The sequence below is a fragment of the Pseudomonas guariconensis genome (assembly GCF_024127895.1).
Lineage (GTDB): Bacteria > Pseudomonadota > Gammaproteobacteria > Pseudomonadales > Pseudomonadaceae > Aquipseudomonas > Aquipseudomonas guariconensis_B.
Window position 1 is genome coordinate 1 of record NZ_JAMYBK010000016.1, and the last position, 57,671, is coordinate 57,671.

Sequence of the window (57,671 nt, forward strand, 5' to 3'; positions counted from 1 at the left end):
GACACAAAGCCGCTCCTCCCGGTACCGCGCGGTACCTGGAGGAGCGGCTTTGTGTCGCGAAAGGACCGCGCCCCGAACCAACCCGCACCACCTGTCATCCGGTCCGCCCTTTGCGAGGGCGACCACCTGGAGAATCGTTTCATGACCCAAGCTATCGTCGTGGCGGCGCTGTACAAGTTCGTCACCCTGGAAGACTACGTCGAACTGCGCGAGCCACTGCTCAAGACCATGCTCGACAACGGCGTCAAAGGCACCCTGCTGCTGGCCGTCGAAGGTATCAACGGTACGGTCTCGGGCACCCGCGAAGGCATCGACGCGCTGCTCGCCTGGCTGCGTAGCGACCCGCGCCTGGTGGATGTCGACCACAAGGAATCCTATTGCGACGAGCAGCCGTTCTACCGCACCAAGGTCAAGCTCAAGAAAGAGATCGTCACCCTCGGCGTGCCGGGCGTGGACCCCAATCACAAGGTCGGTACCTACGTCGAGCCGAAGGACTGGAACGCCCTGATCAGCGACCCTGAAGTGCTGCTGATCGACACCCGCAACGACTACGAAGTGGCCATCGGCACCTTCAAGGGCGCCATCGACCCGAAGACCGAGACCTTCCGTCAGTTCCCCGAGTACATCAAGGCCAACTTCGACCCCAGCAAGCACAAGAAGGTGGCGATGTTCTGCACCGGCGGCATCCGTTGCGAGAAAGCCTCCAGCTACATGCTCGGCGAAGGCTTCGAGGAGGTCTATCATCTCAAGGGTGGCATCCTGAAATACTTCGAAGAAGTGCCTCAGGAAGAAAGCCTCTGGGACGGCGACTGCTTCGTCTTCGACAACCGCGTCACGGTGCGCCATGACCTGTCCGAAGGCGACTACGACCAGTGCCATGCCTGCCGCCATCCGATCAGCGTGGAGGACCGTGCGTCCGAGCACTATTCGCCAGGCATCAGCTGTCCGCACTGCTGGGACAGCCTGAGCGAGAAGACCCGGCGCAGCGCCATCGACCGGCAGAAGCAGATCGAGCTGGCCAAGGCGCGCAACCAGCCCCACCCGATCGGTTACAACTACAAAGCCGAGGCCTGACGCATGTCCGCACGCCTGCTCTATGTGATGGACCCGATGTGCTCCTGGTGCTGGGGCTTCGCGCCGGTGGCCGAGGCGCTGATCGCCCAGGCGCGCGAGGCCGGCGTGCCGACGCGCCTGGTGCCCGGTGGTTTGCGCTCCGGCGGCAGCGCCCTGGATGCCGCGACCCGTCGCTACATCCTCGAGCATTGGCAGGCAGTGGCCGAGGCCACCGGCCAGGCGTTTCGTTTCGAGGGCGCCATGCCCGATGGCTTCGTCTACGACACCGAGCCCGCCTGCCGCGCCCTGGTCGCGGCCCGTGAACTCGACGCCGAGCGCACTTGGTCGTTGCTGGCACTGATCCAGCAGGCCTTCTACGAGCAGGGCGTGGACATCACCTGTGCCCCGCAACTGGTAGCGCTGGCCGAGCGTTGCGGCTTCGACCGCGGGCGTTTCGCCGAGGCCTTCACCCACGCCGAGACGCGCGCCGCCACCGCGGCCGACTTCAGCTGGGTGCAGGGCCTGGGTATCGCCGGCTTCCCGACCCTGCTGGCCGAGCGCAACGGCCAGCTGGCCCTGCTGACCAATGGCTACCAGCCGCTCGAGCGCTTGCAGCCCTTGCTCGGCCGCTGGCTGCAGCAGGCCGTCTGTGCTTGACCTGCCAGGGTCGTCCGACCCTGTGCCGGGGAGCGCCCCCGCCGTGGCCGATCGATTGAGCTGGGCGGAAATCCGCCGCCTGGCCCTGCATCACCGCAAAGCCCTGTGGAGCGCCAACCTGGTGGCGGTGCTCGCAGCCCTGTGCAGCGTGCCGATCCCCTTGTTGCTGCCCCTGCTGGTGGACGAAGTGCTGCTGGGGCATGGCGATGCGGCGCTGAAATGGATGAATCACCTGTTGCCGACCGGCTGGCAGGTGGCAGCCGGCTATATCGGCCTGATGCTCGTGGCCACGCTCGGGCTGCGCCTGGCCGCGCTGGCCTTCAACGTGGTCCAGGCCAAGCTGTTCGCCGGCCTGGCCAAGGACATCGTCTACCGCCTGCGCATCCGCTTGATCGAGCGGCTCAAACGCATTTCCCTCAAGGAGTACGAGAGCCTGGGCAGCGGCACGGTGACCACGCACCTGGTCACCGACCTGGACACCCTGGACAAGTTCGTCGGCGAGACCTTGAGCCGTTTCCTGGTCGCCGTGCTGACCCTGACCGGCACCGCTGCGATCCTGATCTGGATGCATTGGCAACTGGCCCTGCTGATCCTGCTGTTCAACCCGCTGGTGATCTACTTCACCGTGCAGTTGGGCAAGCGCGTCAAGCACTTGAAGAAGCTGGAGAACGACAGCACTGCGCGTTTCACCCAGGCCCTGGCCGAGACCCTCGATGCCATCCAGGAGATCCGCGCCGGCAACCGCCAGGGCTATTTCCTCGGCCGTCTTGGCCTGCGCGCCCGTGAAGTGCGCGACTATGCCGTGGCCTCGCAATGGAAGAGCGACGCCAGCGGGCGTGCCAGTGGCCTGCTGTTCCAGTTCGGCATCGATATCTTCCGGGCCGCGGCCATGCTCACGGTGCTGTTCTCCGACCTGTCCATCGGCCAGATGCTGGCGGTGTTCAGCTACCTGTGGTTCATGATCGGGCCGGTCGAACAACTGCTCAACCTGCAGTATGCCTACTACGCCGCCGGCGGCGCCCTGAGCCGGCTCAACGAACTGCTGGCGCGGGCCGACGAGCCGCGCTACCCGGCCGCCAGCGACCCGTTCGCCGGGCGCGAGACGGTCGGCATCGAGGTGCGCGACCTGCGTTTCGCCTATGCCGAAGAGCCGGTGCTGGAGCACCTGGACTTGTCCATCGCCCCGGGCGAGAAGGTGGCCATCGTCGGCGCCAGCGGTGGTGGCAAGAGCACCCTGGTGCAATTGCTGCTGGGGTTGTACAGCGCCCAGGGCGGGACCATCCGCTTCGGTGGCGCCAGCCTCCAGGAGATCGGCCTGGAGACCCTGCGCGAGAACGTCGCGGTGGTGCTGCAGCATCCGGCGCTGTTCAACGACAGCGTGCGCGCCAACCTGACCATGGGTCGCGAGTGCAGCGACGACGCCTGCTGGCAGGCGCTGCGCATCGCCCAGCTGGACGCCACCATCGCTGCGTTGCCCCAGGGGCTGGACAGCGTGGTGGGGCGTTCCGGGGTACGGCTGTCGGGCGGCCAGCGCCAGCGCCTGGCGATCGCCCGCATGGTGCTGGCCGAGCCCAAGGTGGTGATCCTCGACGAAGCCACCTCGGCCCTCGACGCCGCCACCGAATACAACCTGCACCAGGCCCTGGCGCGCTTTCTCAGCGGCCGCACCACACTGATCATCGCCCACCGCCTGTCGGCGGTGAAGCAGGCCGACCGGGTGCTGGTGTTCGATGGCGGGCACGTCGCCGAGGAGGGCGATCACCAGCAACTGATCGCCGAGGGCGGGTTGTACGCCAAGCTGTATGGGCATTTGCAGCAGAGCTGAGGTTCCTGGGGCTAGACCCTGCATGCCTGGCAGTGGGGCGCGATGCGGCCCCAAATGGACGTCGAATGTTGTGAACGGCTCGAGCGAGTTTGCCGGATCGCCCCGAATGAGCCAGCGCAGGCCAGCAAAAAGCCCTTCAAAACCGTGGCAAATCGCCTACGCTGTGCTTGTCTGGATCGACCCAGTCTGATCCGCTCTACGACAGGGACTACATGAAGGGAACTCGCACACTCGAAGCCCCCAGGTTGCTGGGCATCATCTGGCCATTCATCGCCATCGTGGTCTTCCAGGTGCTGCTCGGCAGCATCAGCCTCTATGCCTTGTCGGCGGTACGCGCCTACGTGGCCGGCGAAAGCCTGTGGTCCAAGGCGCAGAAGGACGCCATCTACTACCTCGACCGGTACGCCGACAACCGCGACGAGCGCATGTTCCAGCGCTACCGGCAGGCCATCGCCGTGCCCCAGGGCGACCATGAGCTGCGCCTGGCGCTGGATCAGGCCAGCCCCGACCTGGTGGCGGCGCGCAACGGTATCCTGCAGGGCGGCAACCATCCGGACGATGTCGATCGGATCATCTGGTTCTACCGCAACTTCCGCCACATCAGCTACATGGAAACGGCCATCGCCTACTGGGATATCGGCGACGACTACCTGCGCCAGCTGGACACCCTCGCCACGGAGATGCGTGACGGCTTCGCCCAGGGCCAGGTCCCTGCGCACCAGGTGGACGCCTGGAAGGCGCGTATCGTCGCCATCAACGAAGGCGTGACCCCAGCCTCCAAGGCATTCAGCGATGCGCTGGGAGAGGGCTCGCGGATGTTGTTGCGGGTGTTGCTGATCACTAACCTGGCCACCGCGCTGTTCCTCATCGCCCTGGCCTGGCGGCGTTCGGGCAAGTTGCTGGCCCAGCGCCAGGCCTTCGCCACGGCCTTGCAGGCAGAGCGGGAGCGGGCGCAGATCACCCTGCAATCGATCGGTGACGCGGTGATCACCACCGATGTCGAGGGCTGCATCGTCTACATGAACCCGGCCGCCGAGCAGTTGACCCACTGGCAGGCCGGCCATGCCCAGGGCCTGCCGCTGGCGGCCTTGTTCAGCCTGGTCGACGAGCAGGCCGAGCACGACAGCCGTACCCTGGTCGAGCAGGTCCTCAGCGGCAGCCTGAAAGGGGACTCGGAGCATGCCCGGCTGATCCAGCGCCTGGACGGCAGCACGGTGTCGATCAACCTGGTCGGTTCGCCGATCCTCACCGATGGCCAGGTCAGCGGTATCGTGCTGGCCCTGCACGACATGACCCAGGAGCGCCAGTACATCGCCAACCTGTCCTGGCAGGCGACCCACGATGCCCTGACCGGCCTGGCCAACCGTCGCGAGTTCGAATATCGCCTGGAGCAGGCGCTCAATGGCCTGGCGCGCCAGAGCGGGCGGCATTCGCTGATGTTTCTCGACCTGGACCAGTTCAAGCTGGTCAACGACACCTGTGGCCATGCCGCCGGCGACGAGCTGCTGCGGCATATCTGTGCGGTGTTGCAGGCTGGCCTGCGCGAGGGCGATACCCTGGCGCGGCTGGGGGGCGACGAGTTCGGCGTCCTGCTGGTGAACTGTCCGCCGGAGCATGCCGAACGCATTGCCGAACAACTGCGCCAGAGCGTACAGAGCCTGCACTTCGTCTGGAAGGGGCGGCCGTTCGTCACCACCGTGAGTATCGGCCTGGTGCATGTCACCCAGGCACCGGGCACCCTGGAGGCATCCCTGCGCGCTGCCGACATGGCCTGCTACATGGCCAAGGAGAAAGGACGCAACCGGGTCCAGGTGTACCATGCCGACGACAGCGAGCTGTCCCTGCGCTTTGGCGAGATGGCCTGGATCCAGCGCCTGCATCTGGCTCTGGAAGAAAACCGCTTCTGCCTCTACGCCCAGGAGATCGCCCCGCTCAAGGCCCTGGAGGGGCCGGGCCATGTGGAGATCCTGCTGCGCCTGCACGACGAAAGCGGCCGCACCATCCTGCCCGACAGCTTCATCCCCGCTGCCGAGCGCTATGGCTTGATGACTGCCCTGGACCGCTGGGTAGTGCGCAATGTGTTCCAGGTCATCCGCCAGTGCCTGGACGAAGGCCGGGAGGGGCCGCTGGCGATGTGCGCGATCAACCTGTCGGGGTCGAGCATCGGCGACGACAACTTCCTCGAATACCTGCAGCGGTTGTTCGGCGAGTTCGGCATACCGCCACGGCTGATCTGTTTCGAGATCACCGAAACCATCGCCATCGCCAACCTCGGCAGTGCCATTCGCTTCATCAACGAATTGAAGGGGTTGGGTTGCCGGTTCTCCCTCGACGACTTCTGCGCGGGCATGTCGTCATTCGCCTACCTGAAGCACTTGCCCGTAGACTTCCTGAAGATCGACGGCAGTTTCGTCAAGGACATGCTGGATGACCCGGTCAACCGTGCCATGGTCGAGGTCATCAATCATATCGGCCACGTCATGGGCAAGCGCACCATTGCCGAGTTCGTCGAGACGCCATTGATCGAGCAGGCGCTGCAGGAGATCGGCGTGGACTACGCCCAGGGCTACCTGATCGAGCGCCCGCAGGTGTTCACCTGCGACAGCCTGCAGCGCCAACGGATTGCCGCGAAGCCCCTGTTACACCGGGCGCCTGGGACCTTTCGCTGAAACACCTGTCCGGAAAATCACAAGGAACCTAAGGAGCTGAAAGTGATGGACGCATTCGTACGGATCGGGCCGCTGATGGACCCTGCCAGCTATCCCGACTGGGCCCAGCAACTGCTCGAGCGATGCCATGAAAGCAAGCAGCGGGTGGTGGGGCACGAGCTCTACCAGCGCCTGCGCGATGGCCGGCTAAGGCCTGCGACCCTGCGCCAGTACCTGGTCGGGGGCTGGCCGGTGGTCGAGCAGTTCTCCCTGTACATGGCCCACAACCTGACCAAGACCCGCTATGCCCGCCACCCGGGCGAGGACATGGCGCGGCGTTGGCTGATGCGCAACATCCGGGTCGAGCTCAACCATGCCGACTACTGGCTGCACTGGTGCCAAGCCCATGGCATCAGCTTGGCCGAGCTGCAGGCCCAGGAGGTGGCGCCCCAGCTCAATGCCCTCAACGACTGGTGCTGGCGGGTGTGTACCACCGAGCCCCTGGCGATCGCCATGGCTGCCACCAACTACGCCATCGAGGGGGCGACGGGGGAGTGGGCGGCGCTTGTCTGTTCGTCCGACACCTACGCCCTGGGCTTTCCCGAGGACCAGCGCAAGCGCGCCATGAAGTGGCTGAGGATGCATGCCCAGTACGACGATGCCCACCCGTGGGAGGCGCTGGAGATCATCTGCACGCTGGTGGGCGAGCGCCCGGCGCCGGCCTTGCGCGACGAACTGCGCAAGGCGATCTGCAAGAGCTATGACTGCATGTACCTGTTTCTGGAGCATTGCATGCAGTTGGAGAAACAGCGCCAGCCAGGGAGGGCGCGGCCGGCGTTGGCGGCGGGGTGAGGCCAGGGGGCCTGCCTTTGCCAAGGCCCCAATGCCCTATTGCGCGTCGAACGCCTGCCCATTCACCCCGGCGCTGTCCGGCCCCATCAGGTACAGGTAGACCGGCATGATCTCCTCGGGCAGCGGGTTGTTCTGTGGGTTCTCGCTAGGGTAGGCCTGGGCGCGCATGGCGGTGCGGGTGGCGCCTGGGTTGATGCTGTTGGCCCGTACCGGGGCGACACCTTCCAGTTCGTCGGCCAGGGTCTGCATCAGCCCTTCGGTGGCGAACTTCGATACCCCATAGGCCCCCCAGTAGGCGCGGCCCTTGCGCCCGACGCTGCTGGAGGTGAACACCACCGAGGCGTCCTCGGATTGCTTGAGCAGCGGCAGCAGCGTGCTGGTCAGCATGAAGGTGGCGTTGACGTTGATGTGCATCACGCGCATGAAGTTGTCGCCCGACAACTGCTCCAGCGGCGTGCGCGGGCCGATGATCGAAGCGTTATTGAGCAGGCCGTCGAGGCGGCCGAACTGCTCCTCGATCATCACCGCCAGCTCGTCGTACTGGTGGGGCAGGGCGGTTTCCAGGTTGAACGGGATCACCACTGGCTGTGGGTGACCCGCGGCCTCGATCTGGTCGTAGACCTCGTTGAGGTTGGCCTCGGTCTTGCCCAGCAGCAACACGGTCGCGCCCAGGGCGGCATAGGCCCTGGCGGCTGCGGCACCGATACCGCGGCCAGCGCCGGTGACCAGGATGATCCGGCCCTTGAGCAGGTCGGGGCGGGGGGTGTAGTCGAACATGTCGGGGTCCTTGGGGTTGGAGCGGCAAGCTGCAAAAAAGCAGGGTGCTGCACAATGCCGGTCAGTTAAGACTTTCAGTTGTCATTTGGGGCCGCTTAACTGACTGACATTAGGGTGCTGCACGGTTTACTCTTTCTTGTGGCTTGCAGCTTGCGGCTGAAAATCAGCAGCCGCAGAGCGCGCTGTCGATCACCTTGCGCAGTTCCAGCGGGTGGTCCACCACCACGTCAGCGCCCCAGTTGTTGGGGTTGTCCTGAGGATGAATATAGCCGTAGCGGACCGCCGCCGTGCGGGTGCCGGCATCGCGGCCAGACTCGATGTCGCGCAGGTCGTCGCCGACGAACAGCACGCTGGCCGGGTCCAGGTTCAGTGTCTTGCAGGCCAGGATCAGCGGCTCCGGGTCGGGCTTGCTGTTCTTCACGTGGTCCGGGCAGATCAGCAATGCCGAACGCTCGGCCAGGCCCAGGCGCTGCATGATCGGCTCGGCGAAACGCACCGGCTTGTTGGTCACCACGCCCCACAACAGGTTGCCTTTCTCGATGTCGGCCAGCAGCTCGGCCATGCCGTCGAACAGGCGGCTGTGCACTGCGCAGTCGCGCTGGTAGCGTTCGAGGAACTCCAGGCGCAGGGCCTCGAAACCTTCGTCTTCAGGGTCGATGGCGAAGGTCGCCGCGACCATCGCCCGGGCGCCGCCGGAGATCACGTCGCGGATGCGCTTGTCATCGATGGCTGGCAGGCCGCGCTCTGCCAGCATGGCCTGGCAGATGGCGATGAAGTCCGGCGCCGTGTCCAGCAGGGTGCCGTCCATGTCGAAGAGTACTGCTCGCAAACGCATGCTCATTCCTCGCGCAGGGTCTGGATCATGTAGTTGACGTCGACGTCGCCGCTGAGCTTGTAGTGCTTGGTCAGCGGGTTGTAGGTCAGGCCGATGATGTCCTTCACTTCAAGGCCGGCAGTGCGGCTCCAGGCGCCCAGCTCCGAGGGGCGGATGAACTTCTTGAAGTCGTGGGTACCACGTGGCAACAGCTTCATGACGTATTCGGCGCCGATGATGGCGAACAGGTAGGCCTTGGGGTTGCGGTTGATGGTCGAGAAGAACACCTGGCCACCGGGCTTGACCAGGCGTTGGCAGGCCTGGATCACCGAGGACGGATCCGGCACGTGCTCGAGCATCTCGAGGCAGGTGACCACGTCGAACTGGCCGGGCATTTCCTCGGCCAGGGCCTCGGCGGTGATTTGCCGGTATTCGACCTCCACGCCCGACTCCAGTTGGTGCAGCTGGGCTACGGCCAGCGGCGCCTCGCCCATGTCGATGCCGGTGACGGTGGCGCCACGCAGGGCCATGGCCTCGCTGAGGATGCCGCCGCCGCAGCCGACGTCCAGCACCTTCTTGCCGGCGAGGCTGGCGCGCTCGTCGATCCAGTTGACCCGCAGCGGGTTGATGTCGTGCAGCGGCTTGAATTCGCTTTCGCGGTCCCACCAGCGATGGGCCAAGGCTTCGAACTTGGCGATTTCGGCGTGGTCGACGTTGCTCATGGAACAGTCCTCTGAATCTTCGATAAAAGTGTCACAGGGCGGCAGCCGTGGCTGCCGGCCGGTCATTCCTTGCCTGCGATGCGCGCGCCCCAGGCGCGGGCGGTGGCCGTCAGGGCCTGTTCGTCCATCCGGGTCAGGCGGCGGTCGTCGAGCAATTGCTGGCCGGCCACCCAGACGTGCCGCGCGCAGTCGCGGCCTGTTGCGTAGATCAGTTGCGAAACCGGGTCGTGTACCGGCTGCTGGGCCAGGTCCGACAGGTCGAAGGCCACCAGGTCGGCGGCCTTGCCCACCTCCAGCGAGCCGGTGACGGCCTCCAGGCCCAGGGCGCGGGCGCCGTTGAGGGTCGCCATGCGCAGCGCCCGATGGGCGTCCAGGGCCGTGGCCGAGCCCGCCACCGCCTTGGCCAGCAGGGCCGCGGTGCGGGTTTCGCCGAGCAGGTCGAGGTCGTTGTTGCTGGCCGCGCCGTCGGTGCCTACTGCCACGTTGACCCCGGCCAGCCACAGGCGTTCGACCGGGCAGAAGCCGCTGGCCAGCTTGAGGTTGGACTCGGGGCAGTGCACCACGCTGGTGTCGCTTTCTACCAGCAGGGCCAGGTCCTCGTCGCTGACCTGGGTCATGTGCACTGCCTGCAGGCGCGGGCCGAGCAGGCCGAGGCGGGCCAGGCGCGCCAGTGGACGTTCGCCACGTTCGGCCAGGGCCCGCTCGACCTCGCCGGCGGTCTCGTGGATGTGCATGTGCAGGGGCGCGTCCAGTTGGTCGGCGATGACGCGGATCTTCTCCAGGTTCTCGTCGTTGACCGTGTAGGGCGCGTGCGGCCCCAGGGCGATGCTGATGCGCGGATGGTGGCGCAGGTCGCCGAACAGCTCGATGGCCAGGTGCAGGCCCTCCTCGGGCGTGCGTGCGCCGGGGATGGGGAAGTCCAGCAAGGGCACGGCGACCTGGGCACGGATGCCGCTGCGGTGCACCCGGTCGCAGGCCTCCCGGGGGAAGAAGTACATGTCGGCGAAGCAGGTGATGCCGCCCTTGAGTTGCTCGGCGATGGCCAGGTCGGTGCCGTCGCGCACGAACGCTTCGTCGACCCAGCGGCCCTCGGCCGGCCAGATGTGCTGCTCGAGCCAGGTCATCAGCGGCAAGTCGTCGGCCAGCCCGCGCAGCAGGGTCATGGCAGCGTGACCATGGGCGTTGACCAGGCCGGGGCACAGCAGGCAGTCGGGCAGCTCGCGTACCGCGTGGGCCTGGGGTGCCCGCTCGCGGGGGCCGATCCAGGCGACCCGCCCGTCGCGCACGCCCAGCGCATGGCCCTCCAGCACCACACCGGCCGGTTCCACGGGCACCAGCCATTGTGGAACGAGCAGCAGGTCGAGGGGGGAGGGGGCTGTGGGCATGCGTGGTACCTGGGCGATTCGGCGGAACGCGCAGTATACCCGAGCGTCTGCGGCCGAGGCTCGCTATAATCGTCCGCTTTTTATGTCCAGACGTTGGGGAGAGGCGATGCGTGAGCAACTTTTGGCGGCGGAGAAGGTGACCGGCATCCGCTGGCACGACGGCGCCTTGCACCTGCTCGACCAGCGCTTGCTGCCGTCCCGGGAATGCTGGCTGACCTGCACCGATGTCGCGGCGGTCGCCGAGGCGATCCGCGGCATGGCGGTGCGTGGCGCCCCGGCCATCGGCATCAGTGCCGCCTACGGCCTGGTCCTGGCCTTGCGCCAGCGCCTGGCCGAGGGCGACGACTGGGAGCAGGCGCTGGAAGAGGACTTCCTCTGCCTGGCCGAGGCGCGGCCGACCGCTGCCAACCTGTTCTGGGCCCTCAACCGCATGCGCGAACGCCTGCAGCGCCTGCGTGCCGAGGAAGACGCGCTGGCAGCCCTGGAGGCCGAGGCGATGGCCATCCACGAGAGCGACCGCGAAGCCAACCTGACCATGGCCCAGCATGGCATCGAGCTGATCCGCCGGCACCAGGGCAACGAACAGGCCTTGCTGACCCACGGCAATGCCGGCGCGCTGGCCAGCGGTGGCTTCGGCACCGCGCTGGGGGTGATCCGCGCGGCCTATCTGGAGGGCATGGTCGAGCGGGTCTACGCCAGCGAGACCCGTCCCTGGCTGCAGGGCTCGCGCCTGACCGCCTGGGAGCTGGCTCGCGAGGGCATTCCCGCGACGCTGTTCGCCGACGCGGCGATGGCCCACCTGATGAAGACCAAGGGCATCACCTGGGTGGTGGTGGGGGCCGACTGCATCGCCGCCAATGGCGACGTGGCCAGCAAGATCGGCACCTACCAGCTAGCGGTGAGCGCCATGCACCATGGCGTGCGCTTCATGGTGGTGGCGCCGAGCACCAGCATCGACCTGAACCTGGCCACGGGCGACGACATCCCGCTGGAGGAGCGCGATGCCGATGAGTTGCTGGACGTGGCCGGCAATCGGGTGGCGGCCGAGGCCGAGGTGTTCAATCCGGTGTTCGATGTGACTCCGGCGGACCTGGTCGATGTGATCGTGACCGAGAAAGGTGTGGTCGAGCGGCCAGACACCGCGAAGCTGGCGCAACTGATGTGCCGCAAGCGGTTGCACTGAGCGGCGGGTTTCCAGCTTGCCGCTGGAGGCTTCGAGCATGTCGCTCGATCTCTGCCTTTGTGATACCATCCGACAGTTTCCAGGGCCGCCCAATGCAGCGGCTCTCATTGCGCAGATCCATGGCTCAACTCATTGATTTGTCGTAAGTCGTCGCACCACTGTGCGCTGCGGCGGCGAGCTTCGTTCGTCCTCCGAGGGAAACGACGAAGTTTCACCAGAAAAAGGAATCAGGCTTCTCATGGGCGAACTGGCCAAAGAAATCCTCCCGGTCAATATCGAAGACGAACTGAGACAGTCTTACCTCGACTACGCGATGAGCGTGATTGTCGGGCGAGCGCTGCCCGATGCGCGTGATGGCTTGAAGCCCGTGCATCGCCGCGTGCTGTACGCGATGAGCGAACTGGGCAACGACTGGAACAAGCCGTACAAGAAGTCCGCCCGTGTGGTCGGTGACGTCATCGGTAAATACCACCCCCACGGCGACAATGCGGTCTACGACACCATCGTGCGCATGGCCCAGCCGTTCTCGCTGCGCTACCTGCTGGTCGACGGTCAGGGCAACTTCGGTTCGGTGGACGGCGACAACGCCGCGGCCATGCGATACACCGAAGTACGCATGACCAAGCTGGCCCACGAACTGCTGGCCGACCTGCACAAGGAAACCGTCGACTGGGTGCCCAACTACGACGGCACCGAGCAGATCCCGGCGGTCATGCCGACCAAGATCCCCAACCTGCTGGTCAACGGCTCCAGCGGTATCGCCGTGGGCATGGCGACCAACATCCCGCCGCACAACCTCGGCGAGGTCATCGATGGCTGCCTGGCGCTGATCGACAACCCCGAGGTCACCGTCGACGAGCTGATGCAGTTCATCCCCGGCCCTGACTTCCCCACGGCCGGCCTGATCAACGGCCGCGCCGGCATCATCGAGGCCTATCGCACCGGCCGTGGCCGCATCTACATGCGTGCCCGCTCCGAGGTCGAGGACATCGACAAGGCCGGCGGCCGCCAGCAGCTCGTCATCACCGAGCTGCCCTACCAGCTGAACAAGGCACGGCTGATCGAGAAGATCGCCGAGCTGGTGAAAGAGAAGAAGATCGAAGGCATCACCGAGCTGCGCGACGAGTCCGACAAGGAAGGCATGCGCATCGTCATCGAGCTGCGCCGTGGCGAGGTGCCGGAGGTGGTGCTCAACAACCTCTACGCCCAGACCCAACTGCAGAGCGTGTTCGGCATCAACATCGTCGCCCTGATCGACGGTCGCCCGCGCCTGCTCAACCTCAAGGACCTGCTCGAGGCGTTTGTCCGTCACCGCCGCGAAGTGGTGACCCGCCGCACCGTGTTCGAGTTGCGCAAGGCTCGCGAGCGCGGCCACATCCTCGAAGGCCAGGCGGTGGCGCTGTCCAACATCGACCCGGTGATCGCCCTGATCAAGGCCTCGCCGACCCCGTCCGAGGCCAAGGAGGCCCTGGTCAGCACCGCCTGGGAATCCAGCGCCGTGCAGGTGATGGTCGAGCGCGCCGGTGCCGAGGCCTGCCGCCCGGAAGACCTTCCGGAGCAGTACGGCCTGCGCGACGGCAAGTACTACCTGTCGCCGGAGCAGGCCCAGGCGATCCTCGACCTGCGTCTGCATCGCCTGACCGGCCTGGAGCACGAGAAGCTGCTGGCCGAGTACCAGGAGATCCTCGAACAGATCGGCGAACTGATCCGCATCCTCAGCAGCGCCGAGCGCCTGATGGAAGTGATCCGCGAGGAACTGGAAGCGATCCGTGCCGAATACGGCGACGTGCGCCGCACCGAGATCCTCAACGCCAGCCACGACCTCAGCTACGGCGACATGATCCCGGAAGAAGAGCGCGTGGTGACCATCTCCCACGGCGGCTATGCCAAGACCCAGCCGCTGTCCGCTTACCAGGCCCAGCGCCGTGGCGGCAAAGGCAAGTCGGCCACCGGCGTGAAGGACGAGGACTACATCGAGCACCTGCTGGTGGCCAACAGCCACGCGACCCTGCTGCTGTTCTCCAGCAAGGGCAAGGTGTATTGGCTCAAGACCTACGAAATCCCCGAAGCGTCCCGCGCCGCCCGCGGCCGCCCACTGGTCAACCTGCTGCCGCTGGAGGAGGGTGAGCGCATCACCGCCATGCTGCAGGTCGACCTGGAGGCCCTGCAGCAGAGCGCCGATGCCGAGGAAGACCTGGACGACGCCGACGACAGCGTGATCGAAGGCGAACTGGTCGAGGCCGAGGATAACGACGAGGAAGACGGCGATACCCCGGAATGGGCCGCCGAGCCGACCGGCGCCTACATCTTCATGGCCACCGCCTCCGGTACCGTGAAGAAGACCCCGCTGGTGCAGTTCGCCCGTCCGCGCTCCAGCGGCCTGATCGCCCTGAAGCTCAAGGAAGGCGACACCCTGATCGCCGCGGCCATCACCGACGGTGCCAAGGAAGTCATGATGTTCTCCGACGCCGGCAAGGTGATCCGCTTCGCCGAGAGCGCGGTCCGCGAGATGGGCCGTAACGCCCGCGGCGTGCGCGGCATGCGCTTGGGCAAGGGCCAGCAGGTGATCTCCATGCTCATCCCCGAGTCCGGCGCGCAGATCCTCACCGCCTCCGAGCGCGGCTTCGGCAAGCGCACGCCGTTGTCCAAGTTCCCGCGTCGCGGCCGTGGTGGTCAGGGCGTGATCGCCATGGGTACCAAGGGGCGCAACGGCAACCTGATCGGCGCCATCCAGGTGCAGGAAGGCGAGGAGATCATGCTGATCTCCGACCAGGGCACCCTGGTGCGTACCCGTGTCGGCGAGGTCTCCAGCCTGGGCCGCAACACCCAGGGCGTGACCCTGATCAAGCTGGCCACCGACGAGACCCTGGTGGGCGTGGAGCGTATCCAGGAGCCGTCCGAGGACGATTTCGATGACGTCATCGAAGCGGACGAGGAGGGCGTCGAAGTCGACGTGCCTGAGACGGCGGACGACAATGCGGGGGCCGAAGAGGCGCCGCAGGAGTAATGCTACACCCGGACGGGGCGACCAAGGTCGCCCCGTTTGACTGATAACAGCTGGTAAAGCCTGGCCCTGTGGGGGGCGGGCTTGCCCGCGAAGCAGACGCTGCGGTGTAGGGCGCCGGCCTTGCCGGTGTTCGCGGGCAAGCCCGCTCCCACAGGGTCGCTGCTAACCCATGTAATGGTTTTTGTTCTGTTTAGAGCGAGAGTGGATGTGAGCAAACGAGCCTTTAACTTCTGCGCAGGCCCTGCTGCGCTTCCCGACGCTGTCCTGCAGCGTGCCCAGGCCGAGATGCTGGACTGGCGTGGCAAGGGCTTGTCGGTGATGGAAATGAGCCATCGCAGCGACGACTATGTGGCCATCGCCGAGAAGGCCGAGCAGGACCTGCGCGACCTGCTGTCCATCCCCTCCAACTACAAGGTGCTGTTCCTCCAGGGCGGTGCCAGCCAGCAGTTCGCCGAGATCCCGCTGAACCTGCTGCCGGAAAGCGGCACGGCTGACTACATCGAGACGGGCATCTGGTCGAAGAAGGCCATCGACGAGGCGCGCCGTTTCGGCAACATCAACGTCGCCGCCAGCGCCAAGCCCTACGATTTCCTGGCTATCCCAGGCCAGAATGAGTGGAACCTGACCAAGGGCGCTGCCTACGTTCACTATGCGTCCAACGAGACCATCGGCGGCTTGCAGTTCGACTGGGTGCCCGAGACCGGTGATGTGCCCCTGGTGGTCGACATGTCCTCCGACATCCTCTCGCGCCCGATCGACGTCTCTCAGTACGGCCTGATCTACGCGGGTGCACAGAAAAACATCGGCCCCAGCGGCCTGGTGGTGGTGATCGTCCGCGAGGACCTGCTCGGCCATGCCCGCAGCAGCTGCCCGACCATGCTCGACTACAAGGTCGCCGCCGACAACGGCTCGATGTACAACACCCCGGCCACCTATTCCTGGTACCTCTCGGGCCTGGTGTTCGAATGGCTCAAGGAGCAGGGTGGCGTCGAGGCCATGGAGCAGCGCAACCGCGCCAAGAAAGATCGCCTGTACGGTTTCATCGACGACAGCGCGTTCTACAGCAACCCGATCAGCAGCAATGCCCGCTCCTGGATGAACGTGCCGTTCCGCCTGGCCGACGAGCGCCTGGACAAGGCCTTCCTGGCCGGCGCCGATGCCCGCGGCCTGCTCAACCTCAAGGGCCACCGTTCGGTCGGCGGCATGCGCGCCTCGATCTACAACGCCCTGGGCCTGGAGGCGGTGGACGCCCTGGTGGCCTACATGGCTGAATTCGAGAAGGAGCACGGCTGATGTCCGACCAGGAGCTCAAGGCCCTGCGCGTGCGCATCGACAGCCTCGACGAGAAGATCCTCGAGCTGATCAGCGAACGCGCCCGTTGCGCCCAGGAAGTGGCCAAGGTCAAGACCGCCTCCCTGGCCGAAGGCGAGAAACCGGTGTTCTACCGCCCCGAGCGCGAGGCCGCGGTACTCAAGCGCGTGATGGAGCGCAACAAGGGGCCGCTGGACAACGAAGAGATGGCGCGGTTGTTCCGCGAGATCATGTCCTCGTGCCTGGCCCTGGAAGAGCCGCTCAAGGTCGCCTACCTGGGCCCAGAAGGGACCTTCACCCAGGCCGCGGCCATGAAACACTTCGGCCATGCCGTGATCAGCAGGCCGATGGCGGCCATCGACGAAGTGTTCCGCGAAGTGGCGGCCGGTGCCGTGAACTTTGGCGTGGTACCGGTGGAGAACTCCACCGAGGGTGCGGTCAGCCACACCCTGGACAGCTTCCTCGAGCACGACATGGTGATCTGTGGCGAGGTCGAGCTGCGCATCCACCATCACCTGCTGGTGGGCGAGAATACCAAGACCGACAGCATCACCCGCATCTACTCCCACGCCCAGTCCCTGGCCCAGTGCCGCAAGTGGCTGGATGCCCACTACCCGAACGTCGAGCGGGTGGCGGTGTCCAGCAACGCCGAGGCGGCCAAGCGGGTCAAGGGCGAGTGGAACTCTGCGGCGATCGCCGGCGACATGGCAGCCAACCTCTATGGCCTGACCCGTTTGGCCGAGAAAATCGAGGATCGCCCGGATAACTCCACGCGCTTCCTCATGATCGGCAACCAGGAAGTGCCACCGACCGGCGACGACAAGACTTCGATCATCGTCTCCATGAGCAACAAGCCAGGTGCGTTGCACGAGCTGCTGGTGCCGTTCCACGAGAACGGCATCGACCTGACCCGCATCGAGACCCGTCCTTCGCGCAGTGGCAAGTGGACCTACGTGTTCTTCATCGACTTCGTCGGCCACCACCGCGACCCGCTGATCAAGGCGGTGCTGGAGCAGATCAGCCAGGAGGCCGTGGCGCTGAAGGTACTGGGGTCCTATCCGAAGGCGGTACTCTGATCGAGATTTCGGGGTCGCTGCGCAAACGCGGTACTTGTGGGAGCGGCCTTGCGTCGCGATGGGCTGCGCAGCAGCCCCCTGCGGTCTCACTGACTGGCATAGTTTCTGAACAGGGTTCGCACACGTGGTTGATGTGGTAGCAAACAAACCGGGGCCGATCATCGGTCGCCTGGTGGTCGTAGGCCTGGGCCTGATCGGCGGTTCCTTCGCCAAGGGCCTGCGTGAAAGCGGCCTGTGCCGCGAGGTGGTCGGCGTCGACCTGGACGCCCCGTCGCGCAAGCAGGCCGTGGCCCTGGGCGTGGTCGACCGCTGCGAAGAAGACCTCGCCGCAGCCTGCGTCGGCGCCGACGTGATCCAGTTGGCCGTGCCCATCCTGGCCATGGAGAAAGTGCTCGCCCGCCTCGCCGACCTGGACCTGGGCGATGCCGTCATCACCGACGTCGGCAGCGCCAAGGGCAATGTGGTGCGCGCGGCCCGTGCGGCCTTCGCCGAGCGCCTGCCGCGCTTCGTCCCCGGCCACCCGATCGCCGGCTCCGAACAGAGCGGGGTGGAGGCCTCCAATGCCGCGCTGTTCCGTCGCCACAAGGTGATCCTCACGCCACTGGCCGAGACCGACCCCGCCGCGCTGGCGCTGGTCGACCGCCTGTGGCGCGCGCTGGAGGCGGATGTGGAGCACATGCCGGTGGAGCGCCACGACGAGGTCCTGGCCGCCACCAGCCACCTGCCGCACCTGCTGGCCTTCGGCCTGGTCGACTCCCTGGCCAAGCGCAATGAAAACCTGGATATCTTCCGGTACGCTGCGGGGGGCTTCCGCGATTTCACGAGAATCGCCGGCAGCGACCCGATCATGTGGCACGACATCTTTCTCGCCAATCGCGAGGCCGTCCTGCGCACCCTGGATACATTTCGCAGCGACCTCGACGCCTTGCGCGACGCGGTCGATGCAGGGGACGGGCACCAACTGCTGGGTGTGTTCACCCGCGCCCGGGTCGCCCGCGAGCATTTCAGTAAAATCCTGGCCCGCCGGGCCTATGTGGACGCTATGAACGCCAACGATCTGATTTTCCTGGCCCAACCTGGTGGCCGCCTGTCCGGACGGATCCGCGTACCGGGCGACAAATCCATATCCCACCGCTCGATCATGCTTGGCTCGCTGGCCGAAGGCACCACCGAGGTCGAAGGTTTCCTCGAAGGCGAGGATGCCCTGGCGACCCTGCAGGCCTTCCGCGACATGGGGGTGGTCATCGAAGGCCCGCACCATGGCAAGGTGACCATCCATGGTGTCGGCCTGCATGGCCTGAAACCGCCACCCGGGCCGATCTACCTGGGTAATTCCGGCACCTCGATGCGCTTGCTGTCTGGCCTGCTGGCCGCCCAGCCGTTCGACGTGACCATGACGGGCGACGCTTCGCTGTCCAAGCGCCCGATGAACCGTGTGGCCAACCCGCTGCGCGAGATGGGTGCGGTGGTCGAGACCGGCCCCGAGGGCCGTCCGCCGCTGACCATCCGTGGCGGCCACACGCTCAAGGCGCTGAACTACACCCTGCCGATGGCCAGTGCCCAGGTCAAATCCTGCCTGCTGCTGGCCGGCCTGTACGCCGAAGGCACCACCACCGTCACCGAGCCGGCGCCGACCCGCGACCACACCGAGCGCATGTTGCGCGGCTTCGGCTATGCCGTGGAGTCCAACGGCCCGGTCGCCTCGCTGCAATCCGGCGGCAAGCTCACCGCGACCCGTATCGAAGTGCCGGCCGACATCTCCTCGGCAGCCTTCTTCCTGGTGGCGGCGTCCATCGCCGAGGGTTCGGAGCTGGTGCTCGAACACGTCGGCATCAACCCGACCCGTACCGGCGTGATCGACATCCTGCGCCTGATGGGCGGTGACATCACCCTGGAGAACCAGCGTGAAGTCGGCGGCGAGCCGGTGGCCGACCTGCGCGTGCGCGGGGCGAAGCTCAAGGGGATCGAGATCCCGGAAAACCTGGTGCCGCTGGCCATCGACGAGTTCCCGGTGCTGTTCGTCGCCGCGGCCTGTGCCGAAGGCCGTACCGTGCTGCGGGGCGCCGAGGAACTGCGGGTCAAGGAGTCCGACCGTATCCAGGTCATGGCCGACGGCCTGGTCACCCTGGGCGTGAAGTGCCAACCGACCCCGGACGGCATCATCATCGACGGCGGCCCGATCGGGGGGGGCGAAGTGCATGGTCACGGCGACCACCGTATCGCCATGGCCTTCAGCGTGGCATCGCTGCGTGCCACGGCGCCGATCCGCATCCATGACTGCGCCAATGTCGCCACCTCCTTCCCGAACTTCCTGGCGCTGTGCGCTGAAGTCGGCATCCGTGTTGCAGAAGAGGGCAAGTCGTGAGTTCGCAAGCACCGGTCATCACCATCGACGGGCCAAGCGGCTCGGGCAAGGGCACCGTGGCTGGCCTGCTGGCCCGCGAGTTGGGCTGGAAGCTGCTGGACTCCGGCGCCCTCTACCGCCTGCTGGCCTTCAACGCCACCAACCACGGCGTCGACCTGACCAACGAGGAACTGCTCAAGGCCTTGGCCGCCCATCTGGATGTGCAGTTCATCGCCGCGGAACCGGGTAAGCTGCAACAGATCATCCTCGAAGGCGAGGATGTCAGCAATGTCATCCGCACCGAGACGGTCGGCGCCGGCGCCTCGATGGTCGCCTCGCTGCCGGCGGTGCGCGAAGCGTTGCTGCAACGCCAGCGTGCCTTCCGCGAAGCCCCCGGGCTGATCGCCGATGGCCGCGACATGGGCACCGTGGTGTTCCCGGACGCGCCCTTGAAGGTCTTCCTCACCGCCAGTGCGGAGGAACGCGCTCGACGCCGTTATTTGCAGTTGAAGGCGAAGGGCGATGATGTTAGTCTGGCGAGTCTGCTAGATGAGATTCGTGCGCGCGATGAGCGCGACACCCAGCGTGCGGTAGCCCCGCTGAAACCAGCGGCCGATGCCATCCAGCTGGACTCCACCGAGTTGTCCATCGAGCAGGTGTTGCAACGCATCAGGAGCGAGCTCGTCCAGCGCGATCTGCTCTGATAGCCAGGAAGGCAGGCAGGGTCACCAGTCAACGTCCTGCCGGTCTTCCTTTACATGAACGAAACCCACATTGTCTGGAATGTGGCGATGGGCGTCTGTTTCGCCCGAATCTACAGGAATTAAAATGAGCGAAAGCTTTGCAGAACTCTTTGAAGAAAGCCTGAAAACCCTCAATCTGCAGCCGGGCGCGATCATCACCGGTATCGTTGTCGACATCGATGGCGACTGGGTTACCGTTCACGCTGGCCTGAAGTCCGAGGGCGTCATCCCGCTCGAGCAGTTCATCAACGAAGCTGGCGAGCTGACCATCAAGGTCGGTGACGAAGTTCACGTTGCGCTGGACGCGGTCGAAGACGGCTTTGGCGAAACCAAGCTGTCCCGTGAAAAAGCCAAGCGCGCCGAGTGCTGGATTGTTCTGGAAGCAGCTTTCGCCGCCGAAGAAGTGGTCAAGGGCGTTATCAACGGTAAGGTTAAGGGCGGCTTCACTGTCGACGTTAACGGCATCCGTGCGTTCCTGCCAGGCTCCCTGGTCGATGTCCGCCCTGTGCGCGACACCACCCACCTGGAAGGCAAAGAGCTGGAATTCAAGGTCATCAAGCTGGACCAGAAGCGCAACAACGTTGTCGTTTCCCGTCGCAGCGTGCTGGAAGCCGAGAACAGCGCCGAGCGCGAAGCCCTGCTGGAAACCCTGCAGGAAGGCCAACAGGTCAAGGGTATCGTCAAGAACCTCACCGACTACGGCGCCTTCGTGGACCTGGGTGGTATCGACGGCCTGCTGCACATCACCGACATGGCTTGGAAGCGCATCAAGCACCCGTCGGAAATCGTCAATGTTGGCGATGAAGTCGACGTTCGCGTCCTGAAGTTCGACCGTGAGCGCAACCGCGTTTCCCTGGGTCTGAAGCAGATGGGCGAAGATCCATGGGTCGCCATCACCTCGCGCTACCCAGAAGGTACCCGCGTACAGGCTCGCGTCACCAACCTGACCGACTACGGCTGCTTCGCCGAGCTGGAAGAAGGCGTCGAAGGTCTGGTACACGTTTCCGAAATGGACTGGACCAACAAGAACATCCACCCGTCGAAAGTCGTTCAGGTTGGCGACGAAGTGGAAGTCATGGTTCTGGACATCGACGAAGAGCGTCGTCGTATCTCCCTGGGCATCAAGCAGTGCAAGTCCAACCCATGGGAAGACTTCTCCAGCCAGTTCAACAAAGGTGACAAGATCACCGGTACCATCAAGTCGATCACCGACTTCGGTATCTTCATTGGCCTGGAAGGCGGCATCGACGGCCTGGTTCACCTGTCCGACATCTCCTGGAACGAGTCCGGCGAAGAAGCCGTACGTCGCTTCAAGAAGGGCGACGAGCTGGAAACCGTCATCCTGTCGGTCGATCCAGAGCGCGAGCGCATCTCCCTGGGTATCAAGCAACTGGAAGACGATCCGTTCTCCAACTTCGTTGCTCTGAACGACAAGGGCGCTATCGTCAAGGGTACCGTCAAGGAAGTTGACGCCAAGGGCGCCATCGTCACCCTGGCCGACGACATCGAGGCTACTCTGAAGGCTTCCGAAATCAGCCGTGACCGCGTCGAAGACGCCCGTAACGTGCTGAAGGAAGGCGACGAGATCGAAGCCAAGATCATCAGCGTCGACCGCAAGTCCCGCGTCATCAGCCTGTCCATCAAGTCGAAGGACGACGCTGAAGAGCGCGAAGCCATCCAGAGCCTGAAAAACGCTCCGGAAGCGGCTGCCGACACCACCATGGCTGCGCTGCTGCGCGAAGCGATGGCCAAGCAGAACTAAGTTCTGTTTGATCGGTAAAAGAGGGCGACCTTCGGGGTCGCCCTTTTTTTTTTTGAGCTTTGTTGCGGGGTGGATAAGGGCGTCGTGGGTTTTGGTCGGCAAATCGAGCGCCGCCCGTGCGATCTCGCAGGCACCATGCGCCTTAAGGTGTGCCCCCCCCCAACCCAATCCCTGCCAAGCCCATCCAGTTCAAGACATATTTCACTTCGTTCAATCTTGAATTTTTTTATTAAGTCAAGAACCACCCTGTTCAAATCTGCCGTACCGTGCTACAAACTGGTTAAGCAATGATCTAGCTGCTTGATAACGAAGGGAAAAATATGACGAAGTCGGAGCTGATCGAACGTATTGTCACCCATCAGGGGCTGCTCTCGTCCAAGGACGTGGAGTTGGCCATCAAGACCATGCTTGAGCAGATGTCACAATGCCTGGCCACTGGCGATCGCATCGAGATCCGTGGTTTTGGCAGCTTTTCCCTGCACTACCGGGCGCCACGGGTAGGTCGCAACCCCAAGACCGGCCAGTCGGTGAACCTCGAAGGCAAGTACGTGCCACACTTCAAGCCAGGCAAGGAACTGCGCGACCGGGTCAACGAAGAAGACCAGGTCCCGCACTGATCGAAAAAGGAACAGCCTGATGCGTAACCTCAAGCGCGCCATCGCGGCGTTGTTCGTGCTGCTGTTGGCGGCAGTGGTCCTGTTCTTCGTTCTGGAGAACCAGCAAACGGTATCCCTGATGCTGTTCGGCTGGTCGGCGCCGGCCGTGCCGGTGGCGATCCTGGTGCTGGCAGCATTGGTCGTCGGCCTGGCCGTTGGCCCGTTGCTGGGGGCTTATGGCGTATTGCGCAGCAAGCGCAAGATCCGAGCTGCTGCGCGCGAGGCGGCGCTGTCTCGTAGTTAAAGGGCTTTTCCTATGCTGTTTTGAGAATCCTCTGACGTAAGTGCAGGCAGAGGCATGGAGTAATAGGGCGCTTCACTTCTCGCACCCGAAAGGCATCAGCAGCATGGCATATCCCGCCCTTGCGCATCATGGCGGCACCCGGGGTGTCACCGGTTCCTGCCACCAGTTGCACCTCGACAGCACTACCAGTCTCCTGATCGACTGCGGCCTGGAACAAGGTGCCGAAGCCAGCCCCGAGGGTGAGTTTTCATCCCTAGGCTTCGCTATCGAAGGCATTCAGGCCCTGGTCATCACCCATGTCCACCTCGATCATGTGGGCCGGGTCCCCGCGTTGCTCGCCGCCGGTTACCGCGGCCCGATCCTCTGCAGCGAACCCTCGGCGGTGCTTCTGCCGCTGATTCTCGAAGACGCCTACAAGCTCGGCATCAGCAGCGAACCCACCCACGTGGCCCGTTACCTCGAGTTGTTGAATGGCCTCATCGAGCCCGTGCCGTTCGAACAGTGGTACCGCGTCGTCGACCGTGAGGGGCTGCAGTGCCGTATACGCCTGCAGCGTGCCGGCCACCTGCTCGGCTCGGCCTATGTGGAGTGCGATGTGCGTTACACGCAAGGTGAGCCAAGTACCCGTGTGGTCTTCTCCGGCGACCTCGGCGCCCCCTGCAATCCTTTGCTGCGCCCCCTGCAGCCTCCGGAGCGCGCCGACCTGTTGGTGCTGGAAAGCACCTACGGCGATCGTCTGCATCCCGACCGTAGCGAACGCCAGCAGCGCCTGGAGGCCGCCATCGATCGCGCCCTGGCCGACCAGGGTACCATTCTCATCCCTGCGTTCAGCCTTGGCCGTACTCAGGAGCTGCTGTACGAGATCGAAGACATCCTTCATCGCAAGGCCTTGCTGACTAGCCCGACCGAGAAGGCTGACGGCGATCCTCTGGACTGGTCCCAACTCCCCATCATCCTCGACTCGCCCCTGGCTCAACGGGTGACTCGGGCATATAGGGCGCTGCACCAGTACTGGAATGACGAAGCCAGGCAGCGGCTGGGGGAGGGGCGTGATCCTCTCGGGTTCGGTCAGTTGATCTGTGTCGACACGCATGCCAGGCATCAGCAGGTCGTCAATTACCTCAAGAGCACGGGGCGGCCTGCTATCGTTATTGCTGGTAATGGCATGTGTTCTGGTGGGCGAATCGTCAATTATCTCAAGGCCATGCTGGGGGATCCACGGCATGAGGTGATGTTCGTTGGGTATCAGGCCAGAGGGACGCCTGGGGCTTTCATTCAGGCCAGCCAGAAGGCTGGAGGCTTGGTGGGGGTTGACCTGGATGGGCGAATGCTTGAGATTCGTGCGAAGGTCATGACGCTGGAGGGGTATTCGGGGCATGCCGACCAGGAAGGCTTGGTGCGGTTTGCTCTAGGGCAAGGCAATGCGGTGAAAAAGGTTGTACTTGTGCATGGTGAGGGGAAGGCGAAGCAGGCGCTGGCCCAGGCGTTGCGGCGGTGCTTCTCGAGGCTGGGATTGGAGCTGGAGATCAGCATACCGGGATGACCGCTTGGCGGAGGGCTGGGGGTTGGTCGGGAAGCGGGGAACTTATTTAGATGCGTTCCCTCTACTGTCGATTATAAAAATTTTGAAGCGAAGCTTAGAGCCTCACGAACATTGGAAATTGAAAAAATGTCCTGAGTGTCGGCAAAATGATGTTACATCTCATGGAGACGGCTTGGGGCTGAAATAGTGGGTAGCCCCAGTGATGTCGGCTCCAGTTGGGAGCTTACGCAAACAGACGGACCCCAAGGAAAAGTAGAATAAATGCGCAATGAACGTGAGCGCCTGAGAAGTGCTGATGGTGAGATTGATCTTTTCGAACTGATTGAGGAGATATGGAGGCAGAAGGTGTTGATCATCGTGACAACGGCGATTGTGACGGTGATTGCGATAGCTTACGCCCTGCTTGCGAAACCTGTCTATGAAGCCAAGGCTTTTGTTCAGCCTCCTACGCAGAATGACATTGCCCAATTGAATTTTGGGCGTGGTGGCACCTCTGGATTGAATATCCTCACGGTAAAGGATGTCTATGACATCTACTTGCGAAATCTCCAGTCAGAGTCGCTGCGGCGAGAGTTCTTCCGAAGCATCTATCTGCCAAGTCTGACAGAGAAAGAGCGTACCGGCTCGCAAGATGAGCTGTATAGCCGTTTTCAGGAAGTGCTAGCGTTAGGGGTGGCGGCCAAGGAAACGCCGAATCGGTTTTTCGTAAAAGTTAATGTATCGGATCCTCGACAAGCCGCCGAGTGGGTTGTCCGTTATTTAGAAATGGCGGGTGAACGAGGTCGGACAGAGGTTATCAGGGATGTAAAAGCCGATGCCACAGTCAAGGCAGACAACCTGGAGCAGCAGATTACTGCAGCGCTTGAGAGTGCCAGAAAGCAACGTGAAGATCAGATCATTCAATTGACTGAAGCCTTACGTGTAGCTAAAGCTATCGGTTTGGAAAGCCCCCCGATAATCTCTAACACTTTGTCGAGTGAGGTCTCTGCTGGGATGGACGGCTCGCTTATGTACATGCGTGGTAGCAAGGCCTTGGAGGCTGAGATAGACAATCTACGCAAGCGCACGTCCGATGGTCCGTTCATCAAGGACCTCCGCCAGCAGCAAGAGGCTTTGGCGTTTTACCGGTCCTTGCAGATAGAAAAGGGTGTGATCCAGGTCTACAGGCAGGATGGTGCTATTGAGTCGCCAGACAGGCCTGTCAAACCGAAGAGGCTGATTATCATAACTATAGGGATAGTGATGGGCTTCGGGTTGGGCCTGCTATTCGCTATCTTGCAATATCGCAAGAATGAAATGACTCGGCGAAAAATGGCTCAGGGTTAAGCGAAATGATTGCAGCGCGCTGGTGTAGTACCGCATGAGTAAATGTGAATGAATTCTCATTCGTACCTCCGGGTCAAGGATGTTTCTGGAGTGGGAGCTTTCTCTACTCTGGCGCGTAGCATGTTGTGGTTTCTGTCGACATTGAATGTACGGACGGGACAGTGTTCTCGATTTTTATCTGATATATAGATTATCGCGTCGACATAGATAGGATGCTTTTCTTTATGACCAATGTAACGCTACCTTGATTAGCTCCCAGAGTGCCAACTTAAGCGGATATTAAGCCATTGGATATGTTACTGGAAAAATTGCTTTCTAATCGGATTTTGCTAAGGTTTTTAAACATTGGTATCCGCGGTGGCACGGTTTTGGGGCGATTCGTGCTAATAATATTTTTGGCAAAATTTCTACCCGAGGCCGATGTCGGTAAGTTCGGGATATTTGTCGCTACGGTATTATTTTGTGTGCTCTTGGTGAGCTTTGATTTTAATAAGTATATGTACGGAGAGCTGTTTGCGCAAGGAGAAGGTGCCCGAGCTCGAATACTAGGATCGCATTTTAAGACTGTAGTCTGTCTTTACCTTGTCAGTATTCCGTTCTTTTATTTAATATTTTTCGGCGGCTTCATTGAGTTTGACTACATCGTTTATTTCTACTTGACTCTATTTTTTGTAATGGTGTCTCTGGAACTGGAGGCGCTATTGGTTGTGCTTGGTAATCAGCTTTTGTCTAGTTTTGTGTTTTTTACTCAGACATCTGCATGGGTTTTTTTTGTCGTTCCGGTTGTTTATTTCTTTCCCGCTTATAGGTCGTTGGAATTCATATATCTCTCGTGGCTGGGGGGAGCCGGTTTATCTATTCTGATCGCATTGTGTTTTTTAAAGGCTAATAATATAAGGGTGGATTTCAATGGGATGGGAGGGGCTTGGGTTCGCAGTGGTCTGAAAAAAAGTGTAATTTTTCTCTTGTCATCCATCATGTTGAAGTTGTTGTTGACTGTTGATCGGTACGTGATGGAGTATTATTCGACTCCAGAGTTGGTGGGTGTTTATGTGTTTTATATAAGTGTGGTGATGGGGGTGTTTAACTTTCTCGATCCCGCTGTTTTTTCATTTATATACCCGAAGCTTTTGCGCTCCTATAAGGAAGGTAATCATGCTGCTTATGCGGCGGCGCATAAGGAGTTAATATGGTCTACGGCGATTGGAGTGGTAGTGCTTGCTCTGTTTATCGGCTACCTTGTTCCTTATATAATTGAAGTGCTAAGCTTGCATGCATACGAAAAAAATTTAGATAGCCTTTGGCTTGTGATTTTTGCGGCAGCTGTCTTTAAACTTGGGTTCATCCCTCATTATGTTTTGTATAGTCGAGGGATGTTTAACTGGCTTTCGTATTCCAATGCAGCCTCGCTTGTCGCGTTTTTGTTATCGGCATACTGTTTGTCAATGCAGTCAACCATCAGCTTGCTCGCCAGTTGTCTGTTAATCGCCTTTTCTGTTGGTGGTGCTGTGAAACTATATGCGGCATATGGGCTGCGGGATGGGCAAGTTCATAATGTACAATAATAGATGGTTGTCTGGTGAGGCATTACTATTTGGCGGCTTTTTGTTTTTTGTCTACATGCTCGCCAAGGCTCCCTTGCTTTTGGCTGGAGAGATGGATGGTATTCAATTGATCGGCTCTCTATTGTTGATGTTGATGTTAATGTCGATCGCTATTTTGCTGCTGGTGCTCTGTAAGAAAATATATGCCTGTTATTTTTTGACATCGTTTAATTTGTTGTTTTTGTTTAATTTGATGTTTGGGGCTTTTAATGATTTCGGCTTTTTGAAATATGTGTCGCTGTCATTTCTTCTCTCAGTGACAGCCATTGTGTACTGCATACTGCCGAAAAGAAAATCGCTAGGGTCGGTATTGCTGAATTTTGCTGGGTTGTTGGTCTTCTATGGTTGTTTGGCTGTTCTTTGGGGGGTTGCCAAAGGGCAGCAATTTGTATTGCGTGAACCAATTGGGGTAAATGGCCCCATTGTGTTTGGTCAGCTTATGGTTATCGCAAGTGCAATTCTTCTGCTATATGGCAATCGAAAACTAATACTCGCCTCGCTTCCTGCCGCTCTTTCATTGCTATCTTATTCCAAGGGGCCTATTTTGGCGGGAATGTTTATATTGTTTTTGAAGAAAAGAATGTTCTTTATGATGTTGATAGTCCTATCTGTTCCTTTGCTCTTGGTGTTGCCAGGTGAGCTTCTTGATAATAGGGTGTTTCGTTTTTTTGGGTCGCTATATGAGTCTCTCAGTAGTTCGGATTTTGGAATGCTATTCGAAGGCGCGAACTATGGATCGATCGGTGCGCGTCTGGAGCAATATTTGCTTGCTATTAATTTGCTATCTGACTATCCATTGGGTATTGGTATAGGGCAGTGGGCGCTTTTCTCGGAGTATGAATATCCACATAATTATTTAGTTGAGATATTGATAGAGCAAGGGTTGGTTCTAGGTATGGGGTCATTGCTCATAATCGCGTTTTTTTTCACAAAGATACGTGATAGGAATTTAGTTTATCTTTTGTTGATGCTTTTTCTGTTTTCTATGTTTAGTGGTTCGGTGGTGGATAATAGAGGGATTTATCTTATGGTTCTTCTAGGAATGCTCTATCGAGAGGGGAGCAGCCCTGAGCAGAAAGAAATGGAAGTTAGACACCTGGGCTCAGATAGCAAAAGTCTTTTCTAATCATGGGGGAATGCCAGAGAATACCCTCTGGATAGCCGCATGGCTACTGATTCTAATACTGTTCAAGCGATATAGCGACGTACAATTTTACGGAGGGGTGTGTTGTGAAGACATTGTGTGTATTTGGGACGCGCCCTGAGGCTATTAAAATGGCTCCCCTGGCTATTGCACTAGCCGATGATGGTCGCTTTGAGGCCAAAGTGTGCGTAACAGGTCAGCATCGAGAAATGCTTGATCAGGTGTTGAATCTGTTCTCATTAGAGCCAGACTATGATCTGGATATTATGAAAGCAGGACAGGACTTAACTGATATTACTGTCGCTATTCTTGGTGGTCTTAAAAAAGTATTTATGGATTTTAAGCCAGATGTGGTTTTGGTTCATGGAGATACCGCCACGACCTTTGCTGCTTCTCTGGCAGCCTATTACCAGCAGATTCCCGTGGCTCATGTTGAGGCTGGCTTGCGTACAGGAAATTTATTATCCCCATGGCCAGAAGAGGGGAATAGGAAGTTGACTGGAGTCCTTGCGAAAATACACTTTTCGCCGACGGAGACTTCAAAGTCAAATCTTCTTAAAGAAGGGGTTGACTGTAGGGATGTAATAGTGACCGGTAATACCGTCATTGATGCACTGCTTGACGTTATCCATCGATTGGAAACGGATGGCGAGTTAAGGGCTGCAGCCATGAAGCCAGCCGGGTTTCTATCTGATGATAGGAAAGTTGTTTTGGTTACTGGTCACAGGCGCGAAAGCTTTGGCGGTGGGTTCGAAAGAATTTGTCAGGCACTAATTGAATTGGCGAGAAAGTATCCTGAGGTGGATATTGTCTATCCGGTTCATCTGAATCCCAATGTGAGGGAACCCGTCAACCGGCTACTAAATGGTTTGGATAATGTTCATCTTATAGAGCCATTAGACTACCTTCCGTTTGTGTATTTGATGAGCAAGTCTTATGTGATCTTGACCGATTCAGGTGGGATACAGGAGGAGGCTCCTTCCCTTGGGAAACCTGTCTTGGTAATGAGAGATACCACGGAGCGCCCTGAGGCTGTCGTTGCAGGTACAGTTCAGCTTGTTGGGACTGAGACGGATAAAATAGTTTCGCATGTCAGTAGGCTTCTTGATGATGAGGAAGCTTACCAAAAAATGAGTATTGCCCATAATCCATATGGTGATGGGAAGGCTTGTGAAAGGATCATTGAAGCGTTGCTTCAGATTAATTCATGAGCTGACTTGTAAAGTAATCTTTATTTGAGGTTGGTGGATTATGCCTTTTGAAAAAATTTCAGTTGTTGGCCTTGGCTATATCGGTTTGCCAACGGCTGCGGTATTTGCCTCTCGAAAGAAGAGCGTTATAGGCGTGGATGTAAATACACATGCAGTCGATACCATCAATCAAGGTAAGATTCATATCGTTGAACCTGATCTTGACATGCTTGTGAACGCTGCTGTAACTAATGGATATCTCAGGGCGACCACGGTTCCAGAGTCGGCTGATGCATTTCTCATTGCTGTGCCTACACCGTTCAAAGATGATCATCAGCCGGATCTTTCCTTTATTGAGGCTGCCTGTAATGCGATAGCTCCCGTATTGGAAAAAGGGAACTTGATAATTCTGGAATCGACTTCGCCTGTTGGTACTACGGAACAGATGGCTACTTGGTTGGCTAATAAACGACCCGATCTTACGTTTCCACAGAATCATGGCGAAAATTCTGACGTTCGAATAGCGTATTGCCCAGAACGTGTTTTGCCAGGGCACGTTCTTCGTGAGCTCGTGCAAAATGATCGAGTGATTGGTGGGTTGACGACACGTTGTTCCAAAGCGGCTGTTGAACTTTATAAAACCTTCGTTGAAGGAGAGTGCGTCGTTACAAATGCTCGCACAGCGGAGATGTGCAAGTTAACCGAGAATAGCTTCCGGGATGTTAATATTGCGTTTGCTAATGAGTTGTCGATGATCTGCAATAAATTAGATATTAGCGTATGGGAGCTTATTAAGCTTGCTAACAGGCATCCGCGCGTAAATATTCTACAGCCGGGGCCCGGTGTTGGAGGCCATTGCATTGCTGTTGACCCTTGGTTTATTGTCAGCAAAACTCCGGAAGAAGCAAAACTAATCCGGGTGGCTCGGCAGGTTAATGATAGCAAGCCTGACTGGGTGTTGAATAAGTTAAAGTCTGTTATTGGCGAATTTCTACAGAAAAATCCGAACAAAACAGCTTCTGATGTTACGATTGCTTGCTATGGCCTCGCTTTTAAGCCAGATATCGATGACCTGCGAGAAAGCCCAGCGATGCTTATCGCGAAAAAAATTGCCGCTGAGCACCCAGGCGAAGTTCTAGTCGTTGAGCCGAATATTTCACAGCTTCCCCCAGGGTTGGGAAAGGCTGCTCTGGTCTCATTGACGAAAGCCTTGCAAGTATCTGATATTCAATTACTGCTGGTTGATCACTCCGAATTCAAGAGTGTTGAGGTTTCTAGTGGTTCTTTGGTTGATACAAGAGGTATATGGCAGGGCTGAAATTAGGTAGCTGAGGTAGGCGCTATTATTACAGCGCTAGTCCTTGGGTTTTGAACGTGATCGTTGGGTTGCACGATTCGATAACCATGCCGTAATGGTCTGTTGGCCACTCTCAAGCGGTTTAATAGATTTAGGGCGGGTGTCATATGTCGATGAGGCCTACTCGGTTTGAACTGGTGTCAGGTTGAGAGTCGCGTTACTATCTGGCTTAGGACGAGCTTCTGGTATTTATAATGAAATCGATCAACCAGGGTCGCTGATGACGGAGTTTTCTTGAGGTCATGAAGGTTTTATATTTTCATCAACACTTTACAACTCCTCAAGGTGCGTCGGGGATCCGTTCGTACGAGATGGCACGTCGCTTGCTGGCACGAGGGCATCAGGTCACAATGGTATGTGGCAGTTCGGGTGCAGGAAAAACCGGGTTAACCGATCCGTTCAGGCATGGTATGCGCCGAGGATTTGTGGATGGTATTGAGGTTGTTGAGCTCAATCTTCCTTATTCAAATAGTGATGGTTTCGTCAGGCGTGGAGTTACTTTTCTAAAGTTTGCACTACGTAGTGTCAAATTGGCACTGACTGAGAAGTACGACCTAGTATTTGCGACAACGACGCCGCTCACCGCAGGTATTCCTGGGGTATTTGCCCGTTGGTTGCGTGGTAAACCATTTGTATTTGAGGTTCGTGACCTATGGCCGGAACTCCCTAAGGCAATGGGGGTTATTCGCAATCCATTGATTTTGTGGGCCATGTCTGCGTTGGAATGGGTAAGTTACCGATCGGCGCATCGCGTTATCGGACTCTCGCCCGGAATAGTGGAGGGGATTTCTAAATGCGGGGTGCCGTCCCGAAATATAGCGCTTATCCCTAATGGCTGCGATCTTAGTATATTTTCTCAAGATGTAGACCGTTGGCGACCGTCGCAAGTAGTTACGAATGATCTATTGGCCGTTTTTGCTGGTACACATGGAATAGCTAATGGCTTGGATGCTGTCTTGGATGCAGCGATGGAGTTAAAGCGCCGTCATAGAACAGATATAAAAATTGTTCTGATCGGGCAGGGTAAACTAAAGCCGAGTTTGCAGGAGCGTGCTCGGCGCGAAGGCCTGGATAACGTCATATTTCATGAGCCTGTTAATAAGGCCCGTCTGGCTGGACTCATGGCGAGTACGGATGTTGGGTTGCAGGTGCTGGCGAATGTTCCAGCTTTTTACTATGGAACTTCGCCGAACAAATTTTTCGACTATATTGCGTCTGGCCTCCCTGTACTTTGTAATTACCCAGGGTGGATGGCCGACATGATAAAGGATAGTCAGTGTGGATTTGCCGTGCAGCCTGAGCATGCTGGCGATTTTGCAGATGCCCTGGAGAAGGCGGCTGATGATCGTATTGCCTTGAAGACAATGGGGCGCAGGGGACGTACTCTTGCAGAGCGAGAGTTCGATCGTCAGAAGCTCGCAAATCAGTTTGTAGATTGGCTAGAGAGGGCGAGGTCATGAGCAAGCGTATATTCGATATCTTTGCTTCACTCTTCGGTCTTTTTATTTTGGCTCCAGTAATTTTGATAATTTCCTGGCAGGTGAAGAAAAAGCTGGGGGCGCCTGTTTTTTTTCGACAGGTACGTCCGGGGCTGCATGGACGGCCATTTGAAATGATCAAGTTCAGAACAATGCGTGATGCCTATGGAGCTGATGGCAAACCTCTAGCAGATGTAGAGCGAATGACTCCGTTTGGTCAATTCCTGCGCTCCACTAGCCTCGATGAGTTGCCTGAACTTTGGAATGTTCTGAAAGGCGATATGAGCCTCGTCGGGCCTCGGCCCTTATTAATGGAGTATCTACCGCTCTACAACCCATATCAGTATCGCAGGCATGAGGTTCGTCCCGGCGTCACCGGTTGGGCTCAAATTAACGGACGCAATGCATTGAGCTGGCAGGAAAAATTCGAGCTGGATGTTTGGTATGTCGATAACCGCTCTCTATGGCTGGATTTTAAGATCATCCTATTGACGATCAGAAAAGTGGTCCGAAGAGACGGTATTAGTGCGGCTGGAGAAGTTACTGTGTCCAAATTTACAGGCAATCCGTAATGAAGAGGCTTGCTATCCTTGGGGCCAGTGGGCATGGCAAGGTTGTTGCCGATACTGCTGAGTGTTGCGGTTGGGATAAGATAGAGTTCTTTGATGATGCATGGCCTTCATGTAGCGAAAACGGAAACTGGCCGGTCAAAGGCACTACGAAGGAACTGATCGAACAGATCAATAATTTTGACGGTATTGCAGTCGCGATCGGTAATAACGCTGTCAGGCAGGAAAAAATTTCCTTAATTACGCAGATGGGAGGACGTTTACCTTCACTCATTCATCCTATGGCCTATGTGAGTCGCCACGCTTTCATTGGTCATGGGACAGTGGTTTTTGCCGGTGCTGTAGTAAATGCCGGAGCAAAGATTGCTTCAGGTGGCATTCTCAATACAGGCTGTAGTGTTGATCATGACTGTATCTTAGACGAGGCTGTTCATATCAGCCCTGGTGCCCGTCTCGCAGGTGGCGTCGTGGTCGGCGCGCGAACATGGGTGGGCATTGCCGCCTGCATCAAGCAGTTGGTATGCCTCGGTGCAGATGTGACTGTGGGTGCAGGCGCTGCCGTAATCCGTAGTGTTGCTGAAAAAAATACGGTCGTCGGCGTACCAGCTGATCTAATAGAGTCACGGGGTGATAAATAATTAATTTATTACCTTTGTGTGAATGTGGACTGTCTGTCTATATACTTTTTGCACGTCGGAGTTTATATGCTCAACACACCTTTTTCGCCTTGGCCCTCCTTTACAGAAGAAGAGGCAAACTGCGCCCGTGATGTCATTTTGTCTAATAAGGTCAACTATTGGACAGGGCAGGAGTGTCGTAAATTCGAGCAGGAGTTTGCCGAGTGGATAGGCACAAAATATGCTGTTGCGGTTGCCAACGGGACCGTAGCGCTTGATCTGGCGCTAAAGGCGCTTGGTATTGGAAACGGAGATGAAGTTGTCGTTACGTCCCGTACATTTCTGGCCTCGGTCTCCAGCATTGTCAATGCTGGCGCAGTGCCTGTTTTTGCAGATGTCAACCGCGACTCGCAGAATATCGACGCCTCGACCATCCAGCGGGTACTGACTCCCCATACCAAGGCAATTGTTTGTGTGCACCTTGCCGGTTGGCCTTGTGACATGGACCCGATCATGGCATTGGCTGCCGAGAAAGGGCTGTGTGTCATCGAAGATTGTGCTCAGGCTCACGGCGCTACCTATAAGGGCAAGGCGGTTGGCTCGATAGGGGATGTTGGCGCCTGGTCTTTCTGCCAGGACAAGATCATGACCACAGGAGGCGAGGGGGGCATGGTCACCACCAACGATCGTGAACTCTGGTCGAGAATGTGGTCGTTCAAGGATCATGGTAAAAGCTGGGAATCCGTATACGAGCGCCAACACCAGCCTGGTTTTCGCTGGCTGCATGAAAGTTTTGGCACCAATTGGCGCATGCTGGAAGTGCAGGGAGCGATCGGCAGGCTTCAGTTGCAGCGTATGCCTCAATGGCATCAAGCTCGATTGCACAATGCTCAGCGTATCTGGGCCTGTGCCAACACGCTGGCTGGTCTCAGGGCTCCGCAGTTGCCCGATGACATTGAACACGCTGCGTATAAGTGCTATGTGTTCGTTGAACCTGATGCTCTTCGTGATGGATGGGATAGGGATCGAATCCTCAATGAGATCGTAGCGCGGGGGGTGCCGTGCTTCTCCGGTTCCTGCTCGGAGGTCTACCTGGAGAAAGCGTTCGATGGTACTGCCTGGAGGCCTGAGCCACGGCTGCAGGTGGCTCGGGAATTGGGCGAGACCAGTCTTATGTTCCTCGTGCACCCAACCCTGACAGATGCCGAAATCCAGAAAACTTGCGAAGTACTGACGTCTGTCATGGGCGAGGCAGTAACAGCGGCGGAATTGAAGACACGCTGATTTGCATGTTGTAGCGTGCAAGCAATTGATGACCTGTCATTGGCTCGGTCGGCTTTTGATCAGGAAGAATCTAGGAAAATGGATAGAAAGGGGTCCGGCTTGGTTCGGAATCAGGAGAGCAATCGAATGACGGATAAGCTTCGCAGGGGAATGCTCTTGCTACCGAGGCATTATAAGCGTGCCCTTCAGGTGATTACGGACGTAATATTGGTGTGGCTTGCTCTTTGGCTCGCCTTCCTTGTGCGTCTGGGCATCGGTGGCGTGTACGAGCCATTGCGCATCCATTATTGGTTGTTCCTCGCTGCTCCGGTCATTGCTATTCCTATCTTTATCAGATTTGGAATGTATCGGGCCGTCATGCGATATTTTGGTAATGACGCACTGATTACAATCGGAAAGGCTGTCTCTCTGGCCTCCTTGTTACTGGCTCTGGTGGTCTACTGGCATAGTAATCATACTGCTGTGGTGCCGCGCTCGATCGTATTCAACTACTGGTGGTTGAGCCTAGTGCTAATTGGTGGCTTGAGGTTGGTGATGCGCCAGTACTTCCTCGGAGATTGGTTTGCCGCCAGCCAGCATGTGCCCTTCGTCAGTCGCGACAATGGGTTACCGAAGGTAGCCATTTATGGAGCTGGTGCTGCCGGTAACCAACTGGTGGCAGCCCTGCGTATCGGCCGGGCCATGCGTCCCGTTGCCTTTATTGATGACGATGAAAGTGTCGCTGATCGCGTAATTTCGGGTCTTCAGGTGTTCCGGGGAAAGGATATCCAGCGGATGATTGATATCACCGGCGCAGAAGAGGTGCTATTGGCCATTCCTTCGGCATCCCGAGCCCGCCGCCGTGAAATTCTGGGTTTTCTGGAGAATTTCCCGCTACACGTGCGTAGCGTTCCGGGTTTCATGGATCTGGCGAGTGGTCGGGTCAAGGTAGATGATATCCAGGAGGTGGATATCGCTGACTTGCTGGGGCGCGATGCTGTTCCTGCACAAGATGACTTACTCGCCCATTGCATTACTGGCCAAGTTGTCATGGTCACCGGCGCGGGAGGGTCGATTGGTTCCGAGCTATGTCGCCAAATTCTCCTGCTGGAGCCGAAGGCTCTCTTACTGTTCGAGCACAGCGAGTTCAATCTATACAACATTCACAGTGAGTTAGAACAGCGTATCCATCGTGAAGCATTGTCGGTTCGCTTGGTGCCATTCTTAGGGTCGATCCGAAACCCAAAGCACCTTCTTGATACCATGAGCATGTGGCATGTAGATACTGTTTACCATGCGGCGGCATACAAACATGTGCCGATGGTTGAGCACAATATCGCTGAAGGTGTCCTCAATAATGTCATCGGTACGTTGAATGCAGCTCAAGCCGCCCTGCAAGCGAACGTTTCAAACTTTGTGCTGATTTCGACAGACAAGGCTGTACGCCCTACCAACGTTATGGGAAGTACCAAGCGTTTGGCCGAAATGGTGTTGCAGGCTCTTAGTAAGGAAATGGCGCCAGTATTGTTCGGAGACTCTGCAAATGTTGCGCGCGTCAACAAAACCCGCTTCACTATGGTACGCTTTGGCAATGTTTTGGGCTCTTCGGGTTCGGTAATTCCCCTGTTCCACAAGCAAATTAAATCAGGCGGGCCGTTAACTGTCACGCACCCCAAGATTACACGGTATTTCATGACTATCCCTGAAGCAGCGCAATTGGTCATTCAAGCGGGCTCTATGGGCCAGGGTGGAGATGTATTCGTGCTTGATATGGGAGAGCCAGTGAGGATTGCCGCATTGGCGGAAAAAATGATTCATCTGTCCGGCTTGAGCATTAGATCCGAAAAGAACCCTCATGGAGACATTGCCATCGAATTTACAGGCCTTCGCCCTGGTGAGAAACTCTATGAAGAGTTGTTGATTGGCGACAATGTATCGCCGACGCCACACCCTATGATCATGACGGCAAATGAAGACTATCTGGACTGGGACTCTCTGAAGGATCGTATATCTGCCCTGTTGGACGCTGTAGGCAAAGAGGACTTCACCCGAGTGCGCCAGCTGTTACGCGAACTGGTTAGCGGCTACACCCCAGAAGGCGAGATCGTTGACTGGGTTTATCAACAACGTCGCCAGGATATCTGACAGCGAGAGGTATCCCACTCGAGGTTTCGCGTAGCCCTACAGCTGGCAGTAATCATGCTGTCAGCTGTTCAATTCAGTAACTATTCCATCTTTCAAACCACTTTCAAGACACCTTCTGAACCGCTAGCTTTGCCTGGGCAGCAACGGAAACGCTGCCCCCAAAACTGCAACTCACAGGAGTGTCCAAAGTGCGCAACACCATCCTTTCCTACCTCTTCCTCCCATTGTTCACCGGCCTGTCCTTTTCCCTCAGCGCCGCCCCGAACGCCACCCCTGTCCCGACAACCGAGCTAACCACTACCCAAACGGTCGCCTCGGCAGCAGACGCTCAATCCGCAAGAATCAACCTCAACACCGCCGACGCCCCAACCCTGCAAAAGGAGCTGAACGGCATCGGCAAGGCCAAGGCCGAAGCCATCGTGGCCTACCGCGAGGCCAACGGCCCCTTTGCCTCGGTGGACGAGTTGCTGGAAATCAAGGGTATCGGCAACGCGCTCCTGGAGCGTAACCGTGACAAGCTGGTGGTAGCGGAGTAACAGGCAGGGTAATGGCCGGCCCACGCGGGTCGGCCCATCGAGAAGAGGATCTCAACGATCCTTCGCCTCCTTGGCATCCATCTCGGCGTTGCGTTCATGGATCTTCTTCAACTGCTCTTCGGTCAACGGCAATTTCTTCGCCGTATCCCGCAACAGCAACAACCCGCCAACGATCGAGCCAAGGGCTATGATCAGTATCAACCAGGCATACCAGGGCATGATGTTCTCCTGTAGACCGGGGATGGCAACGCTCGTACGAGGTTCGAGCGATTCTTGCATCCTTTGGTTCAATTATAGGAGCCGACCACCCCTGGGCCAATTCTCATGACCCATGGCCCCCAAAGCCCCCGCCACATCGTTTACAATGCGCGCCGTTTTCGACTTGCCAAGAGACCCTGCCCATGTCCGCCTGCCAGACGCCCTTGATCGTCGCCCTGGATTTCCCCACCCGTGAGGCCGCTCTGAAGCTGGCTGACCAGCTCGACCCGGCCCTGTGCCGGGTAAAGGTCGGCAAGGAACTGTTCACCAGCAGCGCCTCGGGGATCGTCGAGACCCTGTGCGAGAAGGGCTTCGAGGTATTCCTCGACCTCAAGTTCCACGACATCCCCAACACCACGGCGATGGCGGTGAAGGCCGCGGCCGAGATGGGGGTATGGATGGTCAACGTGCACTGCTCCGGCGGCCTGCGCATGATGGCGGCGTGCCGTGAGGAACTGGCCAAGCGCAGCGGGCCGCAGCCGTTGCTGATCGGGGTGACCGTGCTGACCAGCATGGAGCGGGAAGACCTGGCGGGCATCGGCCTGGATATCGAGCCGCAGGAGCAGGTGCTGCGCCTGGCGGCGCTGGCCGAAAAAGCCGGGATGGACGGCCTGGTCTGCTCGGCGCTGGAGGCGCCGGCGCTCAAGGCGGCGCATCCGGCGCTGCAACTGGTGACGCCGGGCATTCGCCCCAGCGGCAGTGCCCAGGATGACCAGCGACGGATCCTCACGCCACGCCAGGCACTGGATGCCGGTTCCGACTACCTGGTGATCGGCCGTCCGATCAGCCAGGCCAGCGACCCGGCCCAGGCGCTGGCGGCGGTGGTGGCTGAAATCCGCGGTTGATCCTTACCCAGGATCGGCGCCTTGCCAATGCCGGAGTGGGGGCTGCATGGGCTTTTCCCTTTGCCCCCAGATCGCTATTATCGCGTCTATACATCAGCAATTTCTCACGCCACGCGTTCAGGCCTGGTCTTGCTTTTTTCCTGTACACAGCAAGGCACTCCCCGGAGTCGAACCGCTCTGGGGCGTTGAGCCGCTTTGCCGAAAATGTGTTGGCCAGACATACCGGCTGTCCGCAGGATGGGGCGGTGCTCGGAAGCGTTTTAAAGGAATAGGTTTTGATTAAGCGTAAACAGGTAGCAATTGTCGGTTGTTCTTTCCGTTTTCCGGGCTCCACCTCCAGCACTTTCTGGCAAAACCTGATGAATGGACGCGACCTGGTGACCCAGGTCGATCCTTCACGTTGGGACCACGCACAGTTCCTGCACCCAGACAAGGCTCACCCTGCCACGAGCTACACCTTCGCCGCTGGTACCCTGGGGGATATCAGCGCGTTCGATGCAGGCTTCTTCAATATCTCGCCGCGCGAGGCGGCGATGATGGACCCGCAGCAGCGCATGCTCCTGGAGATGTGTTGGGAAACCTTCGAGAACGCCGGGGTCAAGCCGTCCAGCCTGCGGGGCAGCAATTGCGGTGTGTACCTGGGCATCGCGGGGGTTGAGCAGGCCTATCGGCTGGTCGAGGACTTGGCATCGATCGACGGTGCCTCCGCCACTGGCAACACCATGAGCATTGCCGCCAACCGCCTGTCCTTCTTCTATGACTTGCGTGGCCCGAGCATGGCCATCGACACGGCCTGTTCGTCGTCCCTGGTAGCTTTCCACCAAGCCTGCCAGGCCATCCTCAACGGTGATATCGACCAGGCCGTGACGGGTGGAATCAGCCTGCACATGCACCCGTTCGGCTTCATGATCTTCGCCAAGGCCACCATGCTGTCGCGCGGCGGCCGCTGCCAGTCGTTCGATGAACGGGGCGATGGTTATGCGCGTGCCGAAGGCGGTGGCCTGTTCCTGCTCAAGGACTACGACCAGGCCGTGGCCGATGGCAACCCCATCCTCGCCGTGGTAGCGGCGACCGCGGTCAATACCGATGGCCGCAAGTCCAGTCTGACCCTACCGAATTCGCAAGCCCAGGCCGCGTTGCTCGAGAGCGCTTATGCCCGGGCGGGCATCGACCCGGCGCAGCTCGACTACTTCGAAGCCCACGGCACCGGAACGGCTGTTGGCGACCCGGTGGAAACCCGTGCCATTGGCGAGACGCTCGGCCAGGCGCGTGGCGATGGCAACCCGCTGCCGATCGGCTCGGTCAAGAGCAACCTCGGCCACCTCGAGGCGGCCTCCGGTGTCGCCGGCCTGGTCAAGGCCCTGTACAGCCTGCATGCGCGTGTCGTGCCGCCCACCATCGGCATCCAGGCGCTCAACCCGAACATCGACTTTGCCGGGCTCAACCTGCAAGTGGTCAGCGAGCCCCTGGCGCTCAAGGCGCAGGGGCAACTGACCGTTGGTGTCAACTCCTTCGGCTTCGGCGGGGCCAATGCCCACGTCATCCTGCAGAGCGCCGAGCCGCAAGCGCCATCGTCTTCTGCGCCGCAGGCGCGGCCGCTGCCATTGCTGCTCAGTGCCAAGACGGCCGAGGGGCTGCGTGCCAACGCCGAGCGTTTTGCCGACTACCTGGCCGGCCACGACGATGCCTGCTACTACGACGTGGCCTACCAGGCCATGTTCCGTCGCGACGCCTTGCCCCATCGTTTGCTGCTGGTCGAGGCCGATCCGGCCAAGGCTGCCCAGGCGCTGGCCGACTACGCCCAGGACCCGAGCCTCAGCGAGCTGAGCTCGGTGCTCGAGGCCGGTGTTGGTCTGGAGCAGGCCAACGGCCCGGTCTTCGTCTACTCCGGCAACGGCTCGCAGTGGCAAGGCATGGGGCGGGCGATGCTCGACGAGCCGATGTTCGCCGAGGCGCTGGCGGACGTCGATGCGATCTTCGAGCCGCTGGCAGGTTATTCGCTGCGCGCCGAGTTGCGCGGCGAGCATGGTGACGACCGCTACGCGCTCACCGAGATCGCCCAGCCGGCACTGTTCGCCTTGCAGGTCGCGGTAACCCGTGTGTTGGCTGCACAAGGCGTGCAGCCGGCAGCCGTGGTCGGCCATAGCGTCGGCGAAGTGGCCGCCGCCTGGGCCTGTGGTGCCCTGACCCTGGAAGACGCGACCCAGGTGATCTACCACCGCAGCCGCCTGCAAGGCCTGACCCGTGGTTGCGGCCAGATGAGCGCTGTCGGCCTGAGCGGCGAAGCCACCGCAGCGCTGCTCGTCGAACTGGAGTTGGCCGAGCGCCTGGTCGTGGCCGGTGAGAACAGCGCCCGTGGGGCGACCGTCGCCGGTGATGTCGAGGCCCTGGCGGAGCTCGAGCAGGCCCTTGCCGAACGGCAGGTTTTCGTCCGCCGTCTGGGCCTGGACTACGCGTTCCACTCGCCAGCGATGAATGTCATCGAGCAGCAGGTCATCGCCGACCTGGCGCACATCCGCCCACGCAGCGCCAGCCTGCCGTTCTACTCCACGGTGACTGGCGGCCAGCTCGATGGCCTGCGCCTGGACAGCCAGTACTGGTGGCAGAACATCCGCTTCCCGGTGTTGTTCCAGGGCGCGATGGACAACCTGGTGGAGCAGGGCCTGAATGTCTTCGTCGAAGTCGGCCCGCATCCTATCCTGCGCGGCTATGTGGTCGACGCCCTGGCCCAGCGCGAACAGCCGGGGCAGGTGATCGCCACGCTGCTGCGCAACGACCACAGTCCGGTGCTGTTGCAGCGTAGCCTGGCCAAGTTGCTGATCGCCGGCATCGAGCCGCACTGGCAGGTGCATTTCCCGGTCGCGGGCAATCCCGTGCAACTGCCCAACTACGCCTGGCAGCATGACTACTTCCAACTGCCGGTGAGCGCTGAGTCGTTCGGCGTGCTGCAGCGCGCAAGCCTGCATCCGCTGTTGGGCTATCCGCTGGCCGACCATGCCCTGACCTGGGAGAGCCAGCTCGACATCCAGCGTTTCCCCACCCTGGCCGACCACAAGGTCGGTGAATCGGTGCTGTTCCCGGGGGCCGGCTTCACCGAGCTGGCCCTGGCCGTGGCCTTGGTGCAACAGCCGGGTGAGTACGTCGATATCGAGGAGCTGGAGATCCATAACCCGCTGCTGCTCGCCAGCGAGAGCAGCAAGAAGGTCCGTGTCACCCTCGAGGAGGCCGATGGCACCCTGCGCATCGCCTCGCGTACCCTGGCCCAGCGTGAAGAGTGGGTACAGCATGTGGTCGCGCGCCTGCCGGGCGAAGCCCGTGGCGTCCTGCTCGACGCGCGCGCCCCGGCCTTGCCCCAGCGCCCGGCCGACTACAGTAGCGAACGGCACCTGGCCCTGACCCGTGCGGTCGGCCTCAACTACGGCCCGGCCTACCAGGCCGTGGCGGCGGCCTGGGTGGAGCCGGCGCGCATCCTCGCGCAACTCGAGGCGCCGGCGGTCATCGAGGCCGAGTTGGCCAGCCTGCATGTGCATCCGGCGCTGCTCGACGGCGCCTTCCAGTTGATCACCGAACTGCTGGTCGACCAGCCCGGCAGCAACCGGGGGCTGGCGTTCATTCCGGTGCGCTTTGGCCGCATCGCCTATGCCGTGGGCAAGGGCGTGCCGTGCCTGGCCGAGGTTCGCCAGCTCAAGCGCACCGCGCATTCCCTGCTGGTGGATTTCACCCTCTTCGACGCTGCCGGGGAGGCCGTGCTGGCGATCAAGGAGGCGCGCTTCCGTGGCGTGCGCCTGCAGCGCGACCGCTCCAACGACGTCAAGCGCCTGGCCCATGTCGGCATTGCCGCGCCTGGCCAGGTGGTACCGCTGCAACGCCATGCCCAGGCTGCCACGCCGTTGCTGGCGCAATTGCAGGGCCTGGCCGACGACCCGTTGCAGGCGCGCTACCTCGATGAGGTCGAGCCCTTGCTCGATGCCCTTTGCTCGAGCTTCGTCCAGGACCTCGTCGAACACTGCGGCGGCAGCCTGGGCGCCGAGCAGTTGGCGCATTGGTCGCAGGTCGAAGGCGTGCCGGGCGACTACCTGGCGACCTTGCTGCGCCATGGCGAGCAGGACGGCAGCCTGTCGTGCGCTGCCGATGGCAGCTGGCAGCTGGCCGACCCGGCACCGCGCCCCGCGTCCGAGGCCATCTGGCGCGAGCTGTTCCACAGCTACCCGGAATGCTTCCAGATCATTCATTCGGTGGGGCGTATCGGCCGCCACTTGAAAGCCCTGCTCGACGGCTGCCAGGCGATCGACCAGCTGCAACCGCGAGAAACCAGTGCTGCCAGCCTGGCCCGCATGGTCCTCGGCGCCGCTGGCCAGCAGCGCCTGCTGAGCGGTGTGCGCGAAACCCTGGCCCAGCGCCTGGCCGCATTGCCCGCAGGGCAACGCCTGCGCGTGCTGGAGTTTGGCTTCGGCGCGGCGTCGTTCGCCGAGCTGCTGTACCCAGGCATCGACTTCGACCGGGTCGACTATTGCTACTGCGTTCAGGCCCCGGAGCTGGAGCAGCGCCTGCGCGACGAATGCCCGGCCCTGCAGGTCCTCGCCCTCGAGCAATTGGCCGACGCTGGCGCATTCGATTGGGTGCTGGTGCCGACCGACCTGGCGCCGTTGGCCACCCTCGGCGAGGCCCTGCGCCTGGCCGCCCACCAACTCAACCCGCATGGCCAACTGGCCTTGCTCGCCCATTACCCCGCCCGCTGGGCCGAGTTCGTCTTCGGCGCCCAGGCCGATTGGTGGCTGGCCGGTCCGCAGCAGGCCCTGTCGCGTCAGCAGGCGCCGGCGTTCTGGAGCCACGAGCTGCAACGCCACGGCCTTGGCCCGGCGCAACTTGTCGAAGCGCTGCCGGGCAACGCCTGCGGCAGTTACCTGCTGCTAGCCGAAAAGCCGGCCACTCCTTTGGCCAGCCGAGCACCGGTCGCACAGCAGCGCTGGGCATTGCTGGCCGAATCCGGGCAGGAGGCTGCCGAGCTTCTGGCCAGCCTCCTGCGTGAGCAAGGCCAGCAGGTCAGCCTGCTGCAGCCGGGCGATGCCCAGGCGCTGGTGACGCAGTTGCGGGCCCTCGAACAGCCTCCCGAGCACCTGGTGCACCTGGTGGGCTTCGACAGCGACGCAGGCCTGGAGGGCCAGGCCGCACGCTGCATGCAGGCTGCGGCATTGGTGCAGGCCTGCGAAGCCCTCGGCGTTGCCCCGCAATGCTGGCTGCTGACCCGTGGCGCGGCCATGCACTGGCATGCGGGCGCCGAGGCCGAGAGCCTGGCGTCCATCGCCGATGCCGCGCTCTGGGGCTTTGGCCGTACCCTGGCCAATGAATCGGGCAACTGCCGCGTGCGCCTGCTCGACCTGGCGCACGGCGCGCCCGTGGAGCGCCTGGTGTCGGCCCTGCTGCACGCCGACGCCGAGACCGAACTGGCGCTCGACGCCGAAGGCCGGCGTTACGTACCCCGCCTGCGCGTGCTGCGCGAACAGGCCCAGGCCGACGACGGCCAGTGGGTGTGCCTGGGCTTCGACCTGCCTGGCCAACTGCGCAACCTGCGCTGGGAAGTACGTCCACCGCGTCAGCCGGCGGCGGACGAGCTGGACATCGCCGTGCGCGCCACGGGTCTGAACTTCCGCGATGTGATGTTCGCCCTTGGCCTGCTGTCCGACGAGGCCATCGAGAATGGCTTCTCCGGCCCGACCCTGGGCTTCGAGTTCGCCGGTGTGGTGCAGGGCAGGGGGGCCCAGGTGTCGGGCGACTTCGCCCCAGGCGACCGGGTTGTAGGCTTCGGCCCCTGCAGCTTCGCCACGCGCCTGGTGACCAACGCCAACGCCGTGGCGCGTATTCCGCAGGGTATGTCGTTCGAGGCCGCAGCGACCATCCCCAGCACCTTCTTCACCGTCTATTACGCCCTTCACCACTTGGCGCGCCTGGAGCCTGGCGAGAAGGTGCTGATCCACGGGGCCGCCGGCGGCGTGGGCATCGCCGCGATCCAGGTCGCCCGCTGGTGTGGCGCCGAGATCTACGCCACCGCCGGCAGCGACGAGAAGCGCGACTTCCTGCGCCTGCTCGGGGTCGACAAGGTGTACGACTCCCGTTCGCTGGCCTACGCCGACCAGATCCTCGCCGACACCGACGGGCGGGGCGTGGATGTGGTGCTCAACTCCCTGGCGGGCGAGGCGATCAACCGCAACCTGCGCGTGCTCAAGCCGTTCGGCCGCTTCCTGGAACTGGGCAAGCGCGACTTCTACCAGAACACGCGCATCGGCCTGCGACCGTTCCGCAACAACATCAGCTACTTCGGCATCGATGCCGACCAGTTGATGAGCGAGCGCCCGGCACTCACCCGGCGGTTGTTCGCCGACATGATGGCGCTGTTCGAGCAAGGCATCCTGCACCCGTTGCCGTTCCGCGAGTTCGATGCCAACCAGGTCGTCGAGGCCTTCCGCTACATGCAGCAGGCCCGGCAGATCGGCAAGATCGTGGTGACCTACGGCAACCCCATCGAGCAGCGGGTCGATACCCGCGAGCGCCCAGCCGCAGCCTTGCGCCTGTCTGGCGAGGCGACCTACCTGGTCACCGGCGGGCTGGGCGGTTTCGGCCTGCGCACGGCCCAGTGGCTGATCGACAAGGGCGCTCGCCACCTCGTACTGCTGGGGCGTCGTGGGCCGGCCAGCGTCGAGGCGCAACCGAGCCTGGCGCTGTGGCAGGCCCAGGGCCTCGACGTGCAGGCCGTGGCCTGCGACATCACCGATGCCGGGCAACTGCGCACGGTATTCGAGCGCATCGCCGCCAGCGCCTACCCACTGCGCGGCCTGGTGCATGCCGCGACGGTCATCGACGACAGCCTGATCCGCAACCTGGATGACGAGCAGTTGCGCCGGGTGCTGCAACCCAAGGCCCAGGGTGCCCAGCACTTGCACGAGCTGACCCGTGGGCTGGCGCTGGACTTCTTCGTGATGTTCTCCTCGGCTACCACCCTGTTCGGCAACCCCGGGCAGGCCAACTACGTGGCCGCCAACCATTGGCTCGAAGCCCTGGCGCGCCATCGCCGCAGCCAGGGGCTGGCGGCCACCGCCGTGCTGTGGGGGGCCATCGACGACGTTGGCTTCCTGGCGCGCAACACGCAGATCAAGGATGCCCTGCAAAGCCGGATGGGTGGCGCCGCGTTGCGTGCCGAGGTCGCCTTGGCGCAGCTCGAGCGCATGCTGCTCGAGGGCGACGATGGCATCGGCGTGCTGGAGCTGGACTGGAAGGCCCTGTCGCGCTTCCTGCCCAGTGCTGCCACGCCGCGTTTCGTTGAACTGGCCCGTACCCATGGTGGCGACCAGGAAGACGACAACGACGGTGAGGACATCCAGCGCATGCTCGCCGAGCTGGATGACGCCGAACTGCTGGAGCGTTTCGCCGAGATGCTCAAGTACGAAGTCTGCGAGATCCTGCGCTTGCCCGCGGCGCGCCTGGACACCCAGCGCCCGCTGCAGGAGCTGGGCCTGGACTCGTTGATGAGCGTGGAACTGGTGGTGGCCCTGGAGGAGCGTTTCGGTATCCGCCTGCCGGTGATGGAGCTGAGCGACAGTTCCAGCATCGACAAGCTCAGCGTGCGCCTGCTGGAGCTGCTGCGTGGCGACGCCAGCGAGGACGCTGCGCCGGCCAACCTGGCCGAGAACCTGCTGTCGCGCCACGGTAGCGAGCTTACCCGCGAGCAGATGGCCGAGCTCAATGCCGGACTGGCCGATGCCAGTGCGGCGCCCAATCGATTGATCGAGTAACAGACTTCATGAGCGCAACGACGCCGACCGGCCTGGCGGTCGACACCAAGCAACGCCTGATCCAGCAAGCACTGGCGCGCCGTCGCAGCGAGGGCCGGGATGCCGCCGGTGCGACCCTGGAGCAGGCGCAGCAGGCGAGCCTGAAGGTGCCCGAGGCGTTCTACCGCTTCGACCAGCACCCTGGCTACCAGCAGTTGCGGGTGATCCAGCAGAGTGCGCGACAGCTTGGCCTGGCCAACCCGTTCTTCCGCCTGCACCAGGGCACTGCCGGGGCGCAGACCTGTATCGGCGATCGGCAGTACCTCAATTTCGCCAGTTACAACTACCTGGGGTACTCCGGCCATCCCGAGGTGGTTGAAGCGGCCAAGGCCGCCATCGATCGCTATGGCACCTCGGTTTCGGCCAGCCGCCCGGTGTCTGGCGACCGGCCGCTGCACCGCGAGCTCGAAAGGGAACTGGCCAACCTGTACCAGGTCGACGATGCGGTGGTGATGGTCAGCGGCCATGCCACCAACGTCACCACCATCGGCTACCTGTTCGGCCCGCGTGACCTGGTGCTGCACGACGAGCTGATCCACAACAGCGTGCTGCAGGGTATCCAGTTGTCTGGTGCCCGCCGCTTGAGCTTCGCCCATAACGACTGGCAGGCGCTGGAGCGCCTGCTCGCCGAGCAGCGTCAGCATTTCGAGCGTGTGCTGGTGGTGGTCGAAGGCATCTACAGCATGGACGGCGACTACCCCGACCTGCCGCGTTTCGTCGAGCTCAAGCGCAGGCACAAGGTCTTCCTGATGGTCGATGAAGCCCACTCCTTGGGCGTGATGGGCGCCACTGGCAAGGGGATCCGCGAGCATTTCGGCCTGTCGGGCGATGACGTGGACATCTGGATGGGGACGCTCAGCAAGACCCTGGCCAGTTGCGGTGGCTACATCGCTGGCAGCACGGCGCTGATCGAGCACCTGAAGTTCCTGGCCCCGGGGTTTCTCTACAGTGTCGGCATGCCGCCCGCCGTCACCGCATCGGCCCTGGCCGCGTTGCGCTTGCTGGCCAGCGGCCGCGAGCGCGTGGCTACGTTGCAAGCCAGGGGCGAGCTGTTCCTGCGCCTGGCGCGCGAGGTCGGGCTGGACACCGCGACCAGCACGGGCCTGGCGGTGATCCCGGTGATCACCGGCAGCTCGTTCAAGGCCGGGCGGTTGTCCAGTGCATTGTTCGACCGGGGAATCAATGCCCAGCCGATCCTGTATCCGGCAGTGCCGGAGCAAGCGGCGCGGGTGCGGTTCTTCGTCTCGTGCGAGCATACCGAGGAGCAGATCCGCCAGACCGTGGCGATCGTTGCCGGGGAGATGGCAAAGCTGGGGTGAGAGGGGCTCGCCAGTGCCGCCCCAGGACGCTATACAACTTGCCGCCCTGGAAGTAATCGCCCTCACGCAGCGCGGCAATGTCCCGCACACGCAGGGTACGCTCGGACGCAGCGACGATGACGGATTGGTCGTCCGTGCGGGACTTGAGCCAATGGTTGAACGCCAGGTTCATCAAGATGGCCAGGATTGCCGCCGAACTGATCCCCGAATGGAAGATGGTCGCAAACCAGTCCGGGAATGGCTCATAGAAGTTCGGTGCGGCGATCGGAATCATGCCGAAGCCCAAGGACGCGCAGACAATGAGCAGGTTCAAGTTGTTGCGGTAGTCGACCTTCGACAGGGTACGGATGCCACTGGCAGCGACAGTGCCGAACAGGACAAGACCTGCGCCACCGAGCACCGGCGGGGGAATGGCCGCAATAACACGTCCCATGATCGGCAGGAGCCCCAGCACCACCAGGAATACCCCGCCAGTGGCCACGACGAAGCGGCTCTTGATGCCTGTTACGGCAACGAGCCCTACATTCTGGGCAAAGGCGCTCTGGGTGAAGGAGCCGAACACTGGCGCGATCAGGCTCGACAGCATATCGGCACGTAGGCCGTTGCCCAGGACCTTGGTGTCCACCGGGGTGATCTGGGAGAATATCGGTGTGATCAACAGGCCAAAGAGCGAAGCTGCCATGACGGCCCCGAGCACTGCCGGCATACCTCCTGATCCGCTGGTCAGAATAGCGCCCATGGTGGCCACGCCGGCGAAGGAAACGCCTTGAACCAGGGGCAATCTACAGCCGAAAAACGGGAGGCCTATCGTTTGCAGCAAGGTAGCCAAGCCACCGGTGAACAAGGTTGCAGCAATGAGCAGGCCTATTTCGCTGGGTGTCAGCCCGGCAATCTGACCCAGAATGAGTGGGGTGGCGACCATGCCGCCGTACATGGTCAGTACATGTTGCAGCCCGTAAACCACATTGGGGCCTATGCCAAGTCTTTCATCTTCAGGTCGTTGCGCTGCAGGCGTAGTCATGGAGTTCGAACCTCGTATTATTATGAAAATAGCCGATCATCCAGGAACATATGTATAGCGACCTTGTCAGGCTTATAAGGCGTGAGCTCCTTTTTATGTGAGTGTGGCGCGTGGGATAACGTTATTTTGCCAGTCAAGGTATTGCGACTGGCCCCGAGCAAACATCAGATGGCTCGAAGCCATGTCGCTGCAGACGGTATTCAACGTTTACAAGTGGGCCTCAGTAAACGATGGCAGAGCGTATCGGCTCTCCTCGCCTCATGAGGTAAATCACATCGAGCGCAAGTCAGTCGGATTTTTTTCAGCCTTTATTTCCTCCCATGTCGCGCGGAACCATTCTGCAATTGCCACGTTTTGCTCAAACAAAGAGTATTTAACGCCGCCGCCATAGTCAGGCATGTCGATCATGTCTGTCGTGATGTATCGCAGTGGGCTGTCGGGGGTGTCGCGATGATGACGCAATACTCTGCGCACAACATCCTTGCAGGGTTCGACCCGATACGCTCGCCATGGCAAATGCCACTCGCTCGGTGCTGGTCGGAAAAATGGATACTGGCACGCCCGACCGTAGGTCCCACCGTCCTTGAGCTGCCAAATGTTCTTTGGTCCTTGCGGCGAGACCGGACGAATCTGCAACCAGTGTGTCATGTTCATGCCGATCCATTCGTCGATGACATTGCCTGGTTCATACGGGTCGATCACCAGCTGGCCCGACTCGATGTCACCGCGAATGCCGCTGACATCCTGCTCTTCGAGACAATCGACTTTCAGCAGTACATGGCTATGATCGAGCACGAAGTTGAAAGGGACTCCGCGCGCGCTCACCTGTTTGGCCACCCGGCTAATGCGGCGGAAGTCTTCGGTCCACATATAGATATGAACTTCAAAGCCGATGGTGATGCCGATTGTTTCGCCGGCCTCGTGGGCGTGCAGGTAAAAGTCGACGATTTCATTGTCTGTCAGGGTGTGACCTTGCGCATGCTTGGTGTAAAGCATGATGTTGTGAAATTCAGCGCCGGCTTCTTTGCACAATTTCAAGTTCTTGACCAGTAGCGCTTCATCACGACCTGCAGTATATGACCAGAGGCCTGTGCGAATAGGAATGCCGTATTTGTTGGAGGCACGCAGGTATTCAGATTCTTCGCCGGGCTGCGGCATGCGATCGAAGTGGTCGAAGACACCTGACTCCTTGATCATTCGAAACTGCTCGTCCACCGAAACGGGCTCAAGGTGTTGTACACCGCGACCATTGCAGCCTACAGAAAATTCCATGCTGTTCTCTCTTGTATTTGTTTTTAATAAACGAACGTCACGCGTCGACGGTCTGGACTGCGATCTGGGCTAGCACGTCACTGCGCTCAGCCACTTGCAGGCGCTCTATCATCTTACGGATGCGTACGGGGGCATTATCGATGCCCAGGCGAACATACTCGCGCACCCCGGTTATCTCTTGCTGGGCCTGGACGTGGGTCAACAGCTCCAGGTCTTCATTGAATGTCAAGGTCATCAGTTCGGCGACTTCTTCATCTACGCGGGTATCATGAGGATGATAATTGCGAAGGTGAAGCCAGAAGTAGTGGGTCGTGCGTTCTGTTTCTGGGGTCAAGAAGTTGAAACTGAATGAGCGCAAGCCGCGATCTTTGTTTTCTTCGGTGGGTTCGACACCGGCGTCTATCCCGCCAAAGTCTACATAGGAAACCGATGGCATATGCAGGTAATAATATTGCCAGCGATCGGTCAAGCCCTTGAAGTTACCCATTTTCTCAAACAAAGGGACAGGCGCGGCATTTTTGATCCAACGGTAAGCCAAGACATGGTCATCACCTTGCTCGACTTTGACTCCCACTTCAGCGCCATCGGCCCCACCGATAGTGTTTTTATGAACGTAGGTGGTGTGGGCGGGGTCCACCAGGTTGTCTGTAATGTTCAAGTAGTTTGACTTGAAGTACAGGTATTGGTTGTCGACCAAGCCCCAGCCTTTATCGCCATAGTGCGGAATATCAATGATTTTTTCAGGGTCGGCCAGCGCAGGTTCGCCCATCCAGATCCAAACGGCGTTGTACTTCTCGAATAGCGGAAACGCTCGCACTTTGGCGTTAGGGGGGATGCTGGCCTGGCCGGGAATGTGCGAGCATTGACCTTTGCAATTGAAGGTCATGCCATGATAGCCACACTGAAGTTCGTCCCCCTTCAGCTCGCCGAGCGATAAAGGCGCAAGCTTATGGGGGCAGCGGTCCATCAAGGCAACGGGCTGCCCATCTTCTCGACGGTAAAATACAATTTGCTCATTCAGAATTGTCCGGGCCAGTAGTGTGCGACAGATTTCATGGCTCCAGGCTGCGACATACCACCCGTTTTTAACGAAGCTGCTCATTCTTATCTCCTCACCGTTAGGGCACTCTGACGGTTTAAGCATCCAGTGTTAAGCGTGGGCTAGTGGCACGGGACACACAGATGCATATTTTATTTTCGTTGTGACGCTCATCTTCGGATAACGCGTAATCGCGATGATCTGGGGTGCCGGTCAGTACCGTCTGCGCGCACACACCGCATTCGCCGCGCTTACAATCAAACAGTGGATCGAGCCCCGCTTCGAGCATTGCATCGAGCAGGCTTTGCGACGCAGGTACATGGAGGACTCGCCCGCTCCGGCGCAGAACGAGTTCCACAGGCTGGTCCGACTGATGGCCGCTGCTGCCGAACAATTCGAAATGCACATGCGACGACGGCCAGGAGAGCTCCGCAGCGGTGGCGATCACGGCATCCAGTAGCGGCTTGGGCCCACACACGTAGACGTGCCGGGATTTATCATGGGGGCCTAGCAAAGCAGCCAGTGACATTGTTCGAGGTGCCGGCCCTTGGTCAAAGTAAAGGCTTGCCTGTGGCCCCAGGCGTTCTATTTCAGCGCGGTACGCCATCATCGCGGGCTCGCGCGCACCGTAATGCAGTTCAAAGCTGCTGTTGTTGCGCGTCAATATTCGAGCCATCGATAGAATGGGCGTGATCCCGATTCCGCCTGCGATCAGAACCGCATGGTGTTCCGTGTCGAGCAAGGCAAAGTCGTTCCTTGGCGTGCCCGCCAGTATTTGATCCCCGGCGCGAAGACCGTGCATGTACCTCGAGCCACCCTGGCCTGCATCTTCTCGCTTTACGGCGATTTCGTAGTAACCCGATTGGTTGTCACTGTTGACCAAAGAGTAGGCTCTTTCATCAGTGCGACCGTCTTCAAGTCGGACACACACTTTCAAGTGTGCGCCGGCCGAAAATACAGGCAACAGGGAATCGTCTGCAGCCTTTAGAATGAATGATTTAATTTCGGGTGAGCGTTGCCGTACTTCCGAGACGATCAGTCGAAGGGGATATTCTTTATTCGAATTCATTCTTTATCTCCGGGGTACGTTGAACTCAAGTCGAGCGCTACCGTCGCGCCCACACAGAAGGCACAGTTAGAGGGGCTCCAGGCGATAAAAATATTCCTGGAGTTTCAAGAGGCGTAGAGATGCTTCAGTACTTAAAAGGCGACAAGCCTGTCATGATCAGGCACCAGGCAATCACATCTATCGATCAAGACACGTTGATAGAGTCGTCTGCGTCTAGGCAAATGGTAAAACGAGGTGGGTGATGCGAAAAGTGCTAAATAAACACTGCTGCGCTGTATTTTTTGCATCGCATGGCCGTCAATCGGCGCTACGCCGTTTCGTAGGCGCGCAAGAGTTCGCTGACGATGTTGACGAAGGCGGCGAGCGACGGAGATAGGGCCCTGCCTTTGCGAATGTAGACGCCAAGCTTCGCCTCCACTGCGCTGGGTGGGCGCAACGGTAGATGTACCAGCGAGCCCTCCTGGAGCTCTGCTTTCATCCCCAGCCTGGTTTGAAACGCCACGCCCATTCCTCGTTGTGCGAGCTTCTTCATCATGACCAGCGAGCTGGTCTGAAGCAGCACATTGGCGCAGCCTTGGTGTCCCTCTAGCAACGGCTGCATCAGGGAATAGATAGCGATCTCCGGTGTCCCCAGAATCAGCGGGTATGCCAGGCAATCGGCAAAGGTGATGTCGACCCGGCTAGCCAACGGGTGGCTTGGCTGTACGATTGCGCCAAGCTTCAAATTGACCGCTGCACAGCATTGAAGGTTCGCTTCTGACGGGATGGAAAACGCCAGCCCCAGATCCACCTCACCCTCTTCGATCAGCCGGGCAATATTGGCTGAGCCATCGAATCGACAGTTTATTTTCACACCGGGGTAGGTCGAGATCATTTTCTCGATCACAACCGGCATGAAGTCTTCATTGAGCCCCTCGACCGAAACGACGCTGATGTTCCCGCTGCGAATGCCTTTTAACCCTTCGAGTTCGCTTTTGAGCCGCTGCTCGTCTTGAAAAACCGTGACCAGGTGCTGCGCCAATAAACGGCCCGCTTCGGTAAGCTTCAGCCCGGACGGCAGGCGCTCGAAGACTTCTGCCCCTAAGGTTTCTTCTAGTTTTATGAGTTGGCGGTTGACGGCTGAGGCATCGACATGCAGTTGGCGTGCGGCTTCTCGAATGGAATGGCACTGACGAATCTTTTCAAAATAGAGTAAAGAGCGGGCATGGATCTTCAAGGTGTAGCCGCCTTAACGCCTTGCGTTTTTAACACGCTTGTTTGGATGGGGGCGAGTATGGTCGGGCGTGCCGTCGCACGCAAGATTGCATAAGCCCCAAATGGCGGGTGCAAGCAGGCCCTGCACAGGCCTGCAAGCCACATCATTGGTCGTTCAGATATGCGGCGCCTCGTAGGCATTCAATTGCTCGATGAAACGCCAGTGGCTGCGCTTGTCGAACCCCATCAGCCGCTTGAGACGGATATCCCAGCGCATGTGATGGTTGGCGATCCAGGGCAGGGCGAACAGGTGCGCGCCGCGCCAGGGGATGAAGGGGTTGCGCCGCAGGCTCGCATAGATCTCCACCCGATGGCTCGCCTGGCGGCTGGCGCAACGGGCATGGAAGCCGGAGGTGTCGGCCACCACCAGCGTGTTGGCGGGCACGGCGAAGCGGCGCGGGGCGGGCAGGCCGAGGGCCGCCAGTTGCTCCTCGTCGATACGGAACGAGCCTTCGCGGTGCATCTGCTCGCCCGAGCGGGCGGCATCCAGGCTCTGGCGGTATTCCCAGGCCAGGCGCTCCGGGGTCAGGCGATGGGAGCCGGGCACATAGCTGAACGGGCCCTGGTCATCGGCCACGTTGTCGAGGAACAACCAGGCCTTGGCCGTCGGGTGGAAGGTGTCGGCATGCAGGCGGGTCTGTGGGTCCTGGTCGGCATTGGCGGCGTCGATGATGATCGACTGCAGTTGATAGGTGATGCCACCGCTGTTGGACGAGGCATAGGCGATCAGGTCGCGTACGCCACGGTCGGCGACGAAGGCCGCGCTGGCCGGATTGTGCACCAGCACGTCCTGGTCGAGGCTGACCCGGCGGGTCACCGCACGGCCCTGGCGCATTTCCCAGCCGGTACTGCGCAGCGCGCCCAGCTCGGCGCGCAGCGCGGCGAACTGCTCGGCCGGCAAGGCGTTCTCGCGGATGAAGAAACCGTTCTGCTCGAAATGCTCGCGCTCGCGGGCATCCAGCCGCGACGCCAAAGCCCGCCGGCGCAACGCGGCCATGCCCATGGCCAACTGGCGGCGCTGCACATGCAGGCCCAGGGCGTTGAGCCGACGGCTGCCGATCAACGGGTTGTTCTCGAAGGATTTGGCATGGGTCGCCAGTTGCAGGCAATGCCAGGGGAGTGCCGCGTAGCGGCCGATGTCCTTGATCGAAACAGGCATGGTCTAGTCCTTTGATGGGGCCAGTGGCCGGCCGCAGCCGAGCATGGTCCAGGTGTAGTTGAGCAACGGCGCCACTCGGGCGTGTTCGGCCAGCCGCACAGGGCGCGGCGTCGACAGGCAGGCGAGGGCGTGCCAGGCATCGCAGGGCAGGGCTTGCTGGACGTCGGCATAGCGCGCATAGCGCAACAAGGCGCCGGCTACCAACTGGTCCAGGGTCAGGCGCCGGGTGCGGCGCGGCATTGGCTGGTGGTCGTGGGTCAACCCCCAGCCGGCATAGAAAGGTGTGCCATAGGTCACCACGGGCAGGCCGCGCAGCAGCGCCTCGAAGCCGGCCGTGGAACTCAAGGTGTGCAACTCATCGACCTGACCGTACAGCACGGCGATGTCGACACCGTCGAGCACCTGGTCGGCCAGCCCCGCCAGCTGTTGCGGGGCGATATGGCCCAGGCGCTTGCCGGCCTCGACATCCGGATGTGGCTTGTACAGGATCCAGGCAGCGGGCGCAGCGGCGCGTACGCGTTGCAACAGGCGCAGGTTGCAGCCCGGGCCGCCACCGCTGCACAGCGTCGAGGCGTCATCCTCGACCTGGCCGACCACCAGCAGGCGCCGCTGCCCCGGCCGGCCTAGCAGCATTGGCTGCGGCCCCTGGCGCAGGTTGAACTTGCTGGTACCGCTGGCGACGATGTGCGCCCGCAACTGCGCGGCTTCGGCGAGGCTGGCGGCATCGAACGCCTCGTGCTGCAGCAGTTGCTCGAGGTCGCTGGCCGAGGCGGCATCGTAGTGGATACCCCCGCGGTCGAGCACCAGCGACAGTGCCGGGCTGTTGGTCGCCCCCAGCCCGATGGAGCGCAGGAAGCCGTCCTCGACCCGCCACAACGGCACCCCGGCCTGCCGGGCACGCTGGGCCAGGCCGGCGGGTTCGCGCGCCGCCCAGACCAGCAGGCGGCCTTGTTCGGCGGCCACCCGCTGCACCAGTCCTGGCCCATCCACGGCAAAACGCAACTGGCCCCAGCGGCTGGCGAAGAAGCGGCGGATGTTGTGCCGCTTGTGGCGCTTGACGCCGATCACCGTGGTAGGGCCGGCGAACGCCGCGTCGCGGGCCTTCTTGCGTGCCAACTGGCGGGCCACGGTCAGGGCGTCGGTGAGCTGGCCGGTGAGCGGGTCGACATAGCGGCAGTAGCGCACGTAGGCCGCCGCCACCAGTTGCACCAGGTCTGGCCGGCCCTGGCGCCGGGGGATCGCCATGCGGTCGTCGGTCAGCCCCCAGCCGGCATAGAACGGCAGGCCGAAGCAGGTGACCGGCACCCCCTGGATCAGCGCTTCCAGGCCGGCCTGGCTGGTGCCGATGTACACCCGCCGCGCGCGCCGGGCGAGCGATGCCCACGACACCGGGCGTGCCTCCAGGGTGACTCCGCGGGTCTGCGCCGCCGCCAGCAGGCAACTGGGTTTTTGCCCACCGAGGCAGTCGGGGTGGATGCGTACTCGCACATCGGCATCGGGGTTTTCCGCCAGGGCGGTGTCGAGCATGCGCACGTAGTCGGCTTCGCACAGCCCGCCACCGGGGATCGAATAATCGCCCGCCGTCTGGTCGACCACCAGCACCAGCGGGCGTTCGCGGCCCAGCGGGTCGTCGGCGGGCAGATCCTGGGCATTGTTGTACTTGCCGATACCGCTGCTACGCATCAGCGCGATCAGCTCACGGGCGCAGGCCAGCTCGTCCTCGCCCAGACGCTCAGGGGACTGGAGGATGTTTTCCAGCAGCGATGGCCGGTCGGCCAGGTAATGGATACCGATGGGATCGACCACCATCGACATCGGCGTGTCGCCCTCGATGCCCAGTGACGACGAACGCAGGAATCCGTCTTCCAGCGCGATATACGGCAGGCCCCAGCGCTGGCACAGCACCCGGGCATGGGCGGAGGAGGCCTTGTAGCCGATCCCGGCGATGGCCTTGAGCCCCTTGGGTGCCTTGCGGCCACGCCGCCACAGCCAGAAGGGCGGCCCCTCGGGGCCGAGGAACTGCGGCAGGTGCAGGACCTTCCATGCCACCCACTGGGACATGATGCCGATCCAGCCGGGGCCGTCGACCAGGGAGGGTACCGCGACCGGGCTGCCCAGACGTTCGCTCATGGCAGCGCCCTCCACATGCCGCGCACCGGCGGGAAGGGCACCCAGCGCTTGCGCCGCAGGGCGAAGCCATTGTGCAGGTAGAGGCGGCGCGCGCGCGGATTGTCCAGCGGCACTTCCAGGTCGACCCGGGCAAAGCCCTCGGCGGCGGCATGGGCGCAGCAGGCCTGGACCAGCGCCGAGCCCACGCCCCGGCCGCGCGCGGGCTTGTCTACCCGCAGGCCATACAGCAGGAACGGGTAGCGCCACTCGCGCAGCTCGCTCAGGCAGAAGCCGGCGAAGCGCAGCCAACCGCCGAGGTAGCCGAACTCACGGATGAACGGCCGCCAGTGCAGGGCGAACGGCCCGCGCCGATGATGCTTGAAGGCGGCAAAGCCCAGTACCTGGTCGCCCTCGAAGGCCAGCAGCACACGGTCCCAGTGGATGCTCGCGCCGAGCAGCCGATGGCGGCAGGCCGTGTCGCCGATCAGGAACGCCAGCGAGCCGCGCCCCTGGGTCAGCAGGCGCGCCAATGCCGGGTCGGCAGCACGTTCCGCTGCCAGGTTCGCGCCCAGGACGATGCGTACCACCTTGTCAGGCCACGCCCGAAACAGGCTTGACCTTGGGCGCACGGGCGTGCCCGAGCAGCGCACCCGACAGCGCCTCGACCCG

General features: G+C 60.8%; 42 protein-coding genes and 1 pseudogene (1 of these 43 running past the window's edge). 29 read left to right on the plus strand and 14 right to left on the minus strand.

Annotated elements, in window-relative coordinates; genetic code table 11:
- Positions 1–141 precede the first annotated feature (141 nt).
- The 5 genes from NJF35_RS16455 (at position 142) to NJF35_RS16475 (ending at position 7,035) form a co-directional block, all read left to right on the plus strand.
- Positions 142–1,074, plus strand: a complete 933-nt coding sequence (locus NJF35_RS16455; RefSeq protein ID WP_225788233.1) for a rhodanese-related sulfurtransferase — start codon at positions 142–144, stop codon at positions 1,072–1,074.
- A gap of 3 nt (positions 1,075–1,077) precedes the next feature.
- Positions 1,078–1,710 (plus strand): DsbA family protein, encoded by a 633-nt coding sequence (locus tag NJF35_RS16460; RefSeq protein ID WP_225788232.1) that lies wholly within the window; start codon positions 1,078–1,080, stop codon positions 1,708–1,710.
- Complete coding sequence (locus NJF35_RS16465; protein WP_253081789.1) at positions 1,703–3,535, plus strand: ABC transporter ATP-binding protein; 1,833 nt, start codon at positions 1,703–1,705, stop codon at positions 3,533–3,535. Before NJF35_RS16460 ends, NJF35_RS16465 begins: the two co-directional genes overlap by 8 nt.
- Positions 3,536–3,747: 212 nt before the next feature.
- Positions 3,748–6,204, plus strand: coding sequence for an EAL domain-containing protein (locus NJF35_RS16470; RefSeq protein ID WP_225788230.1), 2,457 nt, complete (start codon positions 3,748–3,750; stop codon positions 6,202–6,204).
- Positions 6,205–6,246: 42 nt separating this feature from the next.
- Complete coding sequence (locus tag NJF35_RS16475; protein ID WP_253081791.1) at positions 6,247–7,035, plus strand: TenA family transcriptional regulator; 789 nt, start codon at positions 6,247–6,249, stop codon at positions 7,033–7,035.
- A gap of 36 nt (positions 7,036–7,071) precedes the next feature.
- Here NJF35_RS16475 and NJF35_RS16480 read toward each other — a convergent pair whose 3' ends face one another.
- The 4 genes from NJF35_RS16480 to NJF35_RS16495 all read right to left on the minus strand — a co-directional run bounded on the left by NJF35_RS16480 (position 7,072) and on the right by NJF35_RS16495 (position 10,733).
- Positions 7,072–7,812 carry a YciK family oxidoreductase gene (locus tag NJF35_RS16480; RefSeq protein WP_225788228.1) on the minus strand — a complete coding sequence of 247 codons (741 nt, stop codon included), beginning with the start codon at positions 7,810–7,812 and terminating at the stop codon, positions 7,072–7,074.
- 163 nt (positions 7,813–7,975) lie between these two features.
- Positions 7,976–8,647, minus strand: coding sequence for an N-acetylmuramic acid 6-phosphate phosphatase MupP (mupP, locus tag NJF35_RS16485; protein ID WP_225788227.1), 672 nt, complete (start codon positions 8,645–8,647; stop codon positions 7,976–7,978).
- Positions 8,648–8,649: 2 nt separating this feature from the next.
- A complete protein-coding gene (gene ubiG, locus NJF35_RS16490; protein WP_225788226.1) occupies positions 8,650–9,348 on the minus strand; it encodes a bifunctional 2-polyprenyl-6-hydroxyphenol methylase/3-demethylubiquinol 3-O-methyltransferase UbiG in 699 nt (232 codons plus the stop codon).
- A gap of 62 nt (positions 9,349–9,410) precedes the next feature.
- The gene (locus NJF35_RS16495; RefSeq protein ID WP_253091271.1) at positions 9,411–10,733 is read right to left on the minus strand and encodes a TRZ/ATZ family hydrolase; all 1,323 of its coding nucleotides are present in this window, start codon (positions 10,731–10,733) and stop codon (positions 9,411–9,413) included.
- A gap of 106 nt (positions 10,734–10,839) precedes the next feature.
- Here NJF35_RS16495 and mtnA point away from each other — a divergent pair, with 106 nt between their 5' ends.
- From mtnA to NJF35_RS16600, 21 genes are all read left to right on the plus strand, one after another.
- Positions 10,840–11,916, plus strand: a complete 1,077-nt coding sequence (gene mtnA, locus NJF35_RS16500) for an S-methyl-5-thioribose-1-phosphate isomerase (protein ID WP_253081301.1) — start codon at positions 10,840–10,842, stop codon at positions 11,914–11,916.
- A 238-nt stretch (positions 11,917–12,154) separates the two neighbouring features.
- Entirely contained in the window at positions 12,155–14,923 is a 2,769-nt protein-coding gene (gene gyrA / locus NJF35_RS16505) for a DNA gyrase subunit A (RefSeq protein ID WP_253091272.1), read from the plus strand.
- Between the two features lie 207 nt (positions 14,924–15,130).
- Positions 15,131–16,216 carry a 3-phosphoserine/phosphohydroxythreonine transaminase gene (gene serC / locus NJF35_RS16510; RefSeq protein WP_225788222.1) on the plus strand — a complete coding sequence of 362 codons (1,086 nt, stop codon included), beginning with the start codon at positions 15,131–15,133 and terminating at the stop codon, positions 16,214–16,216.
- The gene (gene pheA / locus NJF35_RS16515) at positions 16,216–17,310 is read left to right on the plus strand and encodes a prephenate dehydratase (protein ID WP_253081300.1); all 1,095 of its coding nucleotides are present in this window, start codon (positions 16,216–16,218) and stop codon (positions 17,308–17,310) included. Before serC ends, pheA begins: the two co-directional genes overlap by 1 nt.
- A gap of 157 nt (positions 17,311–17,467) precedes the next feature.
- Positions 17,468–19,675 (plus strand): bifunctional prephenate dehydrogenase/3-phosphoshikimate 1-carboxyvinyltransferase, encoded by a 2,208-nt coding sequence (locus NJF35_RS16520; RefSeq protein ID WP_253091305.1) that lies wholly within the window; start codon positions 17,468–17,470, stop codon positions 19,673–19,675.
- Positions 19,672–20,358: a (d)CMP kinase gene (cmk, locus tag NJF35_RS16525; RefSeq protein ID WP_253081299.1), complete on the plus strand. Its 687-nt coding sequence runs from the start codon at positions 19,672–19,674 to the stop codon at positions 20,356–20,358. The genes NJF35_RS16520 and cmk overlap by 4 nt, the downstream gene beginning before the upstream one ends.
- Before the next feature lie 124 nt (positions 20,359–20,482).
- Entirely contained in the window at positions 20,483–22,159 is a 1,677-nt protein-coding gene (gene rpsA, locus NJF35_RS16530) for a 30S ribosomal protein S1 (RefSeq protein WP_225788218.1), read from the plus strand.
- 320 nt (positions 22,160–22,479) lie between these two features.
- Positions 22,480–22,776 carry an integration host factor subunit beta gene (gene ihfB, locus NJF35_RS16535; protein WP_225788217.1) on the plus strand — a complete coding sequence of 99 codons (297 nt, stop codon included), beginning with the start codon at positions 22,480–22,482 and terminating at the stop codon, positions 22,774–22,776.
- Positions 22,777–22,795: 19 nt separating this feature from the next.
- Positions 22,796–23,059: a lipopolysaccharide assembly protein LapA domain-containing protein gene (locus tag NJF35_RS16540; protein ID WP_225788216.1), complete on the plus strand. Its 264-nt coding sequence runs from the start codon at positions 22,796–22,798 to the stop codon at positions 23,057–23,059.
- A 103-nt stretch (positions 23,060–23,162) separates the two neighbouring features.
- Positions 23,163–24,602: an MBL fold metallo-hydrolase gene (locus NJF35_RS16545; RefSeq protein ID WP_225788215.1), complete on the plus strand. Its 1,440-nt coding sequence runs from the start codon at positions 23,163–23,165 to the stop codon at positions 24,600–24,602.
- A gap of 261 nt (positions 24,603–24,863) precedes the next feature.
- On the plus strand, positions 24,864–25,928 hold the full coding sequence (locus tag NJF35_RS16550) for an LPS O-antigen chain length determinant protein WzzB (protein ID WP_225788214.1): 1,065 nt from the start codon (positions 24,864–24,866) through the stop codon (positions 25,926–25,928).
- A 293-nt stretch (positions 25,929–26,221) separates the two neighbouring features.
- A complete protein-coding gene (locus NJF35_RS16555) occupies positions 26,222–27,493 on the plus strand; it encodes a lipopolysaccharide biosynthesis protein (RefSeq protein ID WP_253091273.1) in 1,272 nt (423 codons plus the stop codon).
- The gene (locus NJF35_RS16560; protein WP_253091274.1) at positions 27,468–28,658 is read left to right on the plus strand and encodes a hypothetical protein; all 1,191 of its coding nucleotides are present in this window, start codon (positions 27,468–27,470) and stop codon (positions 28,656–28,658) included. The genes NJF35_RS16555 and NJF35_RS16560 overlap by 26 nt, the downstream gene beginning before the upstream one ends.
- Before the next feature lie 149 nt (positions 28,659–28,807).
- A complete protein-coding gene (wecB, locus tag NJF35_RS16565) occupies positions 28,808–29,887 on the plus strand; it encodes a non-hydrolyzing UDP-N-acetylglucosamine 2-epimerase (RefSeq protein WP_253091306.1) in 1,080 nt (359 codons plus the stop codon).
- A 40-nt stretch (positions 29,888–29,927) separates the two neighbouring features.
- On the plus strand, positions 29,928–31,184 hold the full coding sequence (gene wecC / locus NJF35_RS16570) for a UDP-N-acetyl-D-mannosamine dehydrogenase (protein WP_253091275.1): 1,257 nt from the start codon (positions 29,928–29,930) through the stop codon (positions 31,182–31,184).
- A 281-nt stretch (positions 31,185–31,465) separates the two neighbouring features.
- The gene (locus NJF35_RS16575) at positions 31,466–32,683 is read left to right on the plus strand and encodes a glycosyltransferase family 4 protein (protein WP_253091276.1); all 1,218 of its coding nucleotides are present in this window, start codon (positions 31,466–31,468) and stop codon (positions 32,681–32,683) included.
- On the plus strand, positions 32,680–33,273 hold the full coding sequence (locus NJF35_RS16580; protein WP_225788208.1) for a sugar transferase: 594 nt from the start codon (positions 32,680–32,682) through the stop codon (positions 33,271–33,273). The genes NJF35_RS16575 and NJF35_RS16580 overlap by 4 nt, the downstream gene beginning before the upstream one ends.
- Positions 33,273–33,908, plus strand: coding sequence for an acetyltransferase (locus NJF35_RS16585; protein WP_225788207.1), 636 nt, complete (start codon positions 33,273–33,275; stop codon positions 33,906–33,908). Before NJF35_RS16580 ends, NJF35_RS16585 begins: the two co-directional genes overlap by 1 nt.
- Before the next feature lie 66 nt (positions 33,909–33,974).
- Positions 33,975–35,171, plus strand: a complete 1,197-nt coding sequence (locus NJF35_RS16590) for a DegT/DnrJ/EryC1/StrS family aminotransferase (protein WP_225788206.1) — start codon at positions 33,975–33,977, stop codon at positions 35,169–35,171.
- A 126-nt stretch (positions 35,172–35,297) separates the two neighbouring features.
- The gene (locus tag NJF35_RS16595; protein WP_225788205.1) at positions 35,298–37,295 is read left to right on the plus strand and encodes a polysaccharide biosynthesis protein; all 1,998 of its coding nucleotides are present in this window, start codon (positions 35,298–35,300) and stop codon (positions 37,293–37,295) included.
- 188 nt (positions 37,296–37,483) lie between these two features.
- A complete protein-coding gene (locus tag NJF35_RS16600) occupies positions 37,484–37,831 on the plus strand; it encodes a ComEA family DNA-binding protein (RefSeq protein ID WP_225788204.1) in 348 nt (115 codons plus the stop codon).
- Between the two features lie 51 nt (positions 37,832–37,882).
- Here the strand turns inward: NJF35_RS16600 and NJF35_RS16605 are convergent, their stop codons facing one another.
- Positions 37,883–38,050, minus strand: coding sequence for a DUF2897 family protein (locus NJF35_RS16605; RefSeq protein WP_084854939.1), 168 nt, complete (start codon positions 38,048–38,050; stop codon positions 37,883–37,885).
- Between the two features lie 182 nt (positions 38,051–38,232).
- On the opposite strand from NJF35_RS16605, the gene pyrF reads away from it, so the two are divergent.
- The 3 genes and pseudogenes from pyrF to NJF35_RS16620 all read left to right on the plus strand — a co-directional run.
- Positions 38,233–38,934 (plus strand): orotidine-5'-phosphate decarboxylase, encoded by a 702-nt coding sequence (pyrF, locus tag NJF35_RS16610; RefSeq protein WP_225788203.1) that lies wholly within the window; start codon positions 38,233–38,235, stop codon positions 38,932–38,934.
- A 275-nt stretch (positions 38,935–39,209) separates the two neighbouring features.
- Complete coding sequence (locus tag NJF35_RS16615; RefSeq protein ID WP_253091277.1) at positions 39,210–46,721, plus strand: type I polyketide synthase; 7,512 nt, start codon at positions 39,210–39,212, stop codon at positions 46,719–46,721.
- 8 nt (positions 46,722–46,729) lie between these two features.
- Positions 46,730–47,983 (plus strand): annotated as a pseudogene (locus NJF35_RS16620) (aminotransferase class I/II-fold pyridoxal phosphate-dependent enzyme); the annotation flags it as partial.
- On the opposite strand, the gene NJF35_RS16625 reads toward NJF35_RS16620, so the two are convergent.
- The 9 genes from NJF35_RS16625 to NJF35_RS16665 form a co-directional block, all read right to left on the minus strand.
- The gene (locus NJF35_RS16625; RefSeq protein WP_253091278.1) at positions 47,940–49,100 is read right to left on the minus strand and encodes a solute carrier family 23 protein; all 1,161 of its coding nucleotides are present in this window, start codon (positions 49,098–49,100) and stop codon (positions 47,940–47,942) included. The pseudogene NJF35_RS16620 and the gene NJF35_RS16625 overlap by 44 nt on opposite strands.
- A 270-nt stretch (positions 49,101–49,370) precedes the next feature.
- On the minus strand, positions 49,371–50,372 hold the full coding sequence (locus NJF35_RS16630) for a hypothetical protein (protein ID WP_253091279.1): 1,002 nt from the start codon (positions 50,370–50,372) through the stop codon (positions 49,371–49,373).
- Between the two features lie 37 nt (positions 50,373–50,409).
- Positions 50,410–51,474 (minus strand): aromatic ring-hydroxylating dioxygenase subunit alpha, encoded by a 1,065-nt coding sequence (locus tag NJF35_RS16635; RefSeq protein ID WP_253091280.1) that lies wholly within the window; start codon positions 51,472–51,474, stop codon positions 50,410–50,412.
- A 34-nt stretch (positions 51,475–51,508) separates the two neighbouring features.
- Positions 51,509–52,480 carry a PDR/VanB family oxidoreductase gene (locus NJF35_RS16640; protein WP_253091281.1) on the minus strand — a complete coding sequence of 324 codons (972 nt, stop codon included), beginning with the start codon at positions 52,478–52,480 and terminating at the stop codon, positions 51,509–51,511.
- Positions 52,481–52,787: 307 nt separating this feature from the next.
- Positions 52,788–53,696 (minus strand): LysR family transcriptional regulator, encoded by a 909-nt coding sequence (locus tag NJF35_RS16645; protein WP_225788197.1) that lies wholly within the window; start codon positions 53,694–53,696, stop codon positions 52,788–52,790.
- 153 nt (positions 53,697–53,849) lie between these two features.
- Positions 53,850–54,893, minus strand: coding sequence for a phytanoyl-CoA dioxygenase family protein (locus NJF35_RS16650; protein WP_253091282.1), 1,044 nt, complete (start codon positions 54,891–54,893; stop codon positions 53,850–53,852).
- Positions 54,894–54,896: 3 nt separating this feature from the next.
- Entirely contained in the window at positions 54,897–57,023 is a 2,127-nt protein-coding gene (locus NJF35_RS16655; protein ID WP_225788195.1) for a capsular polysaccharide biosynthesis protein, read from the minus strand.
- On the minus strand, positions 57,020–57,589 hold the full coding sequence (locus tag NJF35_RS16660) for a GNAT family N-acetyltransferase (RefSeq protein WP_253091283.1): 570 nt from the start codon (positions 57,587–57,589) through the stop codon (positions 57,020–57,022). The genes NJF35_RS16655 and NJF35_RS16660 overlap by 4 nt, the downstream gene beginning before the upstream one ends.
- 4 nt (positions 57,590–57,593) lie before the next feature.
- Positions 57,594–57,671: the end of an LTA synthase family protein gene (locus NJF35_RS16665; RefSeq protein WP_253091284.1), read on the minus strand. It continues 1,437 nt past the right edge of the window; 78 of the gene's 1,515 nt are visible here — the last part of the coding sequence; the start codon falls outside the window, past its right edge; it ends in the stop codon at positions 57,594–57,596.

Excerpts from the sequence above, each read along its gene's own strand:
- pyrF (WP_225788203.1), top strand. The coding sequence starts at position 38,233 with ATGTCCGCCTGCCAGACGCCCTTGATCGTCGCCCTGGATTTCCCCACC.
- NJF35_RS16560 (WP_253091274.1), top strand. The coding sequence starts at position 27,468 with ATGGGCAAGTTCATAATGTACAATAATAGATGGTTGTCTGGTGAGGCA.
- NJF35_RS16470 (WP_225788230.1), top strand. The coding sequence starts at position 3,748 with ATGAAGGGAACTCGCACACTCGAAGCCCCCAGGTTGCTGGGCATCATC.
- NJF35_RS16590 (WP_225788206.1), top strand. The coding sequence starts at position 33,975 with ATGCTCAACACACCTTTTTCGCCTTGGCCCTCCTTTACAGAAGAAGAG.
- NJF35_RS16640 (WP_253091281.1), bottom strand. The coding sequence starts at position 52,480 with ATGAATTCGAATAAAGAATATCCCCTTCGACTGATCGTCTCGGAAGTA.
- NJF35_RS16480 (WP_225788228.1), bottom strand. The coding sequence starts at position 7,812 with ATGTTCGACTACACCCCCCGCCCCGACCTGCTCAAGGGCCGGATCATC.
- NJF35_RS16585 (WP_225788207.1), top strand. The coding sequence starts at position 33,273 with ATGAAGAGGCTTGCTATCCTTGGGGCCAGTGGGCATGGCAAGGTTGTT.
- NJF35_RS16595 (WP_225788205.1), top strand. The coding sequence starts at position 35,298 with ATGACGGATAAGCTTCGCAGGGGAATGCTCTTGCTACCGAGGCATTAT.
- NJF35_RS16655 (WP_225788195.1), bottom strand. The coding sequence starts at position 57,023 with ATGAGCGAACGTCTGGGCAGCCCGGTCGCGGTACCCTCCCTGGTCGAC.
- NJF35_RS16550 (WP_225788214.1), top strand. The coding sequence starts at position 24,864 with ATGCGCAATGAACGTGAGCGCCTGAGAAGTGCTGATGGTGAGATTGAT.
- NJF35_RS16555 (WP_253091273.1), top strand. The coding sequence starts at position 26,222 with ATGTTACTGGAAAAATTGCTTTCTAATCGGATTTTGCTAAGGTTTTTA.
- NJF35_RS16455 (WP_225788233.1), top strand. The coding sequence starts at position 142 with ATGACCCAAGCTATCGTCGTGGCGGCGCTGTACAAGTTCGTCACCCTG.
- mupP (WP_225788227.1), bottom strand. The coding sequence starts at position 8,647 with ATGCGTTTGCGAGCAGTACTCTTCGACATGGACGGCACCCTGCTGGAC.
- pheA (WP_253081300.1), top strand. The coding sequence starts at position 16,216 with ATGTCCGACCAGGAGCTCAAGGCCCTGCGCGTGCGCATCGACAGCCTC.
- NJF35_RS16635 (WP_253091280.1), bottom strand. The coding sequence starts at position 51,474 with ATGAGCAGCTTCGTTAAAAACGGGTGGTATGTCGCAGCCTGGAGCCAT.
- NJF35_RS16580 (WP_225788208.1), top strand. The coding sequence starts at position 32,680 with ATGAGCAAGCGTATATTCGATATCTTTGCTTCACTCTTCGGTCTTTTT.
- ubiG (WP_225788226.1), bottom strand. The coding sequence starts at position 9,348 with ATGAGCAACGTCGACCACGCCGAAATCGCCAAGTTCGAAGCCTTGGCC.
- wecC (WP_253091275.1), top strand. The coding sequence starts at position 29,928 with ATGCCTTTTGAAAAAATTTCAGTTGTTGGCCTTGGCTATATCGGTTTG.
- NJF35_RS16605 (WP_084854939.1), bottom strand. The coding sequence starts at position 38,050 with ATGCCCTGGTATGCCTGGTTGATACTGATCATAGCCCTTGGCTCGATC.
- NJF35_RS16545 (WP_225788215.1), top strand. The coding sequence starts at position 23,163 with ATGGCATATCCCGCCCTTGCGCATCATGGCGGCACCCGGGGTGTCACC.
- NJF35_RS16630 (WP_253091279.1), bottom strand. The coding sequence starts at position 50,372 with ATGGAATTTTCTGTAGGCTGCAATGGTCGCGGTGTACAACACCTTGAG.
- NJF35_RS16625 (WP_253091278.1), bottom strand. The coding sequence starts at position 49,100 with ATGACTACGCCTGCAGCGCAACGACCTGAAGATGAAAGACTTGGCATA.
- NJF35_RS16460 (WP_225788232.1), top strand. The coding sequence starts at position 1,078 with ATGTCCGCACGCCTGCTCTATGTGATGGACCCGATGTGCTCCTGGTGC.
- NJF35_RS16575 (WP_253091276.1), top strand. The coding sequence starts at position 31,466 with ATGAAGGTTTTATATTTTCATCAACACTTTACAACTCCTCAAGGTGCG.
- NJF35_RS16650 (WP_253091282.1), bottom strand. The coding sequence starts at position 54,893 with ATGCCTGTTTCGATCAAGGACATCGGCCGCTACGCGGCACTCCCCTGG.
- ihfB (WP_225788217.1), top strand. The coding sequence starts at position 22,480 with ATGACGAAGTCGGAGCTGATCGAACGTATTGTCACCCATCAGGGGCTG.
- NJF35_RS16495 (WP_253091271.1), bottom strand. The coding sequence starts at position 10,733 with ATGCCCACAGCCCCCTCCCCCCTCGACCTGCTGCTCGTTCCACAATGG.
- NJF35_RS16540 (WP_225788216.1), top strand. The coding sequence starts at position 22,796 with ATGCGTAACCTCAAGCGCGCCATCGCGGCGTTGTTCGTGCTGCTGTTG.
- gyrA (WP_253091272.1), top strand. The coding sequence starts at position 12,155 with ATGGGCGAACTGGCCAAAGAAATCCTCCCGGTCAATATCGAAGACGAA.
- mtnA (WP_253081301.1), top strand. The coding sequence starts at position 10,840 with ATGCGTGAGCAACTTTTGGCGGCGGAGAAGGTGACCGGCATCCGCTGG.
- wecB (WP_253091306.1), top strand. The coding sequence starts at position 28,808 with ATGGCTCCCCTGGCTATTGCACTAGCCGATGATGGTCGCTTTGAGGCC.
- rpsA (WP_225788218.1), top strand. The coding sequence starts at position 20,483 with ATGAGCGAAAGCTTTGCAGAACTCTTTGAAGAAAGCCTGAAAACCCTC.